The sequence below is a fragment of the Aeribacillus pallidus genome, assembly GCF_050478865.1.
In the GTDB taxonomy this organism is placed as follows: Bacteria; Bacillota; Bacilli; order Bacillales; family JACDOC01; genus JACDOC01.
The window spans coordinates 57,672-114,941 of record NZ_JBCNBW010000021.1 but is presented as its reverse complement, the minus strand read 5'-3'; the positions used below and the strand labels follow the sequence as shown (position 1 = coordinate 114,941).

65 protein-coding genes, 2 pseudogenes and 2 riboswitches (2 of these 69 running past the window's edge) are annotated in these 57,270 nt (G+C 38.7%); of the genes and pseudogenes, 15 read left to right on the top strand and 52 right to left on the bottom strand.

Annotation, left to right across the window (positions count from 1 at the left end):
• From ABES52_RS05660 to ABES52_RS05645, 4 genes are all read right to left on the bottom strand, one after another.
• On the bottom strand, positions 1–470 hold the 5' portion of the coding sequence (locus ABES52_RS05660) for a TrmH family RNA methyltransferase (RefSeq protein WP_429649820.1). 235 nt of this gene lie to the left of the window's left edge; the window shows 470 of its 705 coding nt (coding positions 1–470); its start codon is at positions 468–470; the stop codon falls past the left edge of the window.
• 83 nt (positions 471–553) lie between these two features.
• Entirely contained in the window at positions 554–1,867 is a 1,314-nt protein-coding gene (locus ABES52_RS05655) for a Na+/H+ antiporter family protein (RefSeq protein ID WP_429649818.1), read from the bottom strand.
• A 403-nt stretch (positions 1,868–2,270) separates the two neighbouring features.
• A complete protein-coding gene (locus tag ABES52_RS05650) occupies positions 2,271–3,776 on the bottom strand; it encodes a leucyl aminopeptidase (protein WP_429649816.1) in 1,506 nt (501 codons plus the stop codon).
• Between the two features lie 59 nt (positions 3,777–3,835).
• Positions 3,836–4,207, bottom strand: a complete 372-nt coding sequence (locus ABES52_RS05645) for a DUF309 domain-containing protein (protein WP_429649814.1) — start codon at positions 4,205–4,207, stop codon at positions 3,836–3,838.
• A 71-nt stretch (positions 4,208–4,278) separates the two neighbouring features.
• Here ABES52_RS05645 and ABES52_RS05640 point away from each other — a divergent pair, with 71 nt between their 5' ends.
• Positions 4,279–4,755: a divergent PAP2 family protein gene (locus ABES52_RS05640; protein WP_429649812.1), complete on the top strand. Its 477-nt coding sequence runs from the start codon at positions 4,279–4,281 to the stop codon at positions 4,753–4,755.
• A gap of 86 nt (positions 4,756–4,841) precedes the next feature.
• Positions 4,842–5,651 carry a cobalamin-binding protein gene (locus tag ABES52_RS05635; RefSeq protein ID WP_429649810.1) on the top strand — a complete coding sequence of 270 codons (810 nt, stop codon included), beginning with the start codon at positions 4,842–4,844 and terminating at the stop codon, positions 5,649–5,651.
• Positions 5,652–5,836: 185 nt separating this feature from the next.
• On the opposite strand, the gene ABES52_RS05630 is transcribed toward ABES52_RS05635, so the two are convergent.
• The 5 genes from ABES52_RS05630 to ABES52_RS05610 all read right to left on the bottom strand — a co-directional run bounded on the left by ABES52_RS05630 (position 5,837) and on the right by ABES52_RS05610 (position 9,393).
• The gene (locus ABES52_RS05630) at positions 5,837–6,547 is read right to left on the bottom strand and encodes a stationary phase survival protein SpsC (RefSeq protein ID WP_429649808.1); all 711 of its coding nucleotides are present in this window, start codon (positions 6,545–6,547) and stop codon (positions 5,837–5,839) included.
• Between the two features lie 142 nt (positions 6,548–6,689).
• A complete protein-coding gene (locus ABES52_RS05625) occupies positions 6,690–7,010 on the bottom strand; it encodes a YuiB family protein (protein WP_429649864.1) in 321 nt (106 codons plus the stop codon).
• A 111-nt stretch (positions 7,011–7,121) separates the two neighbouring features.
• The gene (locus ABES52_RS05620; RefSeq protein WP_429649806.1) at positions 7,122–7,244 is read right to left on the bottom strand and encodes a YuiA family protein; all 123 of its coding nucleotides are present in this window, start codon (positions 7,242–7,244) and stop codon (positions 7,122–7,124) included.
• A gap of 149 nt (positions 7,245–7,393) precedes the next feature.
• Positions 7,394–7,876, bottom strand: coding sequence for an NUDIX domain-containing protein (locus tag ABES52_RS05615; RefSeq protein WP_429649804.1), 483 nt, complete (start codon positions 7,874–7,876; stop codon positions 7,394–7,396).
• 299 nt (positions 7,877–8,175) lie between these two features.
• Positions 8,176–9,393, bottom strand: coding sequence for an NAD(P)/FAD-dependent oxidoreductase (locus ABES52_RS05610; protein WP_429649802.1), 1,218 nt, complete (start codon positions 9,391–9,393; stop codon positions 8,176–8,178).
• A 313-nt stretch (positions 9,394–9,706) separates the two neighbouring features.
• Between ABES52_RS05610 and ABES52_RS05605 the strand changes: the two genes are divergently transcribed.
• Complete coding sequence (locus ABES52_RS05605) at positions 9,707–10,705, top strand: NAD(P)/FAD-dependent oxidoreductase (RefSeq protein WP_429649800.1); 999 nt, start codon at positions 9,707–9,709, stop codon at positions 10,703–10,705.
• A gap of 68 nt (positions 10,706–10,773) precedes the next feature.
• Here the strand turns inward: ABES52_RS05605 and ABES52_RS05600 are convergent, their stop codons facing one another.
• Positions 10,774–11,136, bottom strand: coding sequence for a HesB/IscA family protein (locus ABES52_RS05600; RefSeq protein WP_429649798.1), 363 nt, complete (start codon positions 11,134–11,136; stop codon positions 10,774–10,776).
• A gap of 194 nt (positions 11,137–11,330) precedes the next feature.
• Between ABES52_RS05600 and ABES52_RS05595 the strand changes: the two genes are divergently transcribed.
• Positions 11,331–12,029: a DUF2225 domain-containing protein gene (locus ABES52_RS05595; RefSeq protein ID WP_429649796.1), complete on the top strand. Its 699-nt coding sequence runs from the start codon at positions 11,331–11,333 to the stop codon at positions 12,027–12,029.
• A 38-nt stretch (positions 12,030–12,067) separates the two neighbouring features.
• Here the strand turns inward: ABES52_RS05595 and ABES52_RS05590 are convergent, their stop codons facing one another.
• Positions 12,068–12,307, bottom strand: a complete 240-nt coding sequence (locus ABES52_RS05590; protein ID WP_429649794.1) for a YuzB family protein — start codon at positions 12,305–12,307, stop codon at positions 12,068–12,070.
• Positions 12,308–12,539: 232 nt separating this feature from the next.
• On the opposite strand from ABES52_RS05590, the gene ABES52_RS05585 reads away from it, so the two are divergent.
• Entirely contained in the window at positions 12,540–13,607 is a 1,068-nt protein-coding gene (locus tag ABES52_RS05585) for an NAD(P)/FAD-dependent oxidoreductase (RefSeq protein ID WP_429649792.1), read from the top strand.
• 74 nt (positions 13,608–13,681) lie between these two features.
• On the opposite strand, the gene ABES52_RS05580 is transcribed toward ABES52_RS05585, so the two are convergent.
• Positions 13,682–14,005, bottom strand: coding sequence for a YuzD family protein (locus tag ABES52_RS05580; protein ID WP_429649790.1), 324 nt, complete (start codon positions 14,003–14,005; stop codon positions 13,682–13,684).
• A gap of 76 nt (positions 14,006–14,081) precedes the next feature.
• Here ABES52_RS05580 and ABES52_RS05575 point away from each other — a divergent pair.
• Positions 14,082–14,404 (top strand): annotated as a pseudogene (locus ABES52_RS05575) (NifU family protein).
• Between the two features lie 35 nt (positions 14,405–14,439).
• Here the strand turns inward: ABES52_RS05575 and ABES52_RS05570 are convergent.
• A complete protein-coding gene (locus ABES52_RS05570) occupies positions 14,440–15,405 on the bottom strand; it encodes a 2-hydroxyacid dehydrogenase (RefSeq protein WP_429649788.1) in 966 nt (321 codons plus the stop codon).
• Positions 15,406–15,456: 51 nt separating this feature from the next.
• On the bottom strand, positions 15,457–16,476 hold the full coding sequence (gene yutH, locus ABES52_RS05565; RefSeq protein WP_429649786.1) for a spore coat putative kinase YutH: 1,020 nt from the start codon (positions 16,474–16,476) through the stop codon (positions 15,457–15,459).
• 187 nt (positions 16,477–16,663) lie between these two features.
• Here yutH and ABES52_RS05560 point away from each other — a divergent pair, with 187 nt between their 5' ends.
• Positions 16,664–17,167, top strand: coding sequence for a phosphatidylglycerophosphatase A family protein (locus ABES52_RS05560; RefSeq protein ID WP_429649784.1), 504 nt, complete (start codon positions 16,664–16,666; stop codon positions 17,165–17,167).
• A gap of 236 nt (positions 17,168–17,403) precedes the next feature.
• Here the strand turns inward: ABES52_RS05560 and ABES52_RS05555 are convergent, their stop codons facing one another.
• Both ABES52_RS05555 and ABES52_RS05550 read right to left on the bottom strand, forming a co-directional pair.
• Complete coding sequence (locus ABES52_RS05555) at positions 17,404–18,168, bottom strand: TIGR01457 family HAD-type hydrolase (protein WP_429649782.1); 765 nt, start codon at positions 18,166–18,168, stop codon at positions 17,404–17,406.
• A 223-nt stretch (positions 18,169–18,391) separates the two neighbouring features.
• Entirely contained in the window at positions 18,392–18,829 is a 438-nt protein-coding gene (locus tag ABES52_RS05550) for a DUF86 domain-containing protein (protein ID WP_429649780.1), read from the bottom strand.
• 139 nt (positions 18,830–18,968) lie between these two features.
• On the opposite strand from ABES52_RS05550, the gene ABES52_RS05545 reads away from it, so the two are divergent.
• Positions 18,969–19,232: a DUF3055 domain-containing protein gene (locus ABES52_RS05545; RefSeq protein WP_429649778.1), complete on the top strand. Its 264-nt coding sequence runs from the start codon at positions 18,969–18,971 to the stop codon at positions 19,230–19,232.
• Positions 19,233–19,375: 143 nt separating this feature from the next.
• Positions 19,376–19,618: a cytosolic protein gene (locus ABES52_RS05540; protein WP_429649862.1), complete on the top strand. Its 243-nt coding sequence runs from the start codon at positions 19,376–19,378 to the stop codon at positions 19,616–19,618.
• A gap of 40 nt (positions 19,619–19,658) precedes the next feature.
• Here ABES52_RS05540 and ABES52_RS05535 read toward each other — a convergent pair whose 3' ends face one another.
• Positions 19,659–19,934, bottom strand: a complete 276-nt coding sequence (locus tag ABES52_RS05535) for a YutD family protein (protein WP_429649776.1) — start codon at positions 19,932–19,934, stop codon at positions 19,659–19,661.
• 114 nt (positions 19,935–20,048) lie between these two features.
• Between ABES52_RS05535 and ABES52_RS05530 the strand changes: the two genes are divergently transcribed.
• Positions 20,049–20,762: a YhcN/YlaJ family sporulation lipoprotein gene (locus ABES52_RS05530; RefSeq protein WP_429649774.1), complete on the top strand. Its 714-nt coding sequence runs from the start codon at positions 20,049–20,051 to the stop codon at positions 20,760–20,762.
• A gap of 218 nt (positions 20,763–20,980) precedes the next feature.
• On the opposite strand, the gene lipA is transcribed toward ABES52_RS05530, so the two are convergent.
• Positions 20,981–21,898, bottom strand: coding sequence for a lipoyl synthase (gene lipA / locus ABES52_RS05525; RefSeq protein WP_429649772.1), 918 nt, complete (start codon positions 21,896–21,898; stop codon positions 20,981–20,983).
• Positions 21,899–22,116: 218 nt separating this feature from the next.
• Here lipA and ABES52_RS05520 point away from each other — a divergent pair, with 218 nt between their 5' ends.
• A complete protein-coding gene (locus tag ABES52_RS05520) occupies positions 22,117–23,103 on the top strand; it encodes a M23 family metallopeptidase (RefSeq protein WP_429649770.1) in 987 nt (328 codons plus the stop codon).
• A gap of 88 nt (positions 23,104–23,191) precedes the next feature.
• Here ABES52_RS05520 and ABES52_RS05515 read toward each other — a convergent pair whose 3' ends face one another.
• From ABES52_RS05515 to ABES52_RS05375, 29 genes are all read right to left on the bottom strand, one after another.
• Positions 23,192–23,293: a methionine/alanine import family NSS transporter small subunit gene (locus ABES52_RS05515; RefSeq protein ID WP_429649768.1), complete on the bottom strand. Its 102-nt coding sequence runs from the start codon at positions 23,291–23,293 to the stop codon at positions 23,192–23,194.
• Positions 23,294–23,295: 2 nt separating this feature from the next.
• On the bottom strand, positions 23,296–24,807 hold the full coding sequence (locus tag ABES52_RS05510) for a sodium-dependent transporter (protein ID WP_429649766.1): 1,512 nt from the start codon (positions 24,805–24,807) through the stop codon (positions 23,296–23,298).
• Between the two features lie 328 nt (positions 24,808–25,135).
• Entirely contained in the window at positions 25,136–26,713 is a 1,578-nt protein-coding gene (locus ABES52_RS05505; RefSeq protein WP_429649764.1) for a Na+/H+ antiporter NhaC family protein, read from the bottom strand.
• 117 nt (positions 26,714–26,830) lie between these two features.
• Positions 26,831–27,017: riboswitch (Lysine riboswitch) on the bottom strand.
• Between the two features lie 70 nt (positions 27,018–27,087).
• On the bottom strand, positions 27,088–27,855 hold the full coding sequence (yunB, locus tag ABES52_RS05500) for a sporulation protein YunB (protein ID WP_429649762.1): 768 nt from the start codon (positions 27,853–27,855) through the stop codon (positions 27,088–27,090).
• 58 nt (positions 27,856–27,913) lie between these two features.
• Positions 27,914–28,996: an HD-GYP domain-containing protein gene (locus ABES52_RS05495; protein ID WP_429649760.1), complete on the bottom strand. Its 1,083-nt coding sequence runs from the start codon at positions 28,994–28,996 to the stop codon at positions 27,914–27,916.
• A 120-nt stretch (positions 28,997–29,116) separates the two neighbouring features.
• Entirely contained in the window at positions 29,117–29,419 is a 303-nt protein-coding gene (locus ABES52_RS05490) for a YunC family protein (RefSeq protein WP_429649758.1), read from the bottom strand.
• 59 nt (positions 29,420–29,478) lie between these two features.
• Positions 29,479–30,834 (bottom strand): bifunctional metallophosphatase/5'-nucleotidase, encoded by a 1,356-nt coding sequence (locus ABES52_RS05485; protein WP_429649756.1) that lies wholly within the window; start codon positions 30,832–30,834, stop codon positions 29,479–29,481.
• An 88-nt stretch (positions 30,835–30,922) separates the two neighbouring features.
• Positions 30,923–31,747, bottom strand: a complete 825-nt coding sequence (locus ABES52_RS05480) for a sulfite exporter TauE/SafE family protein (RefSeq protein WP_429649754.1) — start codon at positions 31,745–31,747, stop codon at positions 30,923–30,925.
• A 19-nt stretch (positions 31,748–31,766) separates the two neighbouring features.
• Positions 31,767–32,615, bottom strand: a complete 849-nt coding sequence (locus tag ABES52_RS05475; protein WP_429649752.1) for a DUF72 domain-containing protein — start codon at positions 32,613–32,615, stop codon at positions 31,767–31,769.
• A gap of 128 nt (positions 32,616–32,743) precedes the next feature.
• The gene (sufB, locus tag ABES52_RS05470) at positions 32,744–34,141 is read right to left on the bottom strand and encodes a Fe-S cluster assembly protein SufB (RefSeq protein ID WP_429649750.1); all 1,398 of its coding nucleotides are present in this window, start codon (positions 34,139–34,141) and stop codon (positions 32,744–32,746) included.
• A 50-nt stretch (positions 34,142–34,191) separates the two neighbouring features.
• Complete coding sequence (gene sufU, locus ABES52_RS05465) at positions 34,192–34,626, bottom strand: Fe-S cluster assembly sulfur transfer protein SufU (protein ID WP_429649748.1); 435 nt, start codon at positions 34,624–34,626, stop codon at positions 34,192–34,194.
• A complete protein-coding gene (locus ABES52_RS05460) occupies positions 34,616–35,845 on the bottom strand; it encodes a cysteine desulfurase (protein ID WP_429649746.1) in 1,230 nt (409 codons plus the stop codon). Before ABES52_RS05460 ends, sufU begins: the two co-directional genes overlap by 11 nt.
• The gene (sufD, locus tag ABES52_RS05455; protein ID WP_429649744.1) at positions 35,845–37,155 is read right to left on the bottom strand and encodes a Fe-S cluster assembly protein SufD; all 1,311 of its coding nucleotides are present in this window, start codon (positions 37,153–37,155) and stop codon (positions 35,845–35,847) included. Before sufD ends, ABES52_RS05460 begins: the two co-directional genes overlap by 1 nt.
• A gap of 17 nt (positions 37,156–37,172) precedes the next feature.
• A complete protein-coding gene (sufC, locus tag ABES52_RS05450; protein ID WP_429649742.1) occupies positions 37,173–37,958 on the bottom strand; it encodes a Fe-S cluster assembly ATPase SufC in 786 nt (261 codons plus the stop codon).
• 248 nt (positions 37,959–38,206) lie between these two features.
• Entirely contained in the window at positions 38,207–38,371 is a 165-nt protein-coding gene (locus ABES52_RS05445; RefSeq protein WP_429649740.1) for a YuzK family famiily protein, read from the bottom strand.
• A 212-nt stretch (positions 38,372–38,583) separates the two neighbouring features.
• On the bottom strand, positions 38,584–38,949 hold the full coding sequence (locus ABES52_RS05440; RefSeq protein WP_429649738.1) for a carboxymuconolactone decarboxylase family protein: 366 nt from the start codon (positions 38,947–38,949) through the stop codon (positions 38,584–38,586).
• Between the two features lie 141 nt (positions 38,950–39,090).
• The gene (locus ABES52_RS05435) at positions 39,091–39,930 is read right to left on the bottom strand and encodes a MetQ/NlpA family ABC transporter substrate-binding protein (protein WP_429649736.1); all 840 of its coding nucleotides are present in this window, start codon (positions 39,928–39,930) and stop codon (positions 39,091–39,093) included.
• A 14-nt stretch (positions 39,931–39,944) separates the two neighbouring features.
• Positions 39,945–40,613 carry a methionine ABC transporter permease gene (locus ABES52_RS05430; protein WP_429649734.1) on the bottom strand — a complete coding sequence of 223 codons (669 nt, stop codon included), beginning with the start codon at positions 40,611–40,613 and terminating at the stop codon, positions 39,945–39,947.
• Complete coding sequence (locus ABES52_RS05425; RefSeq protein WP_429649732.1) at positions 40,591–41,631, bottom strand: methionine ABC transporter ATP-binding protein; 1,041 nt, start codon at positions 41,629–41,631, stop codon at positions 40,591–40,593. The genes ABES52_RS05430 and ABES52_RS05425 overlap by 23 nt, the downstream gene beginning before the upstream one ends.
• A 177-nt stretch (positions 41,632–41,808) precedes the next feature.
• Positions 41,809–41,929, bottom strand: a riboswitch (SAM riboswitch).
• 129 nt (positions 41,930–42,058) lie between these two features.
• Entirely contained in the window at positions 42,059–42,400 is a 342-nt protein-coding gene (locus tag ABES52_RS05420; RefSeq protein ID WP_429649730.1) for an SCP2 sterol-binding domain-containing protein, read from the bottom strand.
• A 195-nt stretch (positions 42,401–42,595) separates the two neighbouring features.
• On the bottom strand, positions 42,596–42,910 hold the full coding sequence (locus tag ABES52_RS05415; protein ID WP_429649727.1) for a thioredoxin family protein: 315 nt from the start codon (positions 42,908–42,910) through the stop codon (positions 42,596–42,598).
• Between the two features lie 12 nt (positions 42,911–42,922).
• Positions 42,923–43,288, bottom strand: a complete 366-nt coding sequence (locus ABES52_RS05410; protein ID WP_429649725.1) for a toprim domain-containing protein — start codon at positions 43,286–43,288, stop codon at positions 42,923–42,925.
• Positions 43,289–43,421: 133 nt separating this feature from the next.
• Positions 43,422–43,658: a YusG family protein gene (locus ABES52_RS05405; protein WP_429649723.1), complete on the bottom strand. Its 237-nt coding sequence runs from the start codon at positions 43,656–43,658 to the stop codon at positions 43,422–43,424.
• Positions 43,659–43,750: 92 nt separating this feature from the next.
• Positions 43,751–44,134: a glycine cleavage system protein GcvH gene (gene gcvH / locus ABES52_RS05400; RefSeq protein ID WP_429649721.1), complete on the bottom strand. Its 384-nt coding sequence runs from the start codon at positions 44,132–44,134 to the stop codon at positions 43,751–43,753.
• Positions 44,135–44,254: 120 nt separating this feature from the next.
• A complete protein-coding gene (locus ABES52_RS05395; RefSeq protein WP_429649719.1) occupies positions 44,255–44,611 on the bottom strand; it encodes an arsenate reductase family protein in 357 nt (118 codons plus the stop codon).
• A 30-nt stretch (positions 44,612–44,641) separates the two neighbouring features.
• Positions 44,642–44,944: an ArsR/SmtB family transcription factor gene (locus ABES52_RS05390; protein WP_429649717.1), complete on the bottom strand. Its 303-nt coding sequence runs from the start codon at positions 44,942–44,944 to the stop codon at positions 44,642–44,644.
• 142 nt (positions 44,945–45,086) lie between these two features.
• Positions 45,087–46,871 carry an acyl-CoA dehydrogenase FadE gene (locus tag ABES52_RS05385; protein WP_429649715.1) on the bottom strand — a complete coding sequence of 595 codons (1,785 nt, stop codon included), beginning with the start codon at positions 46,869–46,871 and terminating at the stop codon, positions 45,087–45,089.
• A gap of 27 nt (positions 46,872–46,898) precedes the next feature.
• Positions 46,899–48,074: an acetyl-CoA C-acetyltransferase gene (locus tag ABES52_RS05380; RefSeq protein ID WP_429649713.1), complete on the bottom strand. Its 1,176-nt coding sequence runs from the start codon at positions 48,072–48,074 to the stop codon at positions 46,899–46,901.
• Positions 48,075–48,098: 24 nt separating this feature from the next.
• Complete coding sequence (locus ABES52_RS05375; protein WP_429649711.1) at positions 48,099–50,522, bottom strand: 3-hydroxyacyl-CoA dehydrogenase/enoyl-CoA hydratase family protein; 2,424 nt, start codon at positions 50,520–50,522, stop codon at positions 48,099–48,101.
• 164 nt (positions 50,523–50,686) lie between these two features.
• On the opposite strand from ABES52_RS05375, the gene ABES52_RS05370 reads away from it, so the two are divergent.
• A complete protein-coding gene (locus ABES52_RS05370) occupies positions 50,687–50,815 on the top strand; it encodes a YuzL family protein (protein WP_429649709.1) in 129 nt (42 codons plus the stop codon).
• Between the two features lie 44 nt (positions 50,816–50,859).
• Here the strand turns inward: ABES52_RS05370 and ABES52_RS05365 are convergent, their stop codons facing one another.
• On the bottom strand, positions 50,860–51,777 hold the full coding sequence (locus tag ABES52_RS05365; RefSeq protein WP_429649707.1) for a proline dehydrogenase family protein: 918 nt from the start codon (positions 51,775–51,777) through the stop codon (positions 50,860–50,862).
• A 227-nt stretch (positions 51,778–52,004) separates the two neighbouring features.
• Between ABES52_RS05365 and ABES52_RS05360 the strand changes: the two genes are divergently transcribed.
• Entirely contained in the window at positions 52,005–52,283 is a 279-nt protein-coding gene (locus tag ABES52_RS05360) for a spore coat protein (RefSeq protein WP_429649705.1), read from the top strand.
• 21 nt (positions 52,284–52,304) lie between these two features.
• Positions 52,305–52,643, top strand: coding sequence for a spore coat protein (locus tag ABES52_RS05355; RefSeq protein WP_429649703.1), 339 nt, complete (start codon positions 52,305–52,307; stop codon positions 52,641–52,643).
• Between the two features lie 190 nt (positions 52,644–52,833).
• On the opposite strand, the gene ABES52_RS05350 is transcribed toward ABES52_RS05355, so the two are convergent.
• Both ABES52_RS05350 and ABES52_RS05345 read right to left on the bottom strand, forming a co-directional pair.
• Complete coding sequence (locus ABES52_RS05350; RefSeq protein WP_429649701.1) at positions 52,834–53,781, bottom strand: TIGR03943 family putative permease subunit; 948 nt, start codon at positions 53,779–53,781, stop codon at positions 52,834–52,836.
• Positions 53,782–53,794: 13 nt separating this feature from the next.
• Positions 53,795–54,811 carry a permease gene (locus tag ABES52_RS05345; protein WP_429649699.1) on the bottom strand — a complete coding sequence of 339 codons (1,017 nt, stop codon included), beginning with the start codon at positions 54,809–54,811 and terminating at the stop codon, positions 53,795–53,797.
• A gap of 311 nt (positions 54,812–55,122) precedes the next feature.
• Between ABES52_RS05345 and ABES52_RS05340 the strand changes: the two genes are divergently transcribed.
• Positions 55,123–56,184, top strand: a complete 1,062-nt coding sequence (locus ABES52_RS05340) for a metal ABC transporter solute-binding protein, Zn/Mn family (protein ID WP_429649697.1) — start codon at positions 55,123–55,125, stop codon at positions 56,182–56,184.
• A gap of 71 nt (positions 56,185–56,255) precedes the next feature.
• Here ABES52_RS05340 and ABES52_RS05335 read toward each other — a convergent pair.
• Positions 56,256–57,023: pseudogene (locus ABES52_RS05335) on the bottom strand (ABC transporter ATP-binding protein).
• Between the two features lies 1 nt (position 57,024).
• Positions 57,025–57,270, bottom strand: the end of a protein-coding gene (locus ABES52_RS05330; RefSeq protein WP_429649695.1) for a FecCD family ABC transporter permease. It continues 819 nt past the right edge of the window; 246 of the gene's 1,065 nt are visible here — the last part of the coding sequence; its start codon lies beyond the right edge, outside the window; its stop codon occupies positions 57,025–57,027.

The following is a 57,270-nucleotide window of genomic DNA, read 5'->3' as shown; positions in this document are numbered from 1 at the left end:
GATATGCCCGCATGCTCATTCCCAAATAAAAGAACTGTCGGTTTCGAAACATCTACATCTTCTAAATACACACTCTTTTCCGATAGATCGGTCGCAAATACTTGGTAGCCTGCTTGCTGATAATCTCGAATCGCTTCTACGATTGTCGGTTTTTCTTTGATTGTTAACCATTTATCTGCACTTTTCGTAATGTTGACGTTTGGTTGAAACGGAGCTCGTCCACGAACAATGGTAACATCTTGCACTCCAAATGCATCTGCTGTACGGAGAACTGCCGCTTGGTTATGGCCATCATCTACGCCCTCTAATAATAATGAGATGTATCGAGTGCGTTCATTAAGCACTCGATACAATTTTTCCATACGTTCATCATTAATCATTTCCCAATAAACACGGTTATCTTCAAGTAACAATTGTTCCTCTATGAGCTGTTGTTTCAGTGGAGAATGGTTCGTTTTTACATTTTTCATGTTCGTTACCCTCTCTGATGGTAATGTAAAGACTACGTTACACCATAACATAATTCACTCAAAAAATAAAGGAACGGTCAGTATTATAAAAGAATCGCCGCAAGCCATCCGAAAATAATTAATGGTACATTGTAGTGTAAAAAGGTTGGAACACACGTATCCCAAATGTGATTATGCTGACCGTCGACATTTAATCCGGATGTCGGTCCAAGGGTCGAATCAGAAGCAGGAGAACCAGCATCTCCTAATGCAGCGGCTGTACCGACTAAGGCAATAGTCGCCATTGGGCTAAAGCCAAGTTCTATCGCTAATGGGACAAAAATCGTTGTGATAATTGGAATCGTCGAAAAAGAAGAGCCGATCCCCATCGTCACAAGTAACCCAACGATGAGCATCAGAAGTGCGGCAATGGATTGATTTCCTCCTATTAAGTTGGCTGCCCCATTTACAAGGGACTCTACTTCTCCTGAAGCTTTTAACACACTTGCAAATCCAAAAGCCGTAATCATGACAAATCCGATAAACGCCATCATTTTCATACCACTAGTTAACAGCTCATCGGCTTCACTTAAGCGAATCGTACCACTGGCATATAATACAAGCATTCCCGCAAATGCACCGAAAATCATGGAATCGAATTGCAACTGAACAACTAAGGCAACAATGATCGCGACAATAGAAAATATAACACTTATTTTCGAATACGATTCAACAGACAGTTCTTCAGAATGAATCGTTTCATAGCGACGATGTTTCCGATAGGATACGAATATCGCAAAAATTAATCCTACAACAAGGCCAAGTGTTGGTAAAAGCATCGCTAGGGGAATTTGTGTCACATCCACTTCCATTCCGCTTTCAGCCATGTTCGTTGCTAAAATATCATGAAAGATTCGCCCAAATCCAACAGGTAACAAAATATAAGGAGCAGTGAGACCAAAGGTTAAAACGGATGCAATGAGCCTACGGTCCACTTGAAGTTCATTTAAAATTTTTAATAACGGTGGAATTAAAATTGGGATAAAAGCTATGTGAATCGGAATTAAGTTTTGTGAAAAAATAGACATGATTAACACAAATAAAACAATCACTGCTTTTGATAATGCTTTTCCTGTACGATCACCTTTTTTTGCAACTATTTTTAACAAGAATTGAACAAGTACTTCTGGAAGCCCTGTTTTGGATATTGCAACAGCAAAAGCACCGAGTAACGCATAACTTAACGCGACTTCTGCTCCGTTTCCTACACCTGAAGAAAAAGCTTCAATGGTCTCATTGATGGACATTCCACTAGTGAGACCACCCACCAACGCACCAACTAGAAGGGCAAATACGACATTCACTCGCAGTAAACTAAGCGCGAGCATAGTGATGACTGCTATAACAACGCCATTCATGAATAAGAACTCCTTTCAGATGTTAACACTTTATCTTGGTAAATTGGTAGAGAAATAAAATACGTTTCCTAAAATAGCACGGATGGATTCAACAGTCAATGAAATAATTTTCCATTAATAAAATTTATTCTTATTAGTCCAACGCCGATATGAGATGTAAATTGCTTCATAGCAGCAAGTAAACTTCAATTAGGGGTTATGTCAATTATTGTTTACATTTCAGCAAGTATTTCTTCTACTTGGCAAGTAATACTCTTTACGGCAAGTATTTTTGTATGTAATAAAAAATGAAGTAACACCCCGATTTTTTCTCCTCCAACCTAAAGGAAGCCATCATTTGTTTATTTAAAACATAAAAACGTTTGGGATCTAACCCAAACGTTTCCATATGACTATCCATCATTTATTTGTTTCTAATTGGTTCAAATCGTTCTACAAATAGCGCAAGTGTACGAGTCATCACACCAGTTCCACCTGCTGGACCGAGATCATGGTTCACTTTTGTAGTTGCTGTACCAGCGATATCAAGATGTACCCATGGCGTATCTTCAGCAAATTCGCCAATAAAAGCTCCACCCATAATTGCGTGTCCTTCACGTCCTGGAGAATTGTTTAAATCGGCAATTTTACTGTTACGAACGCGTTCCTTATCTTTTTCTGTATATGGGAGACGCCAAATAAATTCATCTGCTTCAAAGGAGGCTTCGAGCACTTGTTCAAATAAGTCTTCGTTATTTGTAAGTGCACCCGTTTTATCTAATCCAAGGGCGATAATAACCCCACCTGTTAATGTCGCTACATCGACTAAGTAGTTCGCCCCATGGTGTTTCGCATACGTAATAGCATCAGCTAGTGCTAAACGACCTTCCGCATCAGTGTTTAACACTTCGATCGTTTTTCCGCTCATCGACGTAATAACGTCATCTGGTTTAAACGCTGAACCACTAATCATATTATCGGTAGCTGGGATCACTGCCACGACGTTTTGTTCTGGACGTAGCTCACCGATGATTTCCATTGCTCCTAACACAGCAGCCGCTCCGCCCATGTCTGTTTTCATTTCAACAAGGCCTGTCTTCGGTTTGAGGGAATATCCACCCGTATCAAACGTAATCCCTTTTCCGACAAGCCCAATAACGTCGGTCCATTCTTCTTTTCCCTGATATTTTAAAACAATCATCTTTGGCGGTTCCGCCGACCCTTGGTTAACCGCTAAAAAGGCCCCCATGCCAAGCTTTTGCATGTCTTCTTTTTCTAAAATTTCTACTTCAAAGTCGTATTTGTTCGCTAAGTCGACCGCAAAATTCGCTAAATCCGTTGCAGTTAAAAGGTTTCCTGGTGTATTCACTAATGTTCGTGCTGTATTTGTTCCTTTTCCGTACACATAACCGACCGTTAACGCACTCAAGACTTCTTCTTTATCTGCCGAAGACATGACTTCTATCGTTTCCACCATTTTTTCCGGTTCGTTTCCTTTTTGCTTGTATCCTGCAAATTCGTATGTAGATAAAGCAAAAGCTTCCGCGAGCGCATGCGCTACATCTACTGCAGAGTAGTCATTATTCACAAATGTATCTAGTAGTACAGTAGCAGATGTATATTTCCATTTTTTTATAGATGAAAACGTTCGTCCAAATGCTTCTTTTAAAGCGGCGAACGAAATGTCTTTTTTACCTAATCCGACAAAAACAATCCGTTTCGGTTTAATATGACCAAACGTATGAATTTTTGTGACTTCCTTTCGCTTCGCCGAGAGATCGCCCACTTTTACTAGCTCTGTTAATTGACCATGAAAACGCTCATCTAATTCTTTTAAACTATCTCCAAACTTATCAGGTACATCCCAAAGTCCGACAATTAAGCATTCGTTTTGTGAATTAAACCCGTTTCCATTCGAAAATTCAAACATGTTCGACACCTCCTTCTTCATTATAACAAAAGCTATTTCGACTATCTAAAAAATATCATCTATGGGAAAAGAAAACTCGGCAATGGTGGGAGAGATTTGATTTTTTCAAAAGGCACTAGTTCCACCGTTTGTGGTATAATGAAAAGGCATTGGTCAATGTACTGACAAACTTCTTGTACGTTGACTCCATCCATAGTTTCCATTGTATGGGTAAGGTAATGATGGGCAGATTGTAACATCATACGAGCTCCTTTTATGTTCCCATAACTATAATGGTAAAGACCGACACACATTTGTAACATTCCTTTAATTAAGTAATTTTGTTTATCCATCATCCATATTTCTTCTAAAAAATCATGACACGAATAGTAGTCACCTTTGTTGAATTTTTGTTTGAAAATTCGAAATGTTTCTTCGATAAAATCATTCATACAATCACCTCTTTTTATGAGGATTACATATACCTCATTAATGACGAAGTCGAAAGGATGTTTCATTCACCATGGATTTATTGACAAACTTCCCTCTTTGGGCCTCATTAACGGCCATCTTCTTTGCCCAATTTATAAAAGTGCCAATTCAATTTATTGCCAGCCGAAAATTGGATTGGTCCTTAATGACTTCGACCGGTGGTATGCCAAGCTCTCATTCAGCTGCGGTCACTGCCTTAGCAACTGGTGTCGCTTTGGAAACGGGACTGGACTCCCCATTATTTGCAGTCGCGACCATTTTTGCCATTATTGTCATGTTTGATGCTACTGGCATTCGCCGTCAAGCAGGAGAGCATGCCATTGTGCTCAATCAGTTAGTCGCTGATTTTCATAAATTCGTCGAAGAAGTAAAAGGATGGCCAAAGAAACCGCAACAAGAAAAACAAAAGGAATTAAAAGAACTATTAGGACATAAACCGATAGAAGTCTTTTTTGGTGGATTAACTGGGGTCTTACTAACGCTCATTTTGTATTATTTTATCTTTTAAAGAAGCAGCAGGACAAAAAGCACGCAAACAAACAAAGCGTGCTTTTCACTTTCTTATGTCAATATATTCACTAAGGGGATGGAAACATGAAAATCGTATCGATTTGTCCGAGCAACACAGAACTGTTGACTTATTTAGGATTGGAAGAAAAAATTGTAGCACTTGACGATTATTCAGATTGGCCCCCACAACTTCAACACCTACCACGAGTTGGTCCAGATCTATCGATTCGTATGGATGAAGTCGAAGCACTCGAGCCTGATTTAGTGGTAGCCTCGTTAAGTGTTCCTGGGATGGAAAAAAACATCGAAGAGCTTGAGAAACGATATTTGCCTTACATCGTCTTAAATCCATCTTCACTAGAGGAGATCGGACGTGACATTCTATCACTCGGTCAAGCATGTGGGGTAGAAGTACAAGCAAAAAATGTTTTTTATGCGTATCAGGAACAATTGAATATGTTTCGCCAAGCTGCTTCACAATGTAAGACCACACGACGCTTATATTTCGAATGGTGGCCCAAGCCGATTTTTACACCTGGAAAAAAGAATTGGCTTACGGAAGTAAGTGAACTAGTTGGAGGAACAAATGTGTTTGCGGATGTTCCACTGGCTAGCATCCAAACGGACGGAAACGACGTGATTAACCGAAATCCAGACTACATTTGTTTAGTATGGGTCGGCGTACGCACGGAAAAAGTTCAGCCTGCTGTGGTGAAAAAAAGAGCTGGCTGGGAGCAATTAGAAGCTGTTCAAAACGATCGTATATATGTATTAGAAGAGGCGCTGTTTTGCCGTCCGTCCCCACGTCTCTTTGAAGGAATATTAAAGTTAGGGCGACTGCTTCATCCAGAAGTGTACGAATCCGTTTCCTTACTTCCACCTTTTAATCGATAAAAAGGTGAATCAATAAAAAAAGTGTACGTTTATTTTAAAAATATCTGTACGAAAGAATAGTAAATTTAAAGCTTGAGGACAAATATTCCTCAAGCTTTTTTGTGCAAATTACTATGTGATTTACTGTTGATTATCGCGTAATTTATTATTTAAGGCTTTTCTCTACAAAAACGGAAACTTAAACGTTATTTTTTATTTGGTTGTATATAGGCTTGGCGGAAAACTTGCATAGACTCTTCTTCATTCAGCGCGATTAATTCATCTTCTGTTAATCTGCCCTCACCCATTCGTATGATGTACACATCCACCGTTTTCTTTCCCCACTGTTCATAAACAGCTTCGACCGTTTCATAATATAAATCAATTTTGTTGCCCTTAATCGCTGAACCGGTATCAGCTACTACCCCAAAGCCGTAACCAGGAATGAACAAAATCGTTCCAATCGGAAACACTCGAGTATCCGCTGCGATGGTGGAATATAAATCACGCTTTACCTTAACTCCCGAAAAGGTGATTCCATATTGAGGGTGATTCGGATGTTTCCCTGTTGATTCGAATCCAGCTGTATAGCCTGTAGCGACGACTGTTTTTTTCGGATATTGACTCCAATCAAACTCTTCTTCAAGGGATGGAGTCGCTATAACAGGTTTACTAGCGGAAATTTTTACGTTTGTTTGAGCAAAATACTTCAACATCTTCTCTTTTAAACTAAATTGTCGTCCTTGATGAAGTTCTACGTCTTTACTATCTTTCCAAAGAGGCGATGCTTGGTAGTAAATCCAGTTAGCTAACGTTTTGGCCTTTACTCCAGAAATGGATTGATATGTAACTAAAAGAGCTAACATAAACAACACGGTCATAAACGTTCTTTTTAACCATTTTTTGGTCCTATCCATTATTACATTCACTCCTCCCTGGTCTATTACTTCCCAGGAAGGAGTGAAAATATACAATAAAAACAAAAAAACCGATGGATATGTCGGAAAATTATGTTAATTATTCATAAAAAATAAAAAAGCCTTCACTTGTTCGTGAGGCTTAAAACATTCGGTATCCTTTTTTACGTAAAATTTTCATCGTAATTCCTGCTACAATGGCTCCTGCTAAGCCACTTGATAAAATAATGACATCAGCTGGAGCGAGTCGACTAAATTTTTCTCCAAGCAACCGAAACGATTCCTGTGTATTTGTAAAATAGTCGATGAAACGAACTTCGTTATTCACAATAAAAATTGCTACAATCGGATAAATAAAGGCCATAATCCATGTCATCCGAAGCAACATGTTCAATAAAAAGCCAATGCCGAAGAAAAGAACGAAAAACAAGAGCATTGAGATAATCAATCTTGGAATATCCATCATAGGTCAACACCTCCTAAACACTAAGTAAAAGTGTACTCAATGTTTAGGATGGAGTCAACCAAGAGGGGTTTTTTGCATTGATTGTAAATCTAATAGGCAAATGTTGATTTATTCATCTTTTTTCTTTCCACTACCACCGCAACTAGGACAGGTTTCTGAACCACCAAGAACTAATTGAAAATACCCATTCCCAGAACAATACGGACAGCTATTCATTTGTTTTTCTCTCATCTCTTCCATCTCCCTTTTTAGAATTTTCTGATAATATATCACCATCTTCGATTAAAGGAAAGACGGAAGAGAACCGATATGAGTTAATGAAAACGGATACATCTTTATTTTCTTTTGTATATCTTATTATTTTTTAGTTTTTTGAAAATTTATAAAAATAATTTGTAGTCTTTGTATCTAAAGTGATTTCCTGGATTTAACGATCCTTTATCCTTTTTAATTGATATCATTTTATCTTTTATCAGTTCGTGAAGAATAATCGAGGCGCTACGATCTTGTAAAAGGTCTTCTGGGTCTATCCATTGAACTTCTTCCATTTCAACCTCATTTTTTTGAATGTGGACATGTTGTGGCGTTAACGAAAAGATGAGCAAATTATCGCTAATGTCATCATGTAACACCCCTGTACGTAAACCAACGAGTCCATTCACCACAGTGTCGATACCTGTTTCTTCTTTCACTTCTCGTACTACGGCTTGATCGACCGTTTCTCCTTTTTGTACAAATCCAGCAGGTAACGACCATTTTCCCTTAAGTCCTCCATACTTCTTTTTCACCACTAACCAGCGTCCCATTTCGTCTTGACACCAACCGGCTACTGCTAACCATACAGAACCAAGATCTTTTGGCATACCCAACTCCCCTTTCATATAGAGACCTGCAACAACTGCGATGGGCAAACTGTTCCGAATTTTTTTCATGCGATTTGTCCAGTTTTTTCGCCGATACTTAGTCGATTTCCTTTTTTGAATTGTCCACTTTCACTGAATTTTTTCCTACTTTTTACCAAGATTGGTCCAATTTCTCATCCAATATGCCCAATTCCCTCAATCGTTGTCTAGATTTACAACATTTTTAGAAAAGATAGAATGTACCCAAACATAAAAAACCTTAGCCCCCCAGTGGAGAGCTAAGGTTCATTTTATGTTAATTAAAAGAAATTAAATTTACCTTTTTTGAACACAAGTGAAGTACCGCCAATCATGTAAAGCGCACGGTTGTCAACTACTTTTTTCATGAATGCCGCTTTTGTACCCATTAATTTTTTACCAAAAACGATACCGATTGCATCGTCTTCACCTAATGAACATACCGTACCTTTAATGTCTGGTTTGAATGTCTCAAGCTCTTCTTTTCCACGAATTAAAGCGGCTAAGTTGCGAGCACACACTTCCCCTTGCTGCATCGCAATTTGAGCTGTTGGAGGGTATGGACGGTTAATTTCTTCGTTAATAATTAATGAGCAGTCACCAATAATGAACACGTTGTCGTAACCAGGTGCACGAAGATCTGGATTTACTTTTACGCGGGCACGCATGTTTTCAAATCCAGCTTTTTCAATGATGGAGTTACCGCGTACACCTGCTGCCCAAACAACTGTACCGGCTTTAATTTCTTCAACTTCATCTTCACCTTTGGCAACGATAATTCCGTCAGCAGTCACTTCTTTAATAGCTGTTCCGATGCGGAATTCTACCCCTTTACTTTCTAAACGAGCTGTTGCATATTTAACAAGCTCAGGGTCGAATCCAGGAAGAACCATTGGAGCTGCTTCAACACATACGATTCGAACTTTTTCGAAATCGATATCGTATTCACGGCAAAGCTCAGGAACACGGTTTACAAGTTCACCAAGGAACTCGATACCAGTAAAGCCAGCACCACCAACAACAATTGTTAAGCGTTCATCTTTCTTCTCTTCTTCAGTGTTATATGTTGCAAATTGATATTCAATATGCTCACGAATTTGACGCGCCGAATTGACGTTTGAAATAGAAAAAGCATGCTCTTTTAGACCTTGAATACCAAATGTTTCTGGCTCTGCACCAAGAGCAACTACTAAATAGTCGTACTCAATTTCACCGCTGTCAAGGATGACTTTGTTTTCAGACGGATGAATGTCTTCAACGGTTGCTTGAATAAATTCAACTTTGTTACGGTCGATGACGTCACGGATATCGTAACGAACACGGTCGTGATGTAACGTACCAGCAGAAGCTTCATGAAGCCATGTTGTTTCATAATGGTAATCGTTTTTGTTAACTAAAACGATTTCAGCTTCATTTACACCAACTAACTTTTGAAGACGTGTTACTGTCATTAATCCACCATAACCTGCACCTAACACTACAACTTTTGGCTTTCTCAAATCGATCACATCCACCTTTTTCTAATTTTTTGGACACTGCTACCCTTTGTGATATACTTCACGAATATAAACAAAAAAATGATAAAAAATTGTCATAAAATCTTAACATTATGCCTACATTACATATTATTCTTTTTAACATCGTTTTTCAAGGTATATTCCGAAGAAGATTAACTTTAGAAAATTAAGAAAACAAATAAAGAAAGCGTTTTCTTTAATATATCAACACTTGTAGTACAAGTTGTTCATTATAAATGGAAGAAATTTATATGATATGATATAGGTAAAGGTTTTAAAATGGGAGGGATCACGGTTGAAAGAAGATGCAAAATTGTATGATATTACCGTTATCGGTGGCGGTCCTACTGGATTATTCACTGCATTTTATGGGGGTATGAGGCAAGCATCGGTCAAAATTATTGAAAGCTTGCCACAGCTAGGTGGTCAATTATCGGCTCTTTATCCAGAGAAATACATTTATGATGTGGCCGGATTTCCAAAAGTTCGAGCCCAAGAATTAATCGATAATTTAAAAGAACAAATGAGTAAGTTTGACCCAACAATTTGTCTAGAACAAGCCGTTGAACATGTCGAGAAACGAGAAGATGGAACATTTAAAATTACGACGAATAAAGAAATTCATTTTTCCAAAACGATTATTATAACAGCTGGTAATGGAGCTTTTCAGCCACGAAAGTTAGATTTGCCTGAAGCCTCACAATACGAAGGGAAAAACCTTCATTATTTTGTCGACAATTTAGAATCATTTCGAGATAAACGTGTCGTTGTATGCGGAGGCGGGGATTCGGCGGTCGATTGGGCGCTCATGCTGGAGCCGATTGCTAAAGAGGTCACTATTGTTCACCGTCGCGACAAATTCCGTGCCCATGAGCATAGTGTCGAAAACTTAAAAAACTCACGTGTCCACATTATGACGCCGTTTGTTCCAGTAAAATTAGTGGGAAAAGAATACATTGAACAAGTAATACTAGATGAAGTACGTGGAGTTAAGAAAGTAACGCTAGATGTTGATGCGGTCATTGTGAATTACGGATTCGTCTCTTCCCTAGGCCCTATTAAAAATTGGGGGCTAAACATTGAAAAAAACTCGATCGTTGTGAACTCCAAAATGGAAACAAATATTCCAGGTATTTATGCGGCTGGTGATATTTGTACATATGAGGGGAAGGTCAAACTGATCGCTTGTGGTTTTGGTGAAGCTCCAACAGCGGTCAATAACGCGAAAGCATACATGGATCCAAAAGCTCGTCTGCAACCGATGCACAGCACGTCGATGTTTGATCAGAAATAAAAACAGAAAAAACCTAAAACCGTAAACTTGCGGTTTTAGGTTTTTTATTCGTCATTATTTGACTAAACCTAACATTCCTCAGGCGTTCCGGTATTGGTAGCTGTTCGGAACGAAGAACCGCAACCACATGTTGCAATTGCGTTTGGATTATTAATGGTAAAACCGCCGCCCATTAAAGATTGCTTATAATCAATCGTTGTTCCTTTTAATATCGGCGCACTTTCTTTGTCCACTAAAATTTTCAATCCGTGCTGGTCGAATTGAATGTCTCCCTCTTTAACTTCATGGTCGAATCCCATTCCATAGGAAAGGCCGCTACAACCTCCCCCTTTTACAGTCACACGTAAGTATGCCCCTTCTTCTTCATTATGCTTCATCATATCTTTAATCTGAAACGCCGCTGCTTCAGTCAAAATCACGACATCGTTCATCATTTCCACCTCCAAACATTCAAAAGTGAGGTTTTACTACTAGTATATCCCTTTCTCTTTCGTCCCTCAACTAATTGAGTTCCCCATTTTTTATCAAACCTAGTTCTTTTTTCACTCTACACACATTATAATCAAAGTATAGTTATAACGACCTAAGCTAAACGAACGAAAAAGTAATAACTGAAGGTGAAATGATGGAAATACTATCTCCCTACTTTGAACGAAATATTCGCTGTCATCTTTGTGAACAGCCATTTACAACAACCAAAATTCGGTCCAGATTCGTAAAATTAAAAGGATTGGATACCGATTTTTGTCCGTTATACATTTCTAAAGAACTAAATCCTTTGATATATAATGTTCACGTTTGTCCTCATTGTGGATACTCATTTACGGACGATTTTTATCCAAAATTTATTCCAGCTATAAAAGACAAATTAGCGCTTACGTTGTTTGAACGATGGACACCTAAAAATTACGGAGGACACCGAACGATTGAAGAATCAATAAATACATACAAATTAGCTATCTTTTGCGGTATTGAAAAAAAAGAAAAACATATTGTGATCGCTGGCTTGTACTTACGGACAGCTTGGCTTTACCGAATAATGAACAACCATGAAGAAGAACAGCGCTTTTTAAAATTAGCTGTTCAAGAATATGTCAATGCTTATCTGATCGAAGACGTCCCACGCTATGGAATGTCCGAAGTCAAACTCTTATATTTAATTGGGGAATTATCACGTCGTACAGGACAATACATTCAAGCTGCTTCTTATTTCTCCCGCGTGTTTCAATTACGAAAGCATACGATTGAAAAACGGATAGTTGAGATGGCTCGTGATCAATGGTACCTAACGCGGGAAGCATACAAAAAAAGTGCCACCAACTAAAAAAGCAATCCCTTCCTTGGTAAGAGATTGCTTTTTTATTAAAACATCGGATTTTCTTCCAAATATTTATAAATATTTTTAACTAAATCCTCTGGTGTTTCTCCAGTGACCATTTCTCCATTCACGAGTGCGTATAACGTTTCCGCACATTTCCCACAATAGCCTAAACAACTATATTCGACAATATCTAAATCAGGATCTTTCTCTAATATTTCTCTTGCGCGCTGGGCACCGCTCGCAAGGTTACTTACACAAAACTCAATAATCGGTTTAATCAACTTGATCACCCCTCTACTAATTGTTTATCGTACCTTTTTTCTTCGGACACGTCAATGAATTAAGCTGTATGTCAGATTTTGAATAATTTTCCCTAATTGTGTTGTGAATTTGTAGGGATTTCGCTATACTTTTTTATGGAAAAGAAAAACTAATTGACAAATACGTATTTTTTGAAAAAAAGCACAGTTGAATCAAGACAGATATGAGCATTGTGCAAAAGGGGAAATTTTCATGAAACATTTAGTGCTTCTTGGTGGAGGATATGGAAATATGCGTGTTCTCCTCCGTTTATTACCAAACAATCTACCGGAAGACGTTTCCATTACACTGGTAGACAAGGTGCCGTACCATTGTTTAAAAACGGAATATTACGCACTAGCTGCTGGAACCATTTCTGATCACCATGTTCGGGTGCCTTTCCCAGAACATCCACGGTTAACCGCTAAGTATGCGGAAGTCACAGGCATCGATTTAGAAAATAAGCTCGTTCACTTAAAAGATGAAGAATCAATTTCTTATGATGATTTAATTATTGGTCTTGGCTGCGAAGATAAATATCATAACGTTCCAGGTGCCAAAGAGTACACGTATAGCATTCAATCCATTGAGAAATCCCGAGACACGTACCAAGCGTTAAATAACTTACCAGCAAATTCTGTTGTCGGAATTGTCGGTGCTGGACTAAGCGGCGTTGAATTAGCCAGCGAGTTACGGGAAAGTCGGCCGGACCTGCATATTAAATTATTTGACCGTGGGAAACACATTTTATCTTCATTCCCAGATCGCTTAAGCACGTACGTTCAAGACTGGTTTGAAACACACGGAGTAGAAGTCATTAACAACGCGAACGTAACGAAAGTTGAGCCAAACGTTTTATACAATCACGATGAGCCGGTTAAATGCGACGTCATCGTATGGACTGCAGGCATTCAACCGAACCGTATCGTTCGCGAATTGGATGTAGAAAAAGATCCTCAAGGTCGGGTCATTTTAACGAAATATCATAATTTACCTAATGATGAACATGTGTACGTTGTAGGCGACTGTGCTAGCTTACCACATGCACCAAGTGCGCAATTAGCTGAAGGTCAAGCAGAGCAAATTGTCCAAGTGTTACTTAAACGCTGGAAAGGCGAAGAGCTTCCGGAAGAACTACCGCAGATTAAATTAAAAGGTGTATTAGGCTCCCTTGGGAAAAAACACGGGTTTGGCCTTGTCGCCGACCGAGCGATTACTGGACGGGTTGCACGCCTACTTAAGTCCGGTATTCTTTGGATGTACAAATATCATAACGGATAATCAAAAAAGAGCTAGCGTCTCCGTTACTGGAAACGATAGCTCTTGTTCTTTTTATTTTTTCCTTTAGAAATTTTTTATTCCGCGCAATATCCGTATTTTTCTAATTTGGCATATATCGTCTTTAGCTTCGGATTACCTTCTCCCACAATTTCCCCTTCAATGACAACTACGGGATAAAATAAATCTTCTTCAATCACTCGTATCGCAAAAGCTTTCATTTCTTCATCTTCTGGAGGTTGAAAAATATCAACATACTTTATCGTAAACGGCTGATTTGGAAATTTACGGGATATGGCAGCCTCTAACCATTCATAGGTTTCTTTGGATGAAGGCAAGTTCACACAGCTAGGGCAAACTTGTTCGGCCCCATAAACGACAATTTCAGCTACTTTTTCCATTTCGTTTCCCCCTTTGTTGATTCACTAATATTGTACATGAAAGTGTGCTAAATTTCTAAACATATGAAGAAGGGTTTTGGGTAATAGCGTACTTCTTAATTCTTCAATAGATTTTTTTGTGAAATGTCATTATAATGGTAATAAGGAAAGGAGTCGATAGTAATGTCTGATCAAACAATGAAAGAACAAGTACAAGAAGTATTAGATAAATTACGCCCGTTCCTACTTCGCGACGGAGGAGACTGTGAGCTTGTTGATGTAGAAGACGGTGTCGTCAAACTTCGCCTTTTAGGTGCATGCGGTAGCTGCCCAAGCTCCACTATTACGTTAAAAGCTGGTATTGAACGCGCTCTTCTTGAAGAAGTTCCTGGCGTCGTTGAAGTAGAACAAGTATTCTAATATAAAAAATGATCGGGTAGATCCCGATCATTTTTTTATTTCACAGGCGTTTTAGGCGATTTTCCTGATAAAACAGCCATGATATTTTCAACGGCCAATTGCATCATACCATAACGAGTTTCCTCTGTAGCACTTCCGATATGTGGGATAGCAACTACAGTTGGGAAAGATAACAACGGATGATGTTCATCAATAGGTTCTTTTTCAAACACGTCTAATCCTGCCCCACGAATTTCTTTCTCTTCTAACGCGCGGATTAAATCTTGTTCTACGACAATCGGACCACGCCCCGCGTTAATAAAAATAGCTGAACGTTTCATCCGACGAAACGCATCATAATTAAACATTCCTTTGGTTTGTTCCGTGAGTGGCGCCAGACAAACCACAAAATCCGATTCCGATAATAACTCTTCAAAGGAACAGTAGATCGCTCCAAGTTGTTGTTCAGCTTGTTCATTCCGCTTACGGTTATGATAAAGAATATTCATATGAAAACCTTTCGCCCGATGCGCAACCGCTTCGCCAATTTTCCCCATACCAAAAATCCCAATCGTTTTATGGTGAATATCGGTCCCGGCAAGTAATAACGGTGACCAACTTTTCCAATGTCCTTCTCGTACGTACCGGTCCGCTTCCACGATTCTTCTTGCAGTCGTCATAAGAAGAGCAAATGTTAAGTCAGCAGTTGTTTCGGTCAACACATCCGGAGTATTACAAACGATAATTCCTCTTTTTCGTGCTGCTATTACATCAATGTTGTCATATCCTACAGCTAAATTAGCAACCACTTGTAATTTCGGAGCTTTCTCGAACAACTCTTCATCGATTTGGTCGGAGAGCATCGTGAGCAATCCATTCGATTGAGCGGCTTGTTCTAATAAAAGGTCTCTAGGTACAACTTCGTCTTCCGATGGCCACATTTCGATATGAGCTAATGTTGATAACGGTTCGACTACTTCATCTGGTAATTTGCGTGTGATAAAAACGTATGGTTTTGTCATGTTGCTTCGACCCTTTTCTTTTTTTTCTTTATTGTAGCATAAGAATAATCACTATAATACAGGCTTTCCAAGCCACTTGATTGTCGGAATCTTATACTTTCGTAAAGGGACGCGGGCCACATGATAAAATGATGATAAAAAGCGCTCATAATCCGTTGAATAACGTAAATATTTTTCTAATTGTTCTTCTAATTGCTTTTGTTTTTGTTCTGATGCCACTAAAAAATATTCTTCAATGCATTCAAAGTAATGAAGCGGAAACAATAGACGTGCATACAATAGTCGCCATGAAAAGGACGACAAAGAATTTACTGTTTGATATTCTCCAAAAAACTGTTCGACATCCGGATGAAAAGTAGACGTAAACCGAAAGTACTTTCCTCTCACCCATTCGGACAAATCTCTACTTGCATGGTCAAATACCCAATCAAATGGATGATGGATCCAATACTTTTTACCCCATGCGTCATCATAAAAGTGCTCGTGACATATCGTGCCGGCATCTTGAGCAAGAGGTTTATCATCAATTTCCGTATCGACTAAATATTGAATGGCTGTTTCGGTTAATCCTAAATAATACGGAAACGATTCGACAAAGTATTTCGTAAACGGAGTATTTGGATGTTCACGCACCATTTCGTTCCAAACGTTTTCCATTTGCTGTAGCCGTTTGCTCCAGAGATCTTTCCATTGTCCCATACGACTAGTGGCTGTAATTGTTTTTTGAATGGAACGACCCATGCGATGAAGCTTCCCTAATTTTCTTCCAAAACGTACGTGAGATGGAGCATAGCGCAACGGTGCTTTCAATAAGACGAAATCTTGATCTTTTTCAGTGACTAAAAATTTATTTAGTTTTGATAATACAAACGTGGCAACATAACGATCCCCTTCTTTCACTAGGTGTTCCGACATTTCGTATAATTCTTCCATTGTTTCTTGTTCCACATGTGTAACCATCACAATACTATATAGAAAACCGTTATATATATACGTCTCATACCCATCTTTCCAATGAACAGGTTGGGCTCCTTTTATGGAAAAATACTTTTCCAAGATAGGGTGGGTCATCTTCCTCCTCCTTTGGTGTTTGAATTTCTTTGTTCTGAGGAAATATAAATACAACTTGAAATTGTTCTTGTTTCAAATATATGCGAAAGGTAAAAACCAATATGCAATTGAAGACAAAGGTTGTCCGTATAAATGACTCAATATTGTCATATATTGATTTAAATTCTAATAGAAAAGGTGAAATACAATGGGTATTGAACAAAATAAAATGAGTACCAAGCAAGTAGCTAGACAATGGTTGTACGAGCGTGGGGTTAAAATTGAGGATATTGCTGAATTGGTGATGTTCCTTCAAAAAAAATACTACCCCAAATTAGAAATAGAAGAATGTATATATAACGTGGAACGCGTCCTTTCCAAGCGGGAAGTACAAAATGCCATTTTAACTGGTATTCAGTTAGATAAATTAGCGGAACAAAAGTTGCTTAATGAACCACTACAATCGATCATTTCTGTCGATGAAGGGCTATACGGAATCGATGAGATTTTAGCCTTTTCTATCGTCAATGTGTACGGATCGATTGGGTTTACGAATTACGGTTACATCGATAAACAAAAGCCTGGAATATTAAAAAAACTTAATGATAAATCTTCTAGAATGTGTCATACCTTTTTAGACGATATCGTCGGGGCTATTGCGGCAGCCGCCTCCAGCCGGTTAGCTCATCATTCTATCGATGAAGATGATTAAAAAGGTATCGGGTGTTTCCCGATACCTTTTTAATTAATTGGCTCTGTTATAAGTCATTGTTGATTTTTAGCAAGTTATTCACATGAAGCGAAAGGCGGCGACTCCACGGGAACAAGAAGCCGCAAGACCCTTACTTGAGCGTAGCGAGGGAAGCGGCTTGCACCTTGCCCGCGGAAAGCGTCCGCCACAAGCGTAATGTATAAATATCAACAGTATCGCTTAACAGAGCCTATTAATTATACTGTCCAATCATCAAGAGAATCGACCGTATAGGTTGGTTGGAAATCAACCTCTTTTAACGCTTCTTTTGTCGTCACTCCTGTATGAACTAGCAGGGTGTCGATTCCCGTACGAAGACCCGCTAAAATGTCCGTATGGTAGTTATCTCCGACCATAATGGTGTCTTCTTTTGATGTGCCAAGCACTTTTAAAGCCTGTTCCATAATAATTGGTTCAGGCTTTCCAATAAAAATAGGCTCCGTTTGGGTAGAAACGGTAACAACAGATGTCAATGAACCATTCCCAGGTAACAAGCCACGCTCAGTTGGAATTGCAATATCTCCATTCGTTGAAATAAACGTTGCCCCGTTACGAACACCTAAGCAAGCGAGCGCTAGCTTTTCATACGTTATCGAACGGTCAATACCGACGACGACAAAATCTGGTTGTTCTTCAACAAGCTTAAATCCTTTTTCTAATAAAGCGGTTCGAATTCCTTCTTCCCCAATAACATAAACGGTTGCGTTCGGTTTTCGTTCATACATATAATTAGCGGTAGCCATACTAGTTGTAAACACTTGCTCAGGGCGGGTTGGGATGTCAAATCGATTCAGTTTTTCAGCAACTTGTTCAGGAGTTCGTGATGAATTGTTCGTCACAAATAAATAAGGAAGTCCCTTATCAATAAGTCGGTGAACAAATCGGCCAGCTGCTTCAATTTTCTCTTTTCCGCGATACATCGTGCCATCTAAATCGATTAAATATCCTTTGTATGATTTCATATTTGTCTCACTCCTCTTAGTTGATGCCTTTGTTTAGTAGATTATTTTTCGTATGTAACGATTTATTTCCCGATTCAGCAAGGATTATTTTCAGTTTTCCCTAACTTTTTTACAGTTTTGTCGACATTATTTGCATTTTCCACTTATTTTATCTGATGATATACTTCACCCTATTGTACGGGTACAACAAATAAAAACGCTTTCATAACGAAAGCGTCCTTGCTTAATTTTTGAATGCAGAAACTGGCCCTAATTCGGTTTCTAAATAATTGCGTACCATTTGACTGAATGGACGGATTTGCTTCAAATGCTGCTGAAACGTATTGGATAGCCCTTCGTGGTCGACTTCCATATAGTTTTGTACTAGTTGTTTACGCCAACCAATGATTTGCTTTAAGCTTTTTTCAACTTCTTCAGTAATCACTTTTTCATCGAGTAAAATATCAACAATATCTTCAAAGCTGCCTGGATCTCGCATAATAAAGCCATCAATCATACTGTTGCCCACATCTAAAACTGCTTCAATGATAGTGTGACAAATCCGTTCTAAGGCTGCTTTTTGTACATCCGTTTCCCAACTAGCTTCCTTTTCTAATAATTCTAATTGCCGATCGTAAAATTGAAGCGTTTGTTCAATTTTTTGGCGATCCACAAAATACATGATGAACACCCTTTCCAACAAAGAAGGAATGGTTTTACTTCCTTTTTAGCTATATTCTCCAACCTTATTGTATCACACCTTTCCTACATTGAAACGAATTTGGTATGATGAAAAATGAAAAGGACAGGAGGAACAATACATGGAACGATTTTTTTTGTATGATCAAAAAGAAACAGCGAACATTCGTTTTGTTAGCTTTATGGGTGAATCTCAACGGTACGACTTAGCTATTCTTCAAACCGATCGTTATTACGGAAAACAGTTAATATTAAATTTACAAAGCAATCAGTATGCGATTATTGGCCGAGACGATTTAGACGAACCAGGATATTTAGAGCATGTTTTTCAATTAAACGAAGAAGAAGGAAATGAATTGCGTTCTTTTTTATATGAAGTCGTGTAACTGCGCGTTTTGAATAAGTTCAGAGGGGGCACATATACTAAAAAAGAAATGGAACCATCCATTTCATTATCCTCACATTCGAGGTGAGACTGTTGACAAATCGCGACTCGGAACAATATTCTGATTTCTCCAACGTGGAAACGATGAGAAATTTTTTAATACCAGAGGGATTACCAGAAGGAGCGTATGGATCCCCTCGGGGAAAAGATAATCCTGTTTTCAACAAATCAACGCCTTGGAGAAAAGGACAACGCTATTATAGTGCCTTTAATTATGAAGTTAGAACACTTCACCAAGACTTGCCACGACAAATGGACGGGGCCCATCCTCCCCATGACGAAAAGTCCAAAAATAGCGAGCCTCCATACGGCACTGATGAAGGATAGCGTCAACCAATCGGTCAGAAGAACGATCTTTTCTGACCGATTATTTGTCTACTTTTTTCAATACAAAATAAGCACAGCCAAAATTACAATATTCATACAAATATTCCTTCAATGTACTTATTTTTGTATCATATGTGGCTTTTTGATTTTGATCATCAAAAAATCCCCGTAAGCGTAACTGTCCATATCCCCAGTCACCTAATATATAATCGTATTTCGCTAAAATATCGCTATAGCGATTACGAAACGCCTCTTCATTAAAACCGTTCCGATGCTCTTCCACTAATTCGTAATGAAGATTATTGATTGTAATCATCCGTATCACCTGCCTTAAACTGTTATCCTAATTTCCATTATAGCTGATTCACCACTTATTACTATGAAAAAAAATTAAGATCGAAGCCATCCTAATAGCGAGGGGGTGGTAAAGTTGAGAAAATGGATTCTTTCGTTAGGTGTCGTTAGTATTACTGCATTGGCAGCCTGTGCAGCAAATACCGATGACGAGCAAGGACTGTTTTACGATTCAGGAAACACCATCAATGTCCAAAACCGTGATGAATTATATAACGAAAACGATAACTATACAACGCAACAAATTGCCGAAGAATTCGGATTCGTTCGTCACCAAAAAAGCCCTATTATGGGGGACACCGTCACATACGACAACATGTATTTAATCAATCGGGAAAAAGCTGCCGATGCAATCAGTAAAATGTCCGTTACTTTACCAAATGTCACGGACTGTTCCACACTTGTAACCGATGAAGAAGTACTCATCGCCTATCGCACGAAAGCCACTGATGACCAATCGCGATTTGAAGTTGCCGACCAAGTGAAAAAAACGGCTATGTCTGTGGTCCCAAGGTGGTATCACGTATACGTAACAGATGACCCTCAATTATTACGTGACGTAGAAAACCTCTCGAATATGGACGCGGACATGCGAAATGCCAATGCTGCTATCGAAAAAACGATTGAGCTAATGTTAGAACGTTCGCCACAAGGTCAGAACATGAGTGATGGGGAAAATCCGAACGGAGAAATGATAAACGAAATGACGGATCGAACGGATCGCTTCCAAACTCAAACGAAGATGAAATCTCCTGACGGTTCATGGCGTGGTTCGAACATTATCCGCTAATGGTTTATGAGCTGACTTTATTTAGGAAGTCAGCTCGTTTTTAGTCCTCACCATCTCCTTATGGATTATTTTCTTACATGATTTAACAGACAAACTCTTTCTAGACTTAGCAGTTGGTGTGATACAAATTTCTACTGACTAAGCATAGGAACAATTTCGCGTAGGATATAAAAGAAAAAGTGACCCTTATGACAAAGGGCCACTCCTTAACCTTTAGTTTAGGCATTTTTTGTTTCGATTTCACCCATTTTTTGTTTCGTCTTTGCTGCTTCATTTACTTGTTCATCCGCATGGTAAGATGAACGAACTAATGGTCCGGATTCACAGTGGCTAAACCCTTTTTCTAAGGCGATTTCTTTTAATTCCGCAAATTCATCTGGATGATAATATTTTTGTACTTTAAGATGTTTTTTCGTCGGTTGTAAATATTGACCGATGGTTAAAATATCGACATGATTTGCCCGTAAATCATCCATTGCTTCAATAATTTCTTCCTTCGTTTCACCGAGACCAATCATAATGCTAGACTTTGTTGGAATATCTGGCTGTAATTCTTTCGCTCGACGTAAAAATTCCAGTGAGCGCTCGTAAGTTGCACGGGCACGAACTCTTGGTGTCAAGCGACGGACAGTCTCAATGTTGTGGTTTAAAATATCTGGTTTCGCATCCATTAACGTTTTTAAGTTTTCGTACACGCCTCCCATGTCTGAAGGCAATACTTCTATTGTCGTAAATGGATTTTTGCGACGAATGGCTCGAACCGTTTCAGCAAATACAGCAGCTCCACCATCAATTAAATCGTCCCGTGCAACCGCTGTCACAACAACGTGTTTTAAATTCATTAAGCGAACGGAATCTGCCACTCGCTCTGGTTCTTTCCAGTCTAATTCCGTTGGTAACCCCGTTTTAACGGCACAGAAACGACACGCCCGCGTACATACGTCTCCTAAAATCATAAAGGTAGCGGTGCGACGAACAGCCCAGCACTCATGAATGTTTGGACAGCGGGCTTCCTCACATACCGTATGTAAGTTTTTCTCCCGCATCATTTTTTTCAAGCCGGTATAGTTTTCGTTCGTATTTAATTTTATTTTTAACCATTCTGGCTTACGTAAGTATTCATCTCTTTTGCTCATACTTTCATCTCCAATCGTCCAATTGTCGTCTGCTTAAGCAAACAGAGTGAACCAATATCTCAAAACTTCTTCTGATGTCACTTTAACATACGAAAGAAGGGAACACAAGCATTGTGAAATGATGGTTACCATTAATTGATATTAATGTTTGAATCGTTCAATCACAAACTAATTATATCACGAGTAGACTCGACATTTTGAAAAAAAGGAGGACCAATATGGGAAGGCTCATCATTGTATTGCTTTTTTTGTCCCTTTTCATTCCCTTCAGTGTCCTAGCGAAGGAAGCACCTTCTGAAGAGGAAATGTATCGAAAACGGATGGAATTATATAAAAAAGTGGAAGCTGTCACTTTGATTCCATGGTATTATTTAGCAGCCATTGATCAATACGAACGAACGATTCGTACGGTTAGAAAAGATTTACCGAAACCAGAGGGGATTATTAGTATTTACTTTACAGAAGAACAATGGTCAGGTGGTTGGAATCCGAATCGAAATGACGTCAATCCTCGTTCTATTGCCTACTTTGATGGAATGGGTGTCGATGGGAATGGAGATGGTAAAGCCGAACGGACGAACGATGAAGACGTTTTATTTGCTATGGCCAAATATGTGAAGCAGTATGGCATGGATCATGACAACATTAAAATCGCTTTATGGAACTATTATAAACGGGATCGAGCCGTGAGTATTATTGTCGGGAAAGCGAAAATGTATCGTCACTTTGGACGTTTAAATTTGGACCAAAAATCCTTCCCACTTCCTATTCGCTATAATTACAGTTATAAGAACACGTGGGGAGATGCTAGAGGTTGGGGAGGACGGCGAATTCATGAAGGTACAGATATTTTTGCCGACTATGGCGTTCCTGTTCTATCCACTTGTTACGGTATTGTCGAAATGAAAGGATGGAACAAGTATGGAGGATGGCGAATCGGCATTCGTGACATTAACAATACGTATCATTATTTTGCTCATCTCAATGGATTTGTAAATGGCTTGCACGTCGGGCAAATGGTTGAGCCTGGTATGATGATTGGGGCTGTAGGAAGTAGCGGATATGGTCCCCCAGGTACATCTGGAAAATTCCCACCCCATTTACATTACGGGATGTACAAATATAATGGAAAAACCGAATGGTCGTTTGATCCATTTCCATACTTACGTCGCTGGGAACAAGAAGCGAAAAGAAATCGACGATAACCAAAAATAGGCTTACGCCTTCTGTATCAGCCCTCTCCCATAAAAAAGTGACCGAAATAGACATCCATTTCGGTCACTTTTTGTATGATTAGTTTTTAGATTTACGAACAGCATTCGCAATCGAAAGTCCTAATCCACCCCAAATGATTAGCATACCAACAATCATCATCACTACTGCACTTGCATCCATGGTTATTGTACCTCCTTATGGGATGGAATTTCTAATTGACCTTGATTCCACTTTTTTGCATAAGCAAAGACAAATCCAAGGAAAATCACAAATGCGGCTACAAGCCAACCAGAGTAGAAGTTAAATACAGCTGGATAATCTCCATAGCTGTTCAAAATATCTTCGCGGAAGTTCATTACCATCATAATACCTAGAACGACTGGAGTAATAATTGTTATTGAAAGTTTCCACCAAGCACCAAGGCGAATATCGGAAACAGCGTCCGCATGACCTTTTAAGTTATCAAGTTCACGTAAGAACCAAGCAACAAAAACAACTTCGACTAAACCAGCTAAAGCAATACCGTAATTGTTGATAAAGTGGTCTGCAGAGTCTAAGAAGTATAAGCCACCTTGAGTCGAGAATAATATAGAGATTAGCGCTGCAATTCCACCACCGACAGCAACAGAAGCCGTACGGGAAATGTTAAACTTTTCTTGTACACCAGCAACATATGTTTCAACAATCGAAATGAGAGAAGAAAGGCCTGCAAGTACTAAACATGTAAAGAATAAGAACCCAAATAACTCAGATGCAACTGGGAAGTTGTTAATAATTTCCGGAAATACCGCAAACGCAAGGATAACACCTTTAGAAACAACTTCTTGAACAGGGACACCTTGTTGTGCAGCCATAAATCCTAACGCACTGAAAACCCCGATACCTGCTAGCAACTCTACAGAAGAGTTCGCAAAACCAGTAATAAATGCGTTGTTCGTAATATCAGATTTCTTTGGTAAGTAACTTGAATACGTAATCATGATGGCAAAAGCTATAGATAAACTGAAGAAAATTTGTCCATACGCTGCTACCCATACTTTCCCACTTAAAATTACATCCCAGTTCGGTTTAAAGAATGTGTTTAACCCGTCTACTGCTCCTTCAAGCGTTAATGCACGAATAACGATAATTAAAAATAAGACCACTAACGCCGGAATCATTACTTTGTTTGCCAATTCAATACCTTTTTTAACTCCTTTGAACAGTACACCTAAAGTGATTGCCCAAACTAAAACCAGTGGAATAAAGACGCTAGGAACAACACTTCCTACCTCACCTGGATTTTCAGTTAATTTCAAATAGTCTCCGATTAAAAAGCTTAGTGGATCATTTCCCCATTGTAAGCTGAGCGCATAGTACGCATAAGCCATCGCCCAAGCGATAATTACAGCGTAGTAAGTTGAGATGACAAACGAGATTCCGACTTGCCACCATCCAATCCATTCACCTTTTTTCGACATTCGTCCCAATGATAATGGAGCTGAACCTCGATACTTGTGCCCAAGTGTAAACTCTAAAACTAAGATGGGAATCCCTGCTGTTAACAACGCGAATAAATATGGTAGGAAGAAGGCTCCTCCACCGTTTTCGTAGGCGATGCCAGGAAAACGCCAAATGTTACCTAATCCGACTGCTGACCCGACCGCTGCTAAAATAAAACCGGCCCGAGTCCCCCATTGTTGTCGATTTTCCATTCTTTTACCCCCTTATTTCTAACTTCCAATGTGAAGTTAGATATTTTAAATTTTCTGATTATTTAATATTATCTAACATAAAGTATAAGCCTATCGACAATAGTTGTCAAAGTAATATTTTAAAAATAATAAAAAAATTAATTCAATTACAATTATTTTACAGTTCCTTACCTTCTCTCACTATTGTAAAAAAGTATCTCTATGTTGCCTAACTTCGTTTCATTTTTTATACATTTTGGAATTTCATAGATTTTTGTTTTAATATAAGATCTTTTACATATGTGCACAAAAAAAAACGAGCGGTCCATTGACCGCTCGTTTTTATCATCTAAGCTTCGACTGCTTCCGTTTGTTTTCCTGTATTTCTTTGCAGCCATACCGCTACAATAACAAACAGGATGGCTGCAGCGAATAATCCAATAATCGTACTACCGAAAAAGCCAATGACAATATAACTAATTGTAGAAATAACCGCTGCGATAAGCGTGTAAGGCAGTTGTGTCACGACATGGTCCATATGGTTGCTACCGGCTCCTGTAGACGAAAGAATCGTCGTATCTGAAATTGGCGAACAATGGTCACCAAATACCGCTCCTGCCAACACGGCAGCCATTGATGGTAAAAGAAGTGTCATATCAGTAACAGCCGCGATTTCTCCAGCAATCGGAAGCAATAAACCAAATGAACCCCAAGACGTACCTGTCGAAAATGCCATAATTCCAGCTACTAAAAATAAAATAGCCGGTAAAAACGCTGTATTTATGTTCGCTTTTTCCACAAGTCCCGCTAAATACGTACCTGTTTGCAATTGATCAATTAATGTAACTATCGTCCACGCTAAAATCAAAATATTGATCGCTGGTAACATGGAGCGAATTCCTGCCCAAACTCCATTCCCAAATACGGATGCAGGAATCCCTTTAAATACAACACTTTGACGAATAAACAAAAGAATTGTCACTAATAAGCCAAATAAACCACCGTATACAAGGGAAGTTGCTACGTCTGTGTTTTCAAAAATGGCAAGGATTGTAGCTTCACCTTCCACCGCTTTCGCTCCTGTCCAAATCATCGCCACGACCGTTCCAACTATTAAAGCTAGGATCGGTAGCAATAAATCACCAATCGTTCCTTTTTGACTAACTGGCAATTCTTCTTTAACTTCCCCTGGAATTTCTTTTTCTGGATCATACACTTCACCTGTTGCTATCGCCCGTTCTTCATGTTGCTTCATTGCACCAATGTTTACGTTGCGAATCGCGACAAAGAAGACGAAGGCCAAAGCTACCCATACATAAATATTTAATGGCACCATTTGCATAAATGCCGAAAAAGCCGTATATTCCGTAATGCTATGCTCAGCTAAAATCATCCCAATGATTCCAATAATATATGCGCCCCAGCTGGAGATTGGCGAAACGACACATACCGGTGCGGACGTAGAATCGATTAAATAAGCTAATTTTGCGCGTGATACTTTTTGTCGGTCTGTAATTGGGCGAGCCACTTGCCCCACTGCTAAGCTATTAAAATAATCATCGATAAAAATAATAATCCCTAAAAAGGCTGTAACTAATTGTGCTCCTACACGAGATTTTACGCGCTTTAACGCCCATTCACCAAAAGCTCGACTTCCACCAGAAATATTAATAAATGCGGTAATGACACCCAAAATGAGTAAGAAAATTAAAATGTAAACATTCCACGTATTTATTTCCCCATCGGAAATAAAAATGCCCGAAAATGCCTCCCAAATATAAGTAAATGACGCACCTAGCTGGAATTGACCTAACAATAAACCTGCCAATACAATCCCAACACCTAAGGATAATATGACACGACGAGTAAGAATCGCCATCACAATGGCTACAACAGGTGGTAAAAGTGAGAAAATCGTATTTTCCATTAGTCCTCCTCCTTATTTTGATAGGGGGGAACTTTTTTCATGACAGAGGATAAACAAAAAAGGGTAATGATAGAGAACGTCTACCATTACCCTTGTAATGTCTTCCGTTTCTCCATCACGATCAGTAGCTCCCCATTATGAGGTATACCCCCTCATAATGACAGTGTTACTCTTATTCAGAGCAACCCCAGCAAAAATGACGTTGACGCATCATTTTTACTTCGGCAAAATTTCCTTTCAACTACGATCATCGTTGTCATCCTCACGTAGCCTACTCATAAATTTTGCAGCCTCTACCCCATCGGATTTCGATTAGGTTAGTTGCTTATTCACTTGTCTTCTATTACTATAACAATGTTTATTTCATTTATCAACTAATTTTCAAATGGTACTTCAATGGAAGGGGAAGTATTACCGCCACCGTTGTAAAACTGTGGTACTTTTCCTTGAATTAGTCCCATAGCAACAGGAATATCCTGTTTGATTGTCGTCACTTTTGTTGCAAATGGAATGATAATTTGAATGTTTACCTCTATTTCAATAAAAACTTCGACCCAAACGTTATTAATTCCTAATGCTTCATAGTACGTTTTTACATTGGATTGTGCGTCACCAATTGCAAAGAAACGAACGGGAATTTGTGGACCTAAGTTCCCTAATAACGCATTGTTTGTCGCTTGCCCAAGCGGAACTTCGTACACAATTCCTTCCCGTTTTATGGTTTCTTCTTTGTTAATTTCTACATCTGATAAAAATTCCAGCGCTTCTAAATTTCCGCGCTCTGCTTCTTTAATGTTCATTTGAACAAGGCTCGTAATTTCTGACTGCACCCTACTTATAATTTCTGTATTAAACTTCGTTGTCGTCGTTCCATTTCCGTTCGGGTTCGGTACCGTTTCAATAATGTCATTAATATCAATGACATTCGCTATTTTTTTATTAATCGCTTTATTAATGACCATCGTGGCGATTTTACGGGTTTGCGTTTCGGCGTAGCTCGTTAGCGTTGGTTTAATCCCCTCATTGATAATCCATAGTCCAGCCGCAGTGGAAAAAATAAAGAAGACAAATGAAAGTAAAAAGACATAACGAAAGGGTAATGGCCCTCTTCGTCGGGGTTTTTTGTAAAAATAAAAAGACAAAAAAATCCCCCCTTCACTACTAAATGTATGCGTGAAAAAGGGGAAATAAGCTATTTTTTTATGCTTCACATTTTACAATGGTAACGCCTAAATGTTCTTGTAAATTCATTTCATAAGGCTGTTGTAACGGTTGTCCATTTTGTTCCGTAATGCGGATATGGGGACGATCGGTTACACCTTTATTTTGCTTAGCGACAATTCCTTTCCGTCCATCGCTTAATTCAACAGTTACTCCAACCGGGTAGATCGATATCGATTTTCGGAAAGCCTCGACAATTGATGAATCAAACAAGGTTCCTGCACCAGAGTATAATAACTCTAAACCTTCGTGTGGCAACATCGCCTTTCGATACACGCGATTGGAGGTAACGGCATCATATACATCTGCTACAGCAATAATTTTCGCAAATTCATGCATCTCGTCCCCTTTAATCCCGCGCGGATACCCCGAACCATTTAAACGTTCATGATGTTGATACGCACAATGAGCCGCTACTAGTGGAACGGTATGTAAACGTCGTAACAACTCAAACCCAAACTCGGTATGCTTTTTTACGACTTCGAACTCCTCATCGGTCAGCTTTCCTGGCTTAAGTAAAATCTCCCGAGGAACTTTCACTTTCCCGACATCGTGAAGTAAGGCTCCTAACCCTAATACTTCTAATTGCTTACGAGGCAATTGTAACCCGACACCTATGGCTAATGAATATAAGGTTACATTGTATGAATGCTGATAAATATAAGAATCATAGGAATAAACGTCAACTAAGACATTTAAAACATCTTGATTACCTTTAATCGCTTCTAAAATGGTCGAAACAATTCCTTTTAACTGTTTTGTATTTTTTTCAAGTACGGTCATGGTAGATAAGGAAGAGGAATTATTAATCATTCTAAGTGTATTTTCGATGGTTTTAACAGCACGGAGTCGTTCAGCTTCAGAAATAGAAGACGTCGCTTTAATTCCTTCAGATGCAGAATCGGCAATATATACGTATGTAATTTTATATTGATTTAATCGATCAATTAATCTTTCCGTTAATGACACACCTTCACGTAATAACGGTTGACCTTTTTCGTTAAAAATAGGATGTGCTAAGATCATACCTGGTTTGACTGATTTTGTAGCTATTAACCTCATTATATTCTCCTATTGATTGTTCTTTTTTTTACTCCTTTAGGTCCATCATAAAATACAAGAAAACAAATGACAATCAAATGTTGCACTAAATAGAAGGGAAGGCAGTATCTTCCCTTCTCATTACACCAGCTTAAGCAAAGCGTCTTTCCCTTTCATTCCTGTATAAATGCCATATTCCTCCGCTTCTACCGTTACGGATTCTAACGGAGCTTCCAATAATTGCTCAATTGTTTTTACTCCAACCGCACGACCTGCAATAATTCTTCGATCTTTTAACCGTTCGTTGAGTAACGCCACATCTAAAGCGCCACACATAATATACCCTTTATCATTCGTTACCATCACTAAATTCGTTTTTGGTAACTGAACGTTTATCGCTAGAAACGTATGTCCGTCGATTACTATTGGTTCAAGGGATACCATCAATCCTCCGCTCCTTTCATACTACATGTGTATGAAAAGATGTGAAAAGGTGCTACAAGTTATTTTGACAACTTCCAAACGATAATGTCCCGTAAAAATTCTGGTAGAAAGTATGTTTTTTTCTGTGCTCGATGAATTTCTGGAAAAAATGGACCAAACGTAAACATATCAATTGTTGCTAGTTGGTATACTCGTCTGGCTTCAAGAGGTTTCCCTCGGATAGAAAAGGTTTGCCTATTTTCATCAAAGTCGATTCCACTGTACACAAACGCTCCCATCACTTGTCCACGAAAACCAAATCCCTTAATCGGTAAATGGGCTAATGATTGATCAAAACTTTGACGAAACACTTCTTTCAATTCAGCTCCGGTCAATTCTACAACACAAGGATTGATCGGATGGGGCAGTGCTTGATGGATATGAAACTTGGTTACTTTTCCTTTAGGGAGAGAATGTAAAACAAGTCCTGCATTAATAAAGGCACAGTCCCCTTGGCACCATTCTAAAATGGCATCACATAACAGTTGTGGAAAAGTAGAAGGTTGAAACCAATGGACAGCTAATTCCTCTTTTACATGTGCGATCGGTTGGTACAATAACGTTTTACCTTTTTCAAACAAACTGTCAATCTGCTCATCTTCGTAGTCTCGAGGAGGTAATTGTTGAGTTTCGTACAATTGCGCTTTTTTCTCATGAATCACTTTATTTGTATCAATGGTTAATTGCACATGTCCAACATATTGACCGTGCTTTCCCCCAGCAGCTAGTAGCACATTGTTGATGACCTTTCCTTCGTGCAAAATATGATGGGTATGTCCACCTAAAATCACATCGATTCCTTCAATTTCCCGTGCCATTCGTTCATCATCGTAAATTCCGAGGTGGGATAGTAACACAATGATATCGGCATGTTCCCGAATTCGGGCAACAATGCGCTTTACTTCCTCAATTGGATCGGTCATTTTCCAACCAAGTAGCTCATAAAACCGTTTAAAATATGCGGTTACCCCAATTACTCCTAATGTAAGACCATGTTTCGTTTGATACAAACAATATGGTTTTGCCCATTCAGGTCGCTTATGATCCGGTTGGTAAACATTGGCGACAACTACATCGAACTGGGCGTTATCGTATAATGAATCTAGATCTTCATATCCAAAGGTAATGCCCTCATTATTCCCAATGGTCACGGCTGTGTAACCAACATCATTTAGGAGCTCAACATTTCCTTTTCCTAACGTTCCTTCTGTGTAAGGGTGCCAGCGATCGACATGGTCACCAATATCAAAAACAAACACAGACTGTCCCATTTTTTGATGTAGCGCTTGTCGTTCTTTTAAAAACGGTGTAATCCGCACCCAATGCTCAAAATGACTATGTATATCGTTCGTATGATAAATATGGATGGTCTCCATCATCCCTAACACCTCAGCGCATTCATTTTTCACTTAACCTATCGCTTATTGTAATATATGATGAATACTTGTTTGCTGTCTTCTAAAGCTAACCGACAATTCCTTGATAGATGAGGCGCAGGCCGATAAGAATTAAAATAATCCGTAAAATACTTACCAGTGTATCTGATTTTAATTTCGTATTCATCCAAGCCCCAGCTTTAGCGCCAATCCACGCTCCCGGAATAAGAAAAAGAGCATAAGTCCAGTTGACGTTTCCTAACCAAATATGCATCGTCGAACTAACTAATGCAGAAAGAAAAATCATAAACATCGAAGTTGCAATCGCCACATGTGGAGGAAACAGAAAAATAAGCATCATCGCTGGTACCATGAGAGAACCTCCACCAATTCCAAAAATACCAGAACAAAATCCCACAATAAACGAAATCAAGATTCCCATCAAAGGATGGTATCCATATTCGTATGTATGCCCTTCTCCATCCATAAATGTTCGCTTAATGGTTTGATTAAACAGACCTTGGACCGGTTTTAAACGATTTTTAAACATAAGTAAAAGAGCGACAAAAATCATAAAACTTCCGAAATACACATTGAACGTGCTCATCTTTAACGTTTGGTTCACCCAAGCGCCCACGATCGCCCCTGGTCCGCTTCCTAGAAAGAAAATCCATCCGCTCTTGTAATCAACTGTCTTATGCTTCATATAACTTAACGTAGAAGACAATCCTGTAAAAATCATGATGAGTAAGGACGTCCCCACAGCTACCTGTGGAGAGATTGGTTTTAATAAAGGCGTATAGGAACCTAAATAAATTAAGGCTGGAACGATAATGATTCCCCCTCCAAGGCCGACTAGAGCCCCTAATGCTCCTGCTAGTAATCCACACACGATTAAAACAATAGCTTCCATTTGTTTAAAATCACTCTCCTCAAAATAACTCTAGTTGCCGTGGGGCTAAATCATCATATTCAATACCTAATAGTTCAATCATTTCCTTGGCATTGTCTGCAGCATCACCACCAGAATTATTGTTAAATAACATGTAAATAGTGGCAGTCCGTTTTTGAAGACTTCGTATATAATGTTTCCATTCCAGCAGCTCTTGGCGATTATAGCGGTATAAATAGCGCACATCCCGCCAGTTTTTCCCTTCCTTTGGTTTTCGCCATCCATTAACATTTCTACCATGCATGCGTATTAACGTTTTTTCTGAATCCGTTGGTTCTAAAACAGTTGGTACTGACCCTTCCCCTACTTGTGGTTCATCACAGATACTATGGATCCACTTTTCTTTTTTCATAAAAGCCAGTGTTTTTTCTCGATATTTTTCAGAAAACCACGTTCGATTCCGAAATTCTAGTGCGACTGGGAGGTCCCCCATTGCTTCTCGACAATAACGTAAGTAATCGACATTTTCTTTCGTGCATTGAAACCATGGCGGAAACTGAAATAGCACCATCGCTAATTTGCTGGTTTTTGAAAACGGACGGAGTGATTGGCAAAAGGACTCGAACATTTCTTTTTTAGAAGAAAACGGGATGTCTCCACGTAAATGCCCCGTCATTCCTTGATAGGCTTTTACGATAAATTGGAAACTTGCTGGAGTTTCCTCAATCCATTTTTCGTAATTACGTTCTGGTTGGATAGCATAAAAAGAGCTATCCACCTCTACCGTTGGAAAATAGGAAGCATATACTTGTAATTTATCCCGGTTGGATACGTTCCCTTCATACAATGAATCATGATCGCCCCATCCCGTTAATCCGATATAAATCACCGTCTCACCACCTTGTTGACCTCATTCTATCATATTCCATAGTTCAGCATAGGTAGGTGCATCAACTTTTACAAAAGTGAAAAAATGACAGAAAAAATCCTCGCCCCCAAGTGGAGCGAGGTGTGTCATTAACCGATAGAACCTTCCATTTCGAATTTGATTAGACGGTTCATTTCTACCGCGTATTCCATTGGAAGCTCTTTTGTAAATGGCTCGATAAAGCCCATCACAATCATTTCAGTAGCTTCTTCTTCGGATATACCGCGGCTCATGAGATAGAATAATTGTTCTTCCGATACTTTTGATACTTTCGCTTCGTGCTCAAGCGAAATATTGTCATTTAAAATTTCGTTATATGGAATGGTATCGGATGTTGATTTGTTATCTAAAATAAGCGTGTCACACTCAATGTTTGAGCGAGCACCGTCTGCTTTACGGCCAAAGTGAACAATACCACGGTACGTTACTTTACCACCTTGTTTAGAGATTGACTTAGAAACGATGGTAGAAGACGTATTTGGTGCTAAGTGAATCATTTTAGCTCCGGCATCTTGGTGTTGCCCTTTACCAGCAAGAGCAATGGATAAAGTCATACCACGCGCACCTTCACCTTTTAAGATGACAGCCGGATATTTCATTGTCAGTTTAGAACCGATATTTCCGTCAATCCATTCCATCGTTGCGTTTTCTTCACAAACGGCACGTTTAGTAACAAGGTTATATACGTTATTTGCCCAGTTTTGGATGGTTGTATAACGGCAGTATGCACCTTTCTTCACGATAATTTCAACGACCGCACTGTGGAGTGAGTTCGTTGTATAAACTGGTGCTGTACATCCTTCTACGTAATGAACGTGCGCTCCCTCGTCAACGATAATTAACGTACGCTCGAACTGACCCATATTTTCAGAGTTGATACGGAAATATGCTTGTAGCGGCGTATCCACTTTTACTCCAGGTGGAACGTAAATAAAAGAACCACCAGACCAAACCGCAGAATTTAATGCTGCAAATTTATTATCTGTTGGAGGGACTACTTTTGCCCAGTGCTGACGGAAAAGATCTTCGTTTTCTTTTAGCGCTGAATCCGTATCTTTAAAGATGATACCTAATTTCTCTAAATCCTCTTTCATGTTGTGGTACACAACTTCAGATTCGTATTGCGCAGATACCCCTGCCAAGTATTTTTGTTCCGCTTCAGGGATCCCTAATTTATCGAATGTACGCTTAATTTCTTCTGGTACTTCATCCCAAGAACGTCCAGAACGCTCAGATGGCTTAACATAGTACGTAATTTCATCAAAATCAAGAGCGGATAAGTCGCCGCCCCATTGTGGCATTGGCATATTGTAGAAGTGTTCTAGTGACTTTAAGCGGAAGTCGAGCATCCACTGTGGCTCATCTTTCATTCGGGAAATTTCTTCGACGATTTCACGAGTTAAACCTCGTTTGGAACGGAAAACGGACACGTCTTTATCTCTGAAACCGTACTTATAATCCCCGATTTCCGGCATTTTCTTTGCCATTTTTATTCCTCCAATCTTGTTGTGTGTTAAACGAAAAAACAGCTGACTCGTTATTGTTCGTTACGTAACCCTTTCTCCATTGCTTTCCAAGCAAGAGTGGCGCATTTAATACGAGCCGGGAACTTCGAAACTCCTTGCAACGCTTCAATATCGCCTAAGTCAATGTCATCATCATAGTCCTTTCCTTGCATCATATCAGAGAAGATGCTAGAAAGACGTAAGGCCGTGTCTAAGTCTTTTCCTTTAATGGCTTGCGTCATCATAGATGCAGATGCCATGGATATGGAGCATCCTTCTCCCTCAAATTTCGCATCTACGACTTTTCCATTTTCAACCTTCATTGTTAAATGGATACGATCCCCACACGTAGGGTTGTTCATATCCACAGTAACGCTACCTTCTTCTAATTTGCCTTTATTTCGAGGATTTTTATAGTGATCCATAATGACTTGACGATAAAGTGTGTCTAGATTGTTAAAAGACATCGCTAAAATACTCCTTTGTTTTGATAAGTGCTTCCACTAGTTTATCGATATCTTCTTCTGAATTATACAAGTAAAAACTTGCCCGTGCAGTAGCAGAAACGTTCAGCCATTTCATTAACGGCTGTGCGCAATGATGGCCTGCTCGAACGGCAATTCCTTCGGTATCGAGGACTGTCGCTACATCGTGAGGGTGCACATCTGCAATGTTAAATGTTACTAATCCTGCACGTTTATCCGCTTCTTTAGGACCATAAATAGTAATCCCATCAATCGTCGACATTTTTTCTAACGCGTAGGCCGCTAAGCGATGCTCATGTTCTTTAATCGCTTCTAGACCGATTTCTTCTAAAAAGTCGATGGCTGCTCCTAAGCCAATCGCACCAGCAATGATTGGTGTTCCCCCTTCAAACTTCCAAGGGAGCTCTTTCCACGTTGATTCGTACAATCCAACAAAATCAATCATTTCTCCGCCAAATTCAACCGGTTCCATTTGTTCAAGCAAATGCTTTTTACCATATAATATGCCAATTCCAGTCGGTGCACACATTTTATGTCCAGAAAATGTGTAAAAATCGCAATCCAAATCTTGAACGTCCACTTTCATATGAGGTGTACTTTGTGCACCATCGACAACCATGATGGCTCCGTTTTCATGGGCAATTTTAGTCACTTCTTTAATCGGATTGATCGTGCCAAGAACGTTGGACACATGCATCATGGAAACGATTTTCGTCTTCGGCGTAACCGTATTTCTGACGTCATCAAGCGATATCGTTCCATCTTCTTGTAAAGGAATATATTTTAAGGTTGCGCCTGTTTGTTTCGCTAGTTGTTGCCATGGGATGATATTGCTATGGTGCTCCATATAAGTGATAACAATTTCATCCCCTTCATGAACATTCGCCCGTCCATAGCTAACGGCAACCGTATTAATGGAAGTGGTTGTTCCCCTAGTAAAAATAATTTCTTCCGTTGAAGAAGCATTAATGAATTTCCGAACTTTTTCCCGAGCTCCTTCATACCCGTCTGTCGCCTTTGTTCCGAGGGTATGAACCCCCCGATGAACGTTGGAATTGTATTGGCGATAATATTCATCCAATGCTTCAATAACAGGCAGCGGCTTTTGGGAAGTCGCTGCACTATCTAAATACACTAGGGGATGTCCGTTGACTTCTTGATTCAAAATTGGGAACAATTCACGAATTGCTTTTACATCCATTATCGAACTTTCCTTTCGATAACTTCAATTAATTGCTTTTTCACACCTTCAATTGGTAATTCGTTCACGACCGGTGCTAAGAAGCCGTGAATAATCAGTCGTTCTGCTTCCACACGTGGAATTCCCCGGCTCATTAAATAATAAAGTTGAATTGGATCCACACGACCAACGGATGCTGCGTGTCCTGCTGTTACATCATCTTCATCTATTAAAAGAATTGGGTTCGCATCTCCACGTGCTTTGTCACTTAACATAAGGACGCGAGATTCTTGTTCAGCGTTTGATTTAGATGCACCATGCTCAATTTTTCCGATTCCATTGAAGATGGATGTTGCTTCGTCTTTCATGACGCCGTGTTTTAAAATGTAACCTTCCGTATGTTTTCCAAAATGAACAACTTTTGTTGTAAAGTTTTGAGTTTGTTTACCACGTCCTACGACAACCGTTTTTGTATCCCCATAAGAGCCATCGCCCATTAAGTTTGTTACGTTTTCAGAAATGGTATTACCGTCGTTCATTAAACCTAATGCCCATTCGATTCTCGCGTCACGGCCAGCAATACCACGACGGTTCACATAAGTGGTGGTACCTGCTGCTAAATTATCTACGGCACCATACGCTACGCGCGCGTTTGTATTCGCTACAACTTCTGTCACGATGTTAACAATTTTGTTTTCCGCAGAAGTAGTAGAAATATAGTTTTCAACATAAGTAATCGAACTATGATCATCAGCGACAACTAACACGTGGTTAAATAAAGAACTTTTTGCGTCATCTACTACATATACCGCTTGAATTGGCTCTTCAATGACTACGTTTTTTGGTACGTATAAGAATACGCCACCGTTCATTAGCGCCGCATGAAGAGCAGTTAATTTATGCTCATCGACCTTTACCGCATCTTTCATGAAATATTTTTGCAACAGGTCACTATGCTCTTTTGCCGCTGTAAAAATATCTGTAAAAATGACACCCTTTTCTTTTAAATCATCTGATAACACAACAAATGATGGCGTGTTATTGCGTTGTACGTATAAGTTTTTCTTTTCATTATCTACATCAATAAGAGCTTGAACTTCCTTTGGTAATTCCTCTACACATTTAAATGGTTCAGATGAAACAGTATGGGACTCAAATTGTGTAAAATTCCATTTATCTATTTTCGTTTTATCTGGTTTCGGAAGCGGTAATTCACTTGCTTTTTCAAGTGCTTGAACGCGAAGTTCAGCTAACCAACCTGGTTCTCCATTTTCATTGGAGAAGGTACGAACGTACTCCTGATCTACTGGTAGTTTTATTTCTACTGTCATTTTAATCCTCCTAACGCTTACGCTTCTTGACCAACAATTTCGTCTTCAATACCAAGTTCTTTCTTAATCCAGTCGTACCCTTCAGCCTCAAGACGTTGTGCAAGTTCTGGTCCACCAGATTTCACAATTCGTCCTTGCATCATCACATGTACATAGTCAGGAGTGATATAGTTGAGTAAACGTTGATAGTGCGTAATAATTAAGCAGCCGAAATCTTTGCTACGCATCGCGTTAATACCTTTAGATACAACTTTTAACGCGTCAATATCAAGACCAGAGTCAATTTCGTCAAGAATTGCGATTTTCGGCTCTAACATCATTAATTGAAGAATTTCGTTACGTTTTTTCTCACCACCAGAGAAACCTTCGTTTAAATAACGTTGTGCCATATCTGGATCCATTTCAAGGAATTCCATTTTTTCGTCCATTTTACGGATAAATTTCATTAAGGAAATTTCATCGCCTTCTTCACGACGGCTATTGATGGCAGAACGTAAGAAGTCTGCATTTGTTACCCCGCTAATCTCACTTGGGTATTGCATTGCTAAAAATAGTCCAGCACGTGCACGTTCATCTACTTCCATTTCAAGCAAGTTTTTTCCATCAAGCGTAACGCTTCCTTTTGTTACTTCGTACTTCGGATGACCCATGATCGCAGAAGAAAGCGTAGATTTACCTGTACCGTTAGGACCCATGATGGCATGAATTTCGCCACCTTTTATTTCTAAGTTAACCCCTTTTAAAATTTCTTTTCCTTCAACCGACACATGAAGATCTTTAATAGTTAATGTTGAACCAGCCATGATTATACCTCCGTCTTCACCTTAATTATTGAAAGAATATTTTTTATTGTTATTCTCATTTTATTCTCATTACAATCTTATAACAAATGAAAACTATAAGCAACTTGTAAAGGTGAGAAACTAAAGATTCCATGATTTCCCCATCTATCTTGTACTTCCTTATCGTTTCCTTATTTTTCTGGAAACATGTATATTTTGATAAATGAGAAAACCAGTGGTTGTAAACACACTGGTTTCCGTTTTTCTACCTATAAATATGTTGTATAAATCAACCGTCTACCTAAATCAGCAATCATTCGTTGACTATTCACGTAATCGGCTTCCCTACGTCGTTCTATCATCATCCGAACATCATGCTTTCGACGATATACCTCATAACCAATCCCATGGGCTTGATAAAGCGATTTTTCCATATCAGACGTATAGTCCAATTTTAAAAGTTGAATAGGGAATCAATCCTTTCATTATTTATCAATACAAGTAATATTTTACCAGTAAAGAAATAAACCGACAAACGGAGTAAAGTCACTTCTGATGTATGTAGAAAGGATTGAATCGCGTCAATTTGATTTAGGTGGATGATTCTCATTTTTTTAGCATATCTCTCATAGATGCTCCTTTATTCTTATTGCTTTAATTGATTTAGTTCTTCCATGGCCTCTTGGACAAGAGTAACTGCTTGACTCATTGCAGCACCTCCACCAAATGCGGCCGTGACACCGATTGTTTCTAAAATTTCTTCTTCTGAACACCCCTGGTCTAAACAACCTTTCAAATGATAAATAATGCAATATTCATCTTGTGAATTAAGACTAATCCCAAGAGCAATTAACTGCTTTTCCTTTTGAGAAAGTGCCCCTTCTTTAAAACATTCCTGAGTAAAGGCATGATAATGATTAGCAAGCTCCGGCATTTTTTGCGTAAATGTCCCTAATCCTGCTTTGTAATGATGAAGAGCTGCTTCGGTTGAATTTCGTGGTTCATATTGCATATTCCTTCCACTCCTATCTTTCACTTCATTTCACCCGTAGTATGAGTTAAAAAGTTGGAAACTATGCTAAAAAGTGCGAGACAAAAAAATCCGAGGCGTACACCTCGGATTTAGGTTTATATAAAAAGGGGGAACACGCTATTATTCACCTGACACTGGAACGACTGCTCCATTCCATTCTTCTAAAATAAAGTCTTGAATTTCTTTAGAACGTAACACTTCCACTAATGTTTGGATTTCCTCACGATTTTCATCTCCACTGCGAACAGCAATGATGTTCGCATATGGTGAATCACTGCTTTCAATCGCAATGGAGTCTTCAAGTGGATTTAAACCTGCGTCGATTGCATAGTTAGAGTTAATGACAACAACATCACCTTCACCATTGTTATACACTTGCGGTAAGAACGAAGCTTCATAATCGTATTCAAACTGTAAGTTCTTTGGATTTTCGGCAATATCATCCGTCGTAGCTTTCAGTTTGTCTACCCCTTCTTTTAATTTGATAAGCCCTTCTTTTTCAAGTACTGATAAAATACGGCCGTGGTCGGCAACAGAGTTACTCATAATGATTGTTGCTCCATCTGGAAGCTCGTCTAAGCTTTTGTATTTTTGGGAGTATAAACCAATTGGTTCAATATGAATTCCGCCTGCGTTCACGAAATCATATCCATGATCAGCAATTTGAGACTCTAAGTAAGGTACGTGTTGGAAGTAGTTTGCATCCAATGATTTTTCATCAAGTGCTTTATTCGGCATGATATAATCTTGATACGTTACAATTTCTAATTCGATTCCTTTTTCTTCTAAAATCGGTTTTGCTTTTTCTAAAATCACAGCGTGTGGGATGTTAGAGGCACCAACCACTAATTTTTTTGTATCGTTTGTTTCGTTAGTAGCAGCACTTTCTTCAGATGAACCACATGCTGCTAACACCCCAATAATTAGAATCGCACTAAACCAAAATAGAATTTTTTTCATCTTTCTCATCTCCCTTATCTTTTATCAATTTTTGTTGTTAGGTGATCTCCAATAAATTGGAGGACAAATACGATCAGTAAAATAATAATCGTAGCAACTAAAGTCACATCATCACGGCTTCGTTGAAACCCATCTAAATAAGCTAAGTTTCCTAGACCCCCTGCTCCAATGACGCCAGCCATCGCTGTAAAACCAACAAGAGCAATCGCGGTTACAGTAATACCAGAAACAATCGCTGGCGCCGATTCAGGTATTAACACTTTAAAGATAATGGTTGTATTGGACGCTCCCATCGCTTTGGCCGCTTCGATGACCCCTTTGTCAATTTCCCGAAGGCCAATTTCCACCATTCGCGCGTAAAAGGGTGCGGCACCAATAATTAACGCAGGAAGCGCTGCTTTTTCACCAATAATGGTACCCATTAACCACTTGGTAAAAGGAACCAAAAGCACAATTAAAATGATGAATGGGATGGAACGGAAAATATTTACAAACGCACTTACAAGCCAATGAACGACTTTGTTTTCCCACATATTCCCTTTCGATGTTAGGAACAATAATAGACCAAGCACAATTCCTAACATAAACGTAATGAGAACAGAAATCGATGTCATATAGATGGTTTCGTACGTTGCTTCCCACATTTTTTCCCAATTCACATTAGGAAGCCATTTCTCTACCATTTGCTAGCACCTCCACAATCACCCCTTCTTTTTTGACAAATGCCAGAGCGAAATCAATGTCTTCTTTTTCACCATACATCGACACAATGAGCCAGCCGTGTGACCCCTCTTGCGTACGAGACACGTTTCCTTGGACGATGTTCACATCGATTGCAAATTGCCTCACCAGTTGGGAAATAATCGGTTGTTGTACCGAATCGCCAACAAACTTGAACTTGACTAATACTTCTTTGTCACGTAATGGTAAGAACAAGTCGAGATGTTTGTCTGACCCAAACACAGCTTCTTCTTGCTGGATAAAACGTTTTGTGACTTCTGCTTTCGGGTGTTTAAACACCTCTTGAACAGAGCCGACTTCAACGACCGAACCGTATTCCATGACAGCTACGCGATGACAAATTTTTCGGATGACATGCATCTCATGGGTAATTAACACAATCGTAATTCCAAATTTTTGATTAATGGATTTCAACAATTCTAAAATTGAATCTGTTGTTTTTGGATCTAAGGCAGACGTCGCTTCATCACATAAAAGAACTTTTGGATTATTGGCTAATGCTCTGGCGATACCAACTCGCTGCTTTTGACCACCGCTTAATTGAGAAGGGTACGCCTCTTCTTTTCCTTCCAAACCGACTAATTGAATTAGTTCTTGAACGCGCTTTTCACGTTTTTGCTTCGGAATTTTTGCAATTTCTAAAGGGAAGGCGATGTTTTCTTTTACCGTTCGTGACCACAGTAAATTAAAATGCTGAAATACCATGCCAATCTGTTGCCTTGTCTTTCGTAGAATTGCTCCTTTTATTTTGGAGATTTCTTGTCCATCTACAATCACTTTTCCTGAGGTCGGAACTTCTAATCCATTAAGTAGACGAATCAATGTACTTTTACCGGCTCCGCTGTACCCGATAATGCCGAATATTTCTCCTTCTTGAATAGTTAAACTCACATCTTTCAGTGCTGTTACATCACCCGTCTTAGCAGGAAAGGTTTTCGTGACGTTGTCTATCGTAATCATCGAAGGTCACCCTCTTTAAAATTCTATTATTCTTATCAATTTAATCAGAATTAAAATGAAAACGTAAGCGGGACAATCTTTGTCTCCGCTCCCAACATACCAATAGAAACAAAAAAGTCTTCCTGCTAGATGAGCAGAAAGACTTAAACTAGTACATAGGTGCTAGCTCAATTCTTTCTCTCATCTCTCAAAGCAAACAAGTTGCCTTGTGTGAATTGGCACCATTTCAATCGAGTGAATATCGATTGACGGTTGCCGGGTTTCATCGGGCACATCCCTCCACCTCTCTTGATAAGAGCGAAGAATCGCATTCCTTTATTCAATTAAAACGTCTACGCGTTATATCATCTAATTGATTACGAATTCGATTTTACAATTCGTAACAGCTGATGTCAACAAAAAATTTTTTATTTTATTAATTTTAGTGCTAAATTTGTTGTGTATTCACTTCGAAAAGCCATGCAAATGATTCAAAAAACAGTAGCGCACGGTACGAACCTTTTACTTGAATCTCCCTTTTTTTCATTAGTTGTTGAAGCATTTCTTCACCCCGTACAAGTTTCAACAGAGCAGACGTTGTCCCTTCAATAAGGAGATCGCAATGGTCACCTTCGTCCTTTATCCAACGAATGTTACCATGTTGAAACATAAGGTTCCATCTTTTTTCTTTTTCACTTAAACAAATACGCCATTTTTTATTCTCTAATAGCTTGCGGATATGTTCATATGTCAGTGCTTGTTCAATCATGTACTGAATCCATTGTTCCACACCCTCATCCCCTGTCCGTTTTCTTAACAGAAAACTTCCATAAGAAGAAAATATATCCTGCAAAAAAGTTCCGTCATTTTCTCTTATAATCCGATTGTTTCAGCAACGTATATCTCCATTTCCTGAGAAATATGTCGGAACATGCTCCCTAAAATCGCTCAAAAAAAAGCAACTTCTCCTAGTAGAGAAATTGCTTTACATCATTGCTTGTTTTTGAAAAACATCATACAAATATGCAACCGAGTGAAAAGCATAAATTTTTTCAAGAACGGTTTCTCCGTTCATGATGAGTAAACAAGGAACACTTTCGATTGAATATGCTTCCGCAAAATCTGGTGCGTAATTTAAATCCAGTTTATAAAATGAAACGTTAGATACTACATGTTCTACCACATCTAACATTTTGCTTGCTAGTTGACATGTCCCACAAAGAGGCGTATATAAATAAAGAGCTTTTTTGTTCGGGTCTTTCAAACATGAAGGTAATTCTTCGCGATTGATTTCTTTCATGTCGTAACTTTCTCATCCTTCACTTTTATATTGTTCTAAATAAATCATATTAACATCTATATTGGCGCTTAGTAAAACAGTTGCTAAATGACGTGAAGGTGCAGCGGCAACTTCACGGTACATACGGTCGATATAAATATGTTCAGCTTCTGGAAATTCTCGCTTAAATAATTTACGGAGCTTTTCTCCTGCATCGTCTGCATCGACGAGAATAAAAACTTCTTTATCATACAACTGATCGACTAATTCATCCATTTTACTAATGCTTATCGTACCATTTGTACATATAATTTCAACCGGCTCATTAATGATTGCTTCAATTTTTCGTTTATCTGATGTCCCTTCGACAATAATTACTTTTTTGTTTACATCATCCATCCACCATCACACCTTATAACAATAAATTACTATTATGTTACCATATGTAGCTCATTTCGTAATGATTTATGTATACTTACTTCGTTTAAGGTACCGTTCCCTTACAAAAAAAATATCGGGATTCCCCGATATGTTAACACCATCCTCCTTCATCACAGTCGGTATAACGTTTTGTTTCTCCTTCTGTAGAGGTATATTGCTGAAATATTTTTTGATGATCTGAAAAATAATTTGGTTCCAACTGTAAATCTACTTGTGAAGATAGTTGTACCGTACCAATTTGTTCGTTTTCTAAATATAATTCGATGACATTACCGTTTAATTTTCCGACTACATCATTCGTTACATCACGGGTTCGTTTCTTTAGCATAACCATCCCCCTTATGTTTCGATTTATTTTTATCATGCCCTTTACGCACAAAAAAACACCCTGTTTGATCAACAGGGTGTTTCATTCACTTATTAGTCTTGTTTAATCATTTCTTCATATTGTTCAGCTGTCATTAATTGTTCAAGCTCACTCATATCAGATGGTTCAATCACGATCATCCATGCTTTTTCGTATGGAGATTCATTTACATATTCTGGATTGTCGTTTAATTCATCGTTGACAGCGACAACTTTTCCGCTCATTGGTGCGTAAAGTTCAGAAACTGTTTTAACAGATTCCACGCTACCAAACGGTTCATTTGCTGTTACTTCATCGCCTACTTCTGGTAATTCAACAAACACAATGTCTCCTAATTCAGATTGGGCAAAATCAGTAATCCCAATTTTCACTTTGTCTCCTTCTACTTTTACCCATTCGTGTTCTTCTGAATAACGTAATTCTTTTGGTGTTGCCATTTCCTATCCCTCCATCAGCAAATGTATGCAAGTCTATCATGACATAAGGTCATGTGGAAAAGCAAGTGACGAAATCATTTCGACGTCAACAAATTCAAAATCGTAATTTAATTTTTAACATTACAACCATGTGTTTTCAAACGTCTCTTCATTAAATCCTACCGTTACTTTTTCTCCGTCAGTGACAATAGGACGCTTAACTAACATGCCATCTGAAGCTAAAATGTCTAGCAATTCTTCTTCAGAAGCTGTTTTTACTTTATCTTTTAAGCCTAGCTCTCGATATTTTTGACCGCTCGTATTAAAAAATTTCTTTAACTCTAGTCCGCTTTTTTCGTAAAGTTCTTTTAATTCTTCTTTTGTCGGTGGAGATTCGACAAGATGTACTTCTTCATAGGAAATACCATGCTCGTCCAACCATTTTTTTGCTTTGCGGCATGTCCCACATTTCGGGTACCAATAAAATGTAATCGCCATCAGTAGGTCTCCTTTCTATCGATGTTAACGTTACTCGCACTGCTTTTCTACCGTATGAACCAGTTCTTTTAATAGTTGAATCGCATCGTCCAATGCAAGGGAATAAAAGCGTTGCGTCCCCTTTTGTTCAATTTGAACTAAATGTTGGTCTCGCAAAATTTTTAAATGATGCGAAACTGCCGGACGGGATAACGTTAAGTGCTCCGTAATTTCATTGACCGTTAACGGCTCTTTTTCCGCTAAAAGCAAAATAATATCTTGACGATAAGGATCACTTAGCGCTTGAAAGAGGGGGATACAACGACGAAACGTTTCTATCGCTTTTTGCCCCATAATTGGCTCCTTTCCATTGATTCATTACATCTCATTATACCCTTTCTCCTAAAAGCTGAACAATGGATAAACGGTAAATCCTTCTACTCGTCAGACAGCAAGAAGAAACTGACCAATGATTCAAGGTCAGTTTCTCAAATTTTTACACAATATATTTTTCCGCTTCGATTAATGCTTCAGCTGCTTCACGCTTTTTCGTAATGACATTAATTGGTGTATGACGAGTTAATTTACGAAGGACGGTAAACATCATACGTAACGTATCACCGTGTTCGACAGCTACTAATGTTTCTTTGGCGTGTTGTTCAATTTCGTTGAACGCTTCTTGACAGAAAATCTCCGTATACAATACTTTTTGTTTCGCTTTTTCCAGACCTACTTGTTGGATTGCTTTTTCTGTACGGAGAACCGTAGACTCCATCGCATAAACGTTAGAAACAATATCCGAAATATTAACAAGTACCTCTTGTTCGTTTTCTAATGCTTTTCCGTATTTTTGTGCCGCTAAACCAGCAATCATTAACGCAATTTTTTTCGCATTACGTACTAAATATTTTTCTTGGGCTAACGGTTCGTTACCTGGTTCTTCTGGCATCATCATCATTAATTCTTCTTGCAGCGTTTGTGCTTTCTGTAAAAGTGGGAGCTCCCCTTTCATCGCTTTTCGTAAATACATACCTGGAACTAACAGGCGGTTGATTTCGTTTGTACCTTCGAAAATGCGGTTAATGCGGGAATCACGGTACATTCTTTCAATCTCATATTCTTGCATGAAACCGTAGCCACCGTGAATTTGTACACCTTCATCAACAATGTAATCTAATACTTCTGTCGCAAATACTTTATTTAAAGAGCATTCAATCGCATATTCTGCAATTGATTTGGCTACTTCTTTACCATCATTTACTTCTTCCTCGGAAAGCTTGCTCATTCGGTCTTCAAATAAACCGACTGTTCGATACACAGAGCTTTCAGCAGCATACAGTTTCGCGCCCATTGTACCGAATTTTTCTTTCGTTAAGTTAAATTGGGAGATTGGAGTTTTAAACTGTTGACGTTGGTTCGCATATTGCAATGTAATTTCAAGAGCACGTTTGGATGCACCAACCGCGCCGACACCTAGTTTATAACGACCAATATTTAAGATATTAAAGGCAATGACGTGACCTTTTCCAACTTCTCCTAAAAGGTTTTCTACAGGTACTTCCGCATCTTCTAAAATGAGTGTACGTGTGGATGAACTTTTAATACCCATTTTCTTTTCTTCGGCACCAGTGGATACGCCTGGGAAGTCTCTTTCGACAATAAATGCGGAGAAATGTTCACCATCAATTTTTGCGTAAACAACAAATACATCAGCAAAACCAGCGTTCGTAATCCACTGTTTTTCACCGTTTAAAATGTAATGTGTACCGGCTTCATTTAATTTGGCCGTTGTTTTCGCACCTAATGCATCAGAACCGGAACCTGGTTCTGTTAACGCATAAGCGGCAATTTTTTCACCAGTCGCAAGAGCCGGTAAATATTTTTTCTTTTGTTCTTCCGTACCGAATAATACGATTGGTAATGAACCAATTCCGACATGTGCTCCATGGGAAATGGAGAATCCGCCGGCACGAGACATTTTTTCCGCGATAAGTGCAGAGCTAATTTTATCTAAACCAAGCCCCCCATATTCTTCAGGAACGTCCGCACCTAGTAAACCTATTTCCCCTGCTTGTTTTAATAGTTTTACCGAACGATCGAACTCATGGTTTTCAAGATGTTCAAGCTGTGGAATCACTTCGTTCACAACAAATTCTTCTGTCGTTTTCGCAATCATTTTTTGTTCATCCGTATACTCTTCTGGAACGAACAATTGCTCATAAGACACATCATCAATTAAGAAGCTACCACCTTTAATTAAAGCATCCGTTTTGTTTGTCATTATAAAATCCTCCCTTTGATTTTCGTATTAAAGTAATTCAAATACGCCAGCAGCACCCATTCCGCCACCGATACACATCGTGACAACACCAAATTGGGCATTTCTCCGCTTCATTTCGTGAAGGAGCGTGAGCGTTAATTTTGTTCCTGTACAACCAAGTGGATGTCCTAAGGCAATCGCTCCACCATTCACATTCACTTTTTCTTCATCTAAACCTAGTTCTCGGATGACTTGAATGGATTGGGATGCAAATGCTTCATTTAATTCAAATAAGTCGATATCAGATAACTCGAGCCCTGCTAACTTGAGTGCTTTCGGTACCGCTTCAACCGGACCGATTCCCATAATTTCAGGTCGTACACCTGCAACCGCGAAAGAACGGAATTTAGCTATTGGTTTTAAGCCAAGTGACTCTGCTTTTTCTCGATCCATAACCAGTACTGCTGCTGCTCCGTCGCTCGTTTGCGATGCGTTTCCTGCCGTTACGGTACCATTTGCAGCAAAGGCTGGTCGTAACTTCGATAGCACCTCGACGTTCGTATCTGGTCGTACTCCTTCGTCTTCTGTAAATTGGAACGTTTTTTCGACAAGTCTGTTATTTTCGTCCACTTGGTGTACCGTTACATCCACTGGAACGATTTCGTCTTGAAACTTCCCTTCTTTAATCGCTTTGGCTGCTTTTTGATGACTCCGTACAGCAAAGGCGTCTTGTTCTTCCCGCGTAATACCATACTTTTTCGCCACTTCTTCCGCCGTATGCCCCATGCTCATATAATATTCAGGAGCTGTTTCAGCTAGCTTCGCATTCGGACGGACAACATGTCCCATCATCGGCACTAAACTCATCGATTCAGCGCCACCAGCAATGATTGTATCGGCGTGACCAATCATAATTTTTTCAGCAGCAAAAGCAATGGACTGTAATCCAGACGAGCAATATCGATTGATCGTAATAGCCGGTACCGTGTGTGGTAAGCCTGCTAATGCGCCGATATTTCTTGCTAAGTTTAAACCTTGCTCCGCTTCTGGCATAGCGCATCCGATAATTAAATCATCAATCGGACCTTCATAGTTACCAGCACGTTTTAACGTTTCTTTTACTACAAGTGCACCTAAGTCGTCTGGACGTACCGTAGCGAGCGAACCTTTTTTTGCTTTTCCGACTGGCGTTCTCGCACCAGCTACAATGACCGCTTCTCTCATTCTTTCCACCCTTTCTCCGTTTCGTTAATTACGTAGGGGCTTTCCTTTTGTTAACATATATTGCATGCGTTGTTGGGATTTTGGTTCTTTTACTAAGCTTAAGAATGCTTCGCGCTCTAAATCGAGTAAATACTCTTCATCCACTTCTGTACCGAACGGCACTTTTCCACCCGCGATAACATACGCCAACTTTTTAGCAATCTTTAAGTCGTGCTCAGAAATATAACCTGAATAGTACATGGATTGGGCTGCTAACAATAATGTCGCATAACCTGTTTCTCCAACAACCGGAACTTTCTTTTTCACCGGCGGTTTGTATCCGCTTTCGTAAAGGGACAGCACCAGTTGTTTTGCATCGTATAATAAATGATCGTTATTGACGCTTATACCATCAGCTAGATCAAGGAAATTAAGTTCACGTGCTTCTTCACCGGATGTTGACACTTTCGCCATCGCAATCGTTTCAAATACTTTGTTCGCCACTTTTTGTAAATCGAATTCGACTCCGTTCGGAATACTTTCCAAATGCTTAATGTAAAGCTCTTTATTACCTCCACCACCTGGAATAAGTCCTACGCCAACTTCTACTAAGCCCATATACGTTTCTAATGACGCTTGAATGCGAGCAGCTGGTAAACAAATTTCGGTACCTCCACCTAATGTCATTCCAAACGGTGCTGCCACTACTGGACGTTTACTATATTTCACGCGCATCATCGCTTGCTGGAATTGGCGAACAACCATGTCAATTTCAAAGTCGTTATCGTCTTGGGCTTCCATTAAAATGAGGGCTAAGTTGGCACCAACACAGAAGTTTTTCCCTTGGTTTCCGATGACGAGACCTTTGTAATTTTTTTCTACTTCGTCGAGAGCAAAGTTGATCATTTGGATGATATCTAAGCCTATCGCGTTATTCGGTGAATGAAATTCCAATAACGCGACCCCATCACCGATATCAATTAAACTTGCTCCGCTATTTTTCTTAATGACACCTTTTTGTTTTTTCAATAGCTTTAAGTCAATGACTTTTGGATTTGTTTCTACTTGACGATAGTCCCCGTTGTGATAATAGGAGACGACACCTTCTTCTTCTTTGTAAAACGTTTCATGTCCGCTTTCGAGCATTTCTACAATCCAAGCAGGGACTTCAATATTTGATTCTTTCATCTTTTCCACGGACCGTTTCACACCAATGGCATCCCATACTTCAAATGGTCCAAGCTCCCAGCCAAATCCCCATTTCATTGCTCGGTCAATAGCAACGATATTATCAGCGATTTCTCCGAGAAGCTGAGCAGAGTAGCTTAATACTGGAGCAAGAATATTCCATAATAGTGTTCCAGCGCGGTCTTCAGCGTACACGAGCGCTTTTAGTTTCTTTGGTAAACTTTTTTCTTGTTTAGCCATTTGTAATGAAGGTGCTTGTAATTTCGTACGCGGTTGATACTCAAGTGTGGTCGGATTTAACTCCAAAATTTCTTTATCTTTTTTTAAATAAAAGCCTTGACCGGTCTTACTACCGAGCCAACCTTTTTGTAACATCGCTTTTATAAACGCAGGGACTTCGAATACTTCTTTTTCGTTACCGGTCACTTTTTCATACACGTTGTTGGCGACATGAATGAATGTATCTAATCCCACGACATCTAGGGTGCGGAACGTAGCGCTTTTCGGGCGCCCAATGATAGGTCCTGTCAAGGAATCGATTTCGCCGACGCCGTACTTTCCTTTCAACATTTCTTGAACAGTAACAAGTAACCCGTACGTTCCAATTCGGTTAGCAATAAAGTTCGGTGTATCTTTAGCAACAACGACTCCTTTACCAAGTACGTCTTCACCAAATGATTTCATAAATTGGAGCACTTCAGGATCCGTCTTTTTCGTTGGAATTATTTCAAGAAGCTTTAAGTAACGAGGAGGATTAAAAAAGTGCGTTCCTAAAAAATGTTTTTGAAAATCTTCAGAGCGCCCTTCTGCCATCGCTTCAATCGAAATTCCGGATGTATTAGAACTTACGATACTCCCTTGTTTACGATATTTATCAACTTTTTCAAACAACTGCTTCTTAATATCGAGTCGTTCGACTACTACTTCAATAATCCAATCACACTCTTTTAATCGATCGAGATCGTCTTCTAAGTTTCCTACTTCAATAAAGGCCAAGTTCTTTTTTGAAGCTAGAGGAGCTGGTTTTTGCTTTAACAACTTTTGGAGAGCGGTTTGACTCAGACGATTACGAACTTCTTTGTGTTCTAACGTGAGCCCTTTTTTCTTCTCTTCATCGGTTAATTCTTTCGGAACAATATCGAGCAATAATGTTGGGATTCCTACGTTGGCTAAATGCGCAGCAATACCAGAACCCATAACACCTGAACCGAGAACGGCTGCTTTGTGGATGCTTCGAGTCAATGCCTTTTCCTCCTTTATCTTGAATGAATACTCATTCATTTTCTTCTGAAAAAAATTTCAAAATTTACCTGTCACTTATAATATATGATATTTTCTAAAATTACGCAATATTTAAATATATTAATATACTGAAAATTCGCATCTTATTTTTATCATATGCAGGTGAAACTTCGGGGATGCTAGGCGATAGGAGGTGAATTGCGTTGAAGGTAAAAAAACAACCGACAAAACATGCTGTCAGTGCAGCTAGTGTTAAAGGAAATGCAGGTCCTACTCCGGAATACGACGGTGGTGGAAAAGTAAACAGTCAAAATAATCAATACAAAAAATAATTATAAAAAAGGGACAACCCTCGGTAAGGATTGTCCCCCATTTGTTACTTCTTAAGAATCCCTTTTAATACGAACGCTACGTTAGCTGGACGCTCCGCTAAACGACGCATGAAATATCCGTACCAATCAGTCCCATATGGGACGTACACGCGCATTTTGTACCCTTCTTTAACTAGCTCTAATTGACGCTCCGGACGAATGCCATATAACATTTGGAATTCAAATTGGTCATTTGGAATGTTATACTCTTTCACGAGTTGTTTCGTATATTCAATTATCGCATCGTCGTGGGTAGCCACAGCTGTATAGTTTCCGTTTAATAAATGCATTTTAATGATCTTTTTAAAGTTTTCATCAACGTCTTTTTTATCAGGGAACGCTACTTCTGGCGATTCTTTATACGCTCCTTTTACTAAACGAAGGTTCGGTGAATAAGCATTTAAGTCCTCAATATCTTTTTCGGTACGGTATAAATACGCCTGAATAACGGTACCGACATTGTCGTAATCTTTCTTTAGTTCTTTAAAAATGTCTAACGTTTTTTGACAACGGGCATAGTCTTCCATATCAATCGTCACGAACACATTGTTTTCTTTGGCTGCATCTAAAATGCGGCGCATATTGCGCATAACCACATCATAAGAAATGTCTAATCCCATCGATGTCATTTTCAATGATAATTGCGAATCTAATTTTTCACGACCAATCGCTTTAATTGCTTCAATTGATTGGTCGGCCATTTCGTTTGCTTCTTTTTCGTTATCGACAAACTCGCCTAAATAGTCAATTGTTACAGCTAACCCCTTACGATTTAAATCTTTAATCACTTCGACCGCTTGTTCAATTGTTTCTCCAGCTACAAAACGGGAAGCGCCAAAACGAAGACCATATTTTTTTGCCATCTTCGTTAAAAATTTATTTTTAGATAAAAATAAGAAAAAATTACGTAATAGTGCTTCCATGTTTGCATACCCCCTGCACGTAAAAATAAAAAATGGAAACGTTTACTTACAAAATAATAATAAAAGATAGACAATTTCTATCTTTGAGTATTTTATCACTTTTACTGTCATTTGAATATATCTGAAATAGTTTTAGAAAAATTTTAAACTTTCCATCCACTATTGTATACATACTTTTTTTAAAGAGAGAAAAAATAACAATGAACAATAAACAAGGAGGTTATCACATGCAAAATCAATCACAACAACCTTTGTATTCCCAACAACCGGGAACAATGTCGCAACCACCTGAAGTCGTGACAGTAAAAGATTCTTTATATTTAAATGACATGCTTTCATGGAATTTATTAGCCGCTAAAAAAGCCCACCATTTTGCATCCCAATGCCAAAATCCTGATGTAAGAGCTGAATTGGAAAAATGTGTGCAAATGCATCAACGACATTATCAACAAATTCTATCTCATCTAAATCCTGCGAACCAACTAAACCATCAACAAATGCAATAACGTGTAGAAAGGAGTTTCAACATGCCAAATAATAATAAACAAATCCAAAATCCCAAAACGCAAGTACCGAAAACACCGCAAATGAATGATCGGGACTTTGTGAATGACTTGTTAGCAACAGAAAAATATATGACCGATTCGTATTGCACGTTTTTAAATGAAGCAAGTCACCAATCGCTGTACCAAGATATGCTTTCCATTTTTAATGAAACGCAAAATGCACAACGAGAATTATACAATTGTATGTTCCGCAATGGATGGTATAAATTAGAAGCGGCTGACCAGCAAAAATTACAGCAATCGTACACTCAATTCCAAGGTTACACGTCACAATTTCCAAACGGAGGACAGTATCAATAAAGTGCCTTATCTCCCAAGTTAAACTTCTTTTTTGGAAGTGGGAGTCTTAGTGACATAAATATAGAACGCTTGGGCTAATTCCCAAGCGTTTTTAAATGATAAACGTGAAATTTGTTCAAGAAACGTTTTACAAAACCAGACAAACTTATTGTACCTATAACTGTTCTTCTATAGCGTACAACATAAAACTTTATTCCGTTAGATTAATTAGTACTGGATACACATATGGTTCCGCTGGTTTTTCAATGACTTTCCACTTACTAGTTTTAATCATTGGCAATTCGATTCCATTATACGTCGTTACGTCCAATGTGCCTTCTATCTCAAGCCAAGTATCTTGTTTAATATCACCTGCTTGTTCCATTTCAGTTAAAAACCCAATGATGGATGCATCCGCTAAACAGTGGGTAATCAGAAACCTTGAGACCACTAGTTGATTGGATGTAAAACCTTCTTCTTTATAGACAAATCCGCTCACTTTAATCTTTTTCCCAACAAAAGCCTTCGGGTCTATACTAATTGTTTCATAATAGGAAGCAAAAATATCATTTTTCATTTCGATAACATCTAATTGAGCTAACTTCTCCATCTCCTGGTCGTAATCTTCTTGCGTAAAGTAATTCTCATTGGTCACCGGTGCTTGATGCTGAATGTTCTCCTCATTAGACAATTGATCGTTACTATTTATGGAAGATGAATTCCCAATATCGGTTTCATCTTGTCCCTCATTTATTTCAGAGGTTTGGTCTACATTTTTTTTATTTCCTTGCGTCAGTACGGTCCCTTTTTTAGCAGCAATCGATGAATCTAAAACCGTAGGCGAAAGCGTAAAACCAGTAATTAGTGGAAAAATAATAATCGAATAACTTATTAATTTTTTTGATAAAGAACCCGAATAGCCGTGGTCGTGCGTACAACCGGAATGACAATGCTCATGATGATGGTCGTGTTTTTCCCATATACGGGGAAGCTGAATGAAAAAAAGAATGCCCAAAATTCCTGCAGCCCATTTACTCATCATGTCGTATTTTGGATTAATATACTTAGTTATATCCCCTGTTAGATGTAATTGAATAAAAAATATAGCGAATCCAGCTAAAATCATGGCCCGCAGAAACGGTTGGAATTGAAAACGCACAGCCGTTCACCCCTTATATCCAAATGGTCACTTGCGTACAAATAAACACGATAAAGGTAATGAGAATGAGTAAAACAAAGACGAATCTCGTTTTAAACACACTTAATAGCATAAAGGTGTTTTTTAAATCAATCATCGGCCCATAGACTAAAAAGGCTAGTATAGAAGTCGATGGGAATAAATGTCTAAATGACGCACCGATAAACGCGTCGGCTTCAGAGCATAAAGACAAGAAATACGCGAGCCCCATCATCACGATGGTAGAGCCAATTACACCTTCACCAAACAGAAATAGAGATTTGGCAGATACGTACGTTTGCAAAAATGCCGCGACAAACGCACCGATAATTAAATATTTTCCCATATCAAAAAACTCATCAATGGAATGTTTCAACATTTCATCTATTTTATTAATAAAAGAATGATGTTTCTTAGGCTGATCCATTGATTGTGTAACTTCTGATAAAGAATGTTTTAATTGATTAGACTTAAATAATTGGCTAATTATAAGGGCAATTACTAATGCAGCAACAAAACCAATTCCCATTCGTAATGCCGCCATTTTTAGGTCATTTCCAAATGCCATATATGTAGATAAAATAACGATTGGATTAATTAAAGGACCAGTTAGTAAAAAACCGACTCCTGCATAGATAGGGACACCTTTCGCTACTAATCTACGAACAATGGGAACAATACCACACTCACAAGCTGGAAACAAGGCCCCAACGACACAACTCATCATGACAGCTAAAAATTTATTTTTAGGAATCCACCGTCGTATATGATCTTCTGTAATGAAAATTTGAATAAAACCAGCAATAAGAACCCCGATTAAAACAAACGGAATCGCTTCTATTAATATACTTAAAAAAATCATATTTAATTGTTGAAAAGATGTCGGTATATGAATGGACAGTTCCGATCCTACAAATTGACTCATAGAAACCAAATAAATAACAATGCCAATAACGAATATTCCTGTAAAATCAATTAAATGTGAATGGAGCCATCGAAACACTGGATTCATTCCCCCATTTTTCTCGTCTTTTTATACGATTGTCATTATAACATAAAACGAAATGATTCTTATTTGTTTTTTTAATAATAGTCTATTCGTATTATGAGTAGACATAACCAAATGTACTTATTGGCTTTGGATATCCGAAGTTCTCTTCTATTATTCTAAATGATTTGGATGATTATTGTTACCTGACTCTTAACAAAATCCGATACCAATGACTTCCATCAAAACCGTAATAATTACGATTTACAAATCGTAATTATTACGGTATCATTTTGAAAGTAAAAGACCATTCGGAAGGGAGAGGAGAATTCCACATGCGATATAAATTCTTGACTTTGATCGCTATATTCGTCCTTGGTACAACACTAATAGGATGTAATAATGAAATAACAACCACTCAAAAAGATGACAATAACAAATTAAAAGTTTACACGACCCTTTACCCATTAGCAGACTTTACGAAAAAAATTGGCGGAAATCATGTGGATGTCGAAAGCATTATTCCACCAGGCGCTGACGCTCATACATTTGAGCCAACTTCTAAGCAAATGATCGATATTGCCGAAGCAGATGCATTTATTTACAATGGGTTAGGAATGGAAACGTATGCAGAAAAAATAGCAGAAGCTTTAGAAAATGAAGATACCATCATGGTTGAAGCAGCACACGGGATTGAAGTCGTTCAACATACACATGATCATCACACTCATGAAGACGAACACCATGAAAGTGATGAACATGAACACGAAGCTGAACACCATGAAGCCGATGAACACGCTCACGAAGAGGAACACCATGAAAGCGATGAACACGCTCACGAAGATAAAGCTAATGAACATGAGCACCACCATAGAGATGTTGATCCACATGTTTGGCTTGACCCGATTCGTGCGATTATTCTTGCACAAAACATCAAAGATGCTCTTATTGAGCTAAAACCTGAAGCAAAAGAAGAATTTGAAAATAATTTTATTACATTAAAAGCTGAACTTGAAAAACTAGACGAAGAGTTCCATCAATTGGTTGACGCAAAGAAAAATCCTGAAATGATTGTCTCCCATGCTGCCTATGGGTATTGGGAAGAAAGCTATGGTATTCATCAAATTGCTGTAGCCGGAATCTCCCCAACGGATGAGCCATCACAAAAAGACTTAGCAAATATTATTAAGCTAGCAAAAGAAAAACAAATTCAATATATTATATTCGAACAAAATGTGACTCCAAAAGTGGCGGAAGTTATTCGTAAAGAAATCAACGCCGAACCTCTTCGCCTACACAACTTATCGGTCTTAACCGAAGAAGATATCCAAAATGGCGAAGACTACTTCAGTTTAATGCGGAAAAACATTGAAACATTAGATAAGGTATTACATTAATTGATAATTATAAAGGGCTGACTCAACATTGCTTAATACAATGTTGAGTGTCAGCCCCTTTTACGTATTACCTATCCTATAGCAGATACATACATAATATGCATATTGCCATGGGGATCAACTTGTATAGATGTTTTTACATGAAATACATCCTCTAATAATTTTACTGTGAAAACTTCACGCGGTGTTCCATGGGCCACAATTTTCCCTTTATGAATGACAATCACAGTGTCACAATAATTTGCTGCTAAATTTAAATCATGTAACGCAGCCATAACTGTTAAATTAAATTTTTTCACGAGTTCTAACAACTGGATTTGATGGTGAATATCTAAATGATTTGTCGGTTCATCTAATAACAAAATATTCGGTTGTTGAGCAAGAGCACGAGCTATGAGTACACGTTGCTTTTCTCCACCTGAAAGCACTAAAAACTTATTGTTACGAAATTCCCACATACCTACAGATAATAACGAATCTTTAATTATCGTTCGATCGTTTTGGTTATCAGACTCTAACAGACGCTTATGTGGGGTACGTCCCATTAATACCATTTCTTCAACCGTAAAGTCATAGAGATTTGTATTCTCTTGTTTTTATACTGCCATTTCTTTTGCTAAATGTTTGGAAGAATATTGTAGAACATCTTTCCCGTGAATCATTACTTTTCCTACTGAAGGCTTAATTGCTCGGTAAATCGATCGTAACAAAGTCGATTTGCCACTTCCATTCGGTCCAACGATTCCGACAAATTGTCCTGGTGACACATCGACCGATATATCATGCAAAATAATCTTTTCTTGTAGTTGGACAGACAGCTCCTTAACAGAAATACCCATATCATTCGTCGCCTCCAAATGAATAAGAACCTCTACGTAATAGCCAAATAAAAAAAGGGCCTCCACAAATCGCTGTTACAATCCCGATCGGTAATTCTTGTGGTTGAATAACCGTTCGGGCAAATACATCCGTCCAAATAAGAAAAATAGCTCCTACAAGCATACTAACAGGAAGTACTTTTTTATGATTAGGACCAATAATAAAGCGAACTATATGAGGAATTATTAATCCAACAAACCCTATTGC

Bases quoted from the DNA above. Each gene is read 5' to 3' on its own strand.
- ABES52_RS05580 (WP_429649790.1), bottom strand. From the start codon at position 14,005: ATGGAAAAAGTAGCTGAAATTGTCGTTTATGGGGCCGAACAAGTTTGC.
- lipA (WP_429649772.1), bottom strand. From the start codon at position 21,898: ATGAGCAAAAGAGATGAATACTTACGTAAGCCAGAATGGTTAAAAATA.
- ABES52_RS05615 (WP_429649804.1), bottom strand. From the start codon at position 7,876: ATGCCAAAAGATCTTGGTTCTGTATGGTTAGCAGTAGCCGGTTGGTGT.
- ABES52_RS05435 (WP_429649736.1), bottom strand. From the start codon at position 39,930: ATGAAAAAAATTCTATTTTGGTTTAGTGCGATTCTAATTATTGGGGTG.
- ABES52_RS05630 (WP_429649808.1), bottom strand. From the start codon at position 6,547: ATGGATAGGACCAAAAAATGGTTAAAAAGAACGTTTATGACCGTGTTG.
- ABES52_RS05600 (WP_429649798.1), bottom strand. From the start codon at position 11,136: ATGAACGATGTCGTGATTTTGACTGAAGCAGCGGCGTTTCAGATTAAA.
- ABES52_RS05460 (WP_429649746.1), bottom strand. From the start codon at position 35,845: ATGGATGTAAAAGCAATTCGTGAATTGTTCCCAATTTTGAATCAAGAA.
- sufU (WP_429649748.1), bottom strand. From the start codon at position 34,626: ATGTCTTTTAACAATCTAGACACACTTTATCGTCAAGTCATTATGGAT.
- ABES52_RS05625 (WP_429649864.1), bottom strand. From the start codon at position 7,010: ATGGATATTCCAAGATTGATTATCTCAATGCTCTTGTTTTTCGTTCTT.
- ABES52_RS05375 (WP_429649711.1), bottom strand. From the start codon at position 50,522: ATGAATGAGTATTCATTCAAGATAAAGGAGGAAAAGGCATTGACTCGA.
- ABES52_RS05570 (WP_429649788.1), bottom strand. From the start codon at position 15,405: ATGACAAAACCATACGTTTTTATCACACGCAAATTACCAGATGAAGTA.
- ABES52_RS05390 (WP_429649717.1), bottom strand. From the start codon at position 44,944: ATGGGGCAAAAAGCGATAGAAACGTTTCGTCGTTGTATCCCCCTCTTT.
- ABES52_RS05655 (WP_429649818.1), bottom strand. From the start codon at position 1,867: ATGAATGGCGTTGTTATAGCAGTCATCACTATGCTCGCGCTTAGTTTA.
- ABES52_RS05365 (WP_429649707.1), bottom strand. From the start codon at position 51,777: ATGGAAGCACTATTACGTAATTTTTTCTTATTTTTATCTAAAAATAAA.
- ABES52_RS05595 (WP_429649796.1), top strand. From the start codon at position 11,331: ATGGAAATACTATCTCCCTACTTTGAACGAAATATTCGCTGTCATCTT.
- gcvH (WP_429649721.1), bottom strand. From the start codon at position 44,134: ATGGCAACACCAAAAGAATTACGTTATTCAGAAGAACACGAATGGGTA.
- ABES52_RS05550 (WP_429649780.1), bottom strand. From the start codon at position 18,829: ATGTATTTTGTGGATCGCCAAAAAATTGAACAAACGCTTCAATTTTAC.
- ABES52_RS05490 (WP_429649758.1), bottom strand. From the start codon at position 29,419: ATGGTATCCCTTGAACCAATAGTAATCGACGGACATACGTTTCTAGCG.
- ABES52_RS05445 (WP_429649740.1), bottom strand. From the start codon at position 38,371: ATGGAAAAATCGCTTTATCAAGCCCATGGGATTGGTTATGAGGTATAT.
- ABES52_RS05515 (WP_429649768.1), bottom strand. From the start codon at position 23,293: ATGGATGCAAGTGCAGTAGTGATGATGATTGTTGGTATGCTAATCATT.
- ABES52_RS05410 (WP_429649725.1), bottom strand. From the start codon at position 43,288: ATGGATGATGTAAACAAAAAAGTAATTATTGTCGAAGGGACATCAGAT.
- ABES52_RS05510 (WP_429649766.1), bottom strand. From the start codon at position 24,807: ATGGAAAATCGACAACAATGGGGGACTCGGGCCGGTTTTATTTTAGCA.
- ABES52_RS05415 (WP_429649727.1), bottom strand. From the start codon at position 42,910: ATGAAAGAAATCAATCGCGAAGAATTACCTTCATGTTTGAAAGACCCG.
- ABES52_RS05645 (WP_429649814.1), bottom strand. From the start codon at position 4,207: ATGAATGATTTTATCGAAGAAACATTTCGAATTTTCAAACAAAAATTC.
- sufD (WP_429649744.1), bottom strand. From the start codon at position 37,155: ATGACAGTAGAAATAAAACTACCAGTAGATCAGGAGTACGTTCGTACC.
- ABES52_RS05425 (WP_429649732.1), bottom strand. From the start codon at position 41,631: ATGATTACGATAGACAACGTCACGAAAACCTTTCCTGCTAAGACGGGT.
- ABES52_RS05405 (WP_429649723.1), bottom strand. From the start codon at position 43,658: ATGCTAAAGAAACGAACCCGTGATGTAACGAATGATGTAGTCGGAAAA.
- sufC (WP_429649742.1), bottom strand. From the start codon at position 37,958: ATGGCTGGTTCAACATTAACTATTAAAGATCTTCATGTGTCGGTTGAA.
- ABES52_RS05505 (WP_429649764.1), bottom strand. From the start codon at position 26,713: ATGGAAAATACGATTTTCTCACTTTTACCACCTGTTGTAGCCATTGTG.
- ABES52_RS05485 (WP_429649756.1), bottom strand. From the start codon at position 30,834: ATGGAGACCATCCATATTTATCATACGAACGATATACATAGTCATTTT.
- ABES52_RS05540 (WP_429649862.1), top strand. From the start codon at position 19,376: ATGAGAAATTTTTTAATACCAGAGGGATTACCAGAAGGAGCGTATGGA.
- ABES52_RS05520 (WP_429649770.1), top strand. From the start codon at position 22,117: ATGGGAAGGCTCATCATTGTATTGCTTTTTTTGTCCCTTTTCATTCCC.
- ABES52_RS05395 (WP_429649719.1), bottom strand. From the start codon at position 44,611: ATGGCGATTACATTTTATTGGTACCCGAAATGTGGGACATGCCGCAAA.
- ABES52_RS05535 (WP_429649776.1), bottom strand. From the start codon at position 19,934: ATGATTACAATCAATAATCTTCATTACGAATTAGTGGAAGAGCATCGG.
- ABES52_RS05545 (WP_429649778.1), top strand. From the start codon at position 18,969: ATGGAACGATTTTTTTTGTATGATCAAAAAGAAACAGCGAACATTCGT.
- ABES52_RS05650 (WP_429649816.1), bottom strand. From the start codon at position 3,776: ATGTTTGAATTTTCGAATGGAAACGGGTTTAATTCACAAAACGAATGC.
- ABES52_RS05495 (WP_429649760.1), bottom strand. From the start codon at position 28,996: ATGAGGTTAATAGCTACAAAATCAGTCAAACCAGGTATGATCTTAGCA.
- ABES52_RS05440 (WP_429649738.1), bottom strand. From the start codon at position 38,949: ATGCAATATGAACCACGAAATTCAACCGAAGCAGCTCTTCATCATTAC.
- ABES52_RS05360 (WP_429649705.1), top strand. From the start codon at position 52,005: ATGCAAAATCAATCACAACAACCTTTGTATTCCCAACAACCGGGAACA.
- ABES52_RS05555 (WP_429649782.1), bottom strand. From the start codon at position 18,168: ATGAAATCATACAAAGGATATTTAATCGATTTAGATGGCACGATGTAT.
- sufB (WP_429649750.1), bottom strand. From the start codon at position 34,141: ATGGCAAAGAAAATGCCGGAAATCGGGGATTATAAGTACGGTTTCAGA.
- ABES52_RS05380 (WP_429649713.1), bottom strand. From the start codon at position 48,074: ATGAGAGAAGCGGTCATTGTAGCTGGTGCGAGAACGCCAGTCGGAAAA.
- ABES52_RS05620 (WP_429649806.1), bottom strand. From the start codon at position 7,244: ATGAGAGAAAAACAAATGAATAGCTGTCCGTATTGTTCTGGGAATGGG.
- ABES52_RS05585 (WP_429649792.1), top strand. From the start codon at position 12,540: ATGAAACATTTAGTGCTTCTTGGTGGAGGATATGGAAATATGCGTGTT.
- ABES52_RS05640 (WP_429649812.1), top strand. From the start codon at position 4,279: ATGGATTTATTGACAAACTTCCCTCTTTGGGCCTCATTAACGGCCATC.
- ABES52_RS05635 (WP_429649810.1), top strand. From the start codon at position 4,842: ATGAAAATCGTATCGATTTGTCCGAGCAACACAGAACTGTTGACTTAT.
- ABES52_RS05480 (WP_429649754.1), bottom strand. From the start codon at position 31,747: ATGGAAGCTATTGTTTTAATCGTGTGTGGATTACTAGCAGGAGCATTA.
- ABES52_RS05345 (WP_429649699.1), bottom strand. From the start codon at position 54,811: ATGAATCCAGTGTTTCGATGGCTCCATTCACATTTAATTGATTTTACA.
- yutH (WP_429649786.1), bottom strand. From the start codon at position 16,476: ATGACCCACCCTATCTTGGAAAAGTATTTTTCCATAAAAGGAGCCCAA.
- ABES52_RS05430 (WP_429649734.1), bottom strand. From the start codon at position 40,613: ATGGTAGAGAAATGGCTTCCTAATGTGAATTGGGAAAAAATGTGGGAA.
- ABES52_RS05385 (WP_429649715.1), bottom strand. From the start codon at position 46,871: ATGACAAACAAAACGGATGCTTTAATTAAAGGTGGTAGCTTCTTAATT.
- ABES52_RS05355 (WP_429649703.1), top strand. From the start codon at position 52,305: ATGCCAAATAATAATAAACAAATCCAAAATCCCAAAACGCAAGTACCG.
- ABES52_RS05560 (WP_429649784.1), top strand. From the start codon at position 16,664: ATGGGTATTGAACAAAATAAAATGAGTACCAAGCAAGTAGCTAGACAA.
- ABES52_RS05340 (WP_429649697.1), top strand. From the start codon at position 55,123: ATGCGATATAAATTCTTGACTTTGATCGCTATATTCGTCCTTGGTACA.